The 56,513-nt window shown below is 57.1% G+C and carries 53 protein-coding genes and 3 pseudogenes (2 of these 56 cut by a window edge); 32 read left to right on the forward strand and 24 right to left on the reverse strand.

Annotation, left to right across the window (positions count from 1 at the left end):
* The 3 genes from ACMYSK_RS15795 to pobA all read right to left on the reverse strand — a co-directional run.
* Window positions 1-408, reverse strand: the 5' portion of a protein-coding gene (locus tag ACMYSK_RS15795) for a LuxR C-terminal-related transcriptional regulator (RefSeq protein ID WP_434636705.1). The gene continues 345 nt to the left of window position 1, outside the view; the window shows 408 of its 753 coding nt (coding positions 1-408); its start codon is at window positions 406-408; its stop codon lies off the left edge, out of view.
* Between the two features lie 248 nt (window positions 409-656).
* Window positions 657-1,523, reverse strand: a complete 867-nt coding sequence (locus ACMYSK_RS15800) for a helix-turn-helix domain-containing protein (RefSeq protein WP_434636707.1) — start codon at window positions 1,521-1,523, stop codon at window positions 657-659.
* 22 nt (window positions 1,524-1,545) lie between these two features.
* Window positions 1,546-2,730, reverse strand: a complete 1,185-nt coding sequence (pobA, locus tag ACMYSK_RS15805; RefSeq protein WP_434636709.1) for a 4-hydroxybenzoate 3-monooxygenase — start codon at window positions 2,728-2,730, stop codon at window positions 1,546-1,548.
* A 287-nt stretch (window positions 2,731-3,017) separates the two neighbouring features.
* Here pobA and ACMYSK_RS15810 point away from each other — a divergent pair, with 287 nt between their 5' ends.
* From ACMYSK_RS15810 to opgB, 6 genes are all read left to right on the forward strand, one after another.
* Window positions 3,018-3,794, forward strand: a complete 777-nt coding sequence (locus ACMYSK_RS15810; protein WP_434636712.1) for a threonine/serine ThrE exporter family protein — start codon at window positions 3,018-3,020, stop codon at window positions 3,792-3,794.
* The gene (locus tag ACMYSK_RS15815) at window positions 3,785-4,258 is read left to right on the forward strand and encodes a threonine/serine exporter (RefSeq protein ID WP_032689593.1); all 474 of its coding nucleotides are present in this window, start codon (window positions 3,785-3,787) and stop codon (window positions 4,256-4,258) included. The genes ACMYSK_RS15810 and ACMYSK_RS15815 overlap by 10 nt, the downstream gene beginning before the upstream one ends.
* Window positions 4,259-4,455: 197 nt before the next feature.
* The gene (dnaT, locus tag ACMYSK_RS15820) at window positions 4,456-4,995 is read left to right on the forward strand and encodes a primosomal protein DnaT (RefSeq protein WP_434636714.1); all 540 of its coding nucleotides are present in this window, start codon (window positions 4,456-4,458) and stop codon (window positions 4,993-4,995) included.
* Window positions 4,996-4,997: 2 nt separating this feature from the next.
* On the forward strand, window positions 4,998-5,735 hold the full coding sequence (gene dnaC, locus ACMYSK_RS15825) for a DNA replication protein DnaC (RefSeq protein WP_434636716.1): 738 nt from the start codon (window positions 4,998-5,000) through the stop codon (window positions 5,733-5,735).
* Window positions 5,736-5,800: 65 nt separating this feature from the next.
* On the forward strand, window positions 5,801-6,295 hold the full coding sequence (locus ACMYSK_RS15830) for a DUF2501 domain-containing protein (RefSeq protein ID WP_434636718.1): 495 nt from the start codon (window positions 5,801-5,803) through the stop codon (window positions 6,293-6,295).
* 257 nt (window positions 6,296-6,552) lie between these two features.
* Complete coding sequence (gene opgB, locus ACMYSK_RS15835) at window positions 6,553-8,844, forward strand: phosphatidylglycerol--membrane-oligosaccharide glycerophosphotransferase (protein ID WP_434636720.1); 2,292 nt, start codon at window positions 6,553-6,555, stop codon at window positions 8,842-8,844.
* 54 nt (window positions 8,845-8,898) lie between these two features.
* On the opposite strand, the gene ACMYSK_RS15840 is transcribed toward opgB, so the two are convergent.
* Together ACMYSK_RS15840 and ACMYSK_RS15845 are read right to left on the reverse strand one after the other, a co-directional pair.
* Entirely contained in the window at window positions 8,899-9,843 is a 945-nt protein-coding gene (locus ACMYSK_RS15840; RefSeq protein ID WP_434636722.1) for an Rpn family recombination-promoting nuclease/putative transposase, read from the reverse strand.
* 158 nt (window positions 9,844-10,001) lie between these two features.
* Complete coding sequence (locus ACMYSK_RS15845) at window positions 10,002-10,838, reverse strand: GNAT family N-acetyltransferase (protein ID WP_434636723.1); 837 nt, start codon at window positions 10,836-10,838, stop codon at window positions 10,002-10,004.
* A gap of 32 nt (window positions 10,839-10,870) precedes the next feature.
* Between ACMYSK_RS15845 and ACMYSK_RS15850 the strand changes: the two genes are divergently transcribed.
* Complete coding sequence (locus ACMYSK_RS15850; RefSeq protein ID WP_434636725.1) at window positions 10,871-11,404, forward strand: GNAT family N-acetyltransferase; 534 nt, start codon at window positions 10,871-10,873, stop codon at window positions 11,402-11,404.
* 79 nt (window positions 11,405-11,483) lie between these two features.
* A complete protein-coding gene (locus tag ACMYSK_RS15855) occupies window positions 11,484-12,347 on the forward strand; it encodes a MurR/RpiR family transcriptional regulator (protein ID WP_434636728.1) in 864 nt (287 codons plus the stop codon).
* Here ACMYSK_RS15855 and ACMYSK_RS15860 read toward each other — a convergent pair.
* The 5 genes from ACMYSK_RS15860 to ACMYSK_RS15880 form a co-directional block, all read right to left on the reverse strand.
* On the reverse strand, window positions 12,344-12,943 hold the full coding sequence (locus ACMYSK_RS15860) for a 2-dehydro-3-deoxy-6-phosphogalactonate aldolase (protein WP_434636730.1): 600 nt from the start codon (window positions 12,941-12,943) through the stop codon (window positions 12,344-12,346). The two genes, ACMYSK_RS15855 and ACMYSK_RS15860, sit on opposite strands and share 4 nt — an antisense overlap.
* Window positions 12,930-13,802: a 2-dehydro-3-deoxygalactonokinase gene (locus ACMYSK_RS15865; protein WP_434636732.1), complete on the reverse strand. Its 873-nt coding sequence runs from the start codon at window positions 13,800-13,802 to the stop codon at window positions 12,930-12,932. The genes ACMYSK_RS15860 and ACMYSK_RS15865 overlap by 14 nt, the downstream gene beginning before the upstream one ends.
* Window positions 13,803-13,812: 10 nt before the next feature.
* On the reverse strand, window positions 13,813-15,300 hold the full coding sequence (locus ACMYSK_RS15870; protein WP_434636734.1) for a sodium:solute symporter family protein: 1,488 nt from the start codon (window positions 15,298-15,300) through the stop codon (window positions 13,813-13,815).
* A 174-nt stretch (window positions 15,301-15,474) separates the two neighbouring features.
* The gene (locus tag ACMYSK_RS15875; RefSeq protein ID WP_434636736.1) at window positions 15,475-15,867 is read right to left on the reverse strand and encodes a RidA family protein; all 393 of its coding nucleotides are present in this window, start codon (window positions 15,865-15,867) and stop codon (window positions 15,475-15,477) included.
* A gap of 9 nt (window positions 15,868-15,876) precedes the next feature.
* The gene (locus ACMYSK_RS15880; protein ID WP_434636739.1) at window positions 15,877-17,316 is read right to left on the reverse strand and encodes an N-acyl-D-amino-acid deacylase family protein; all 1,440 of its coding nucleotides are present in this window, start codon (window positions 17,314-17,316) and stop codon (window positions 15,877-15,879) included.
* Between ACMYSK_RS15880 and ACMYSK_RS15885 the strand changes: the two are divergent.
* Both ACMYSK_RS15885 and ACMYSK_RS15890 read left to right on the forward strand, forming a co-directional pair.
* Window positions 17,294-17,438 (forward strand): annotated as a pseudogene (locus tag ACMYSK_RS15885) (hypothetical protein). The gene ACMYSK_RS15880 and the pseudogene ACMYSK_RS15885 overlap by 23 nt on opposite strands.
* Window positions 17,439-17,517: 79 nt before the next feature.
* Window positions 17,518-18,738, forward strand: coding sequence for an amino acid deaminase (locus ACMYSK_RS15890; protein WP_434636742.1), 1,221 nt, complete (start codon window positions 17,518-17,520; stop codon window positions 18,736-18,738).
* A 128-nt stretch (window positions 18,739-18,866) separates the two neighbouring features.
* On the opposite strand, the gene ACMYSK_RS15895 is transcribed toward ACMYSK_RS15890, so the two are convergent.
* The 5 genes from ACMYSK_RS15895 to ACMYSK_RS15915 form a co-directional block, all read right to left on the reverse strand.
* Window positions 18,867-19,883 (reverse strand): Ldh family oxidoreductase, encoded by a 1,017-nt coding sequence (locus ACMYSK_RS15895; protein WP_434636743.1) that lies wholly within the window; start codon window positions 19,881-19,883, stop codon window positions 18,867-18,869.
* 11 nt (window positions 19,884-19,894) lie between these two features.
* Window positions 19,895-21,496: an APC family permease gene (locus ACMYSK_RS15900; RefSeq protein WP_434636745.1), complete on the reverse strand. Its 1,602-nt coding sequence runs from the start codon at window positions 21,494-21,496 to the stop codon at window positions 19,895-19,897.
* Between the two features lie 15 nt (window positions 21,497-21,511).
* Window positions 21,512-23,116 (reverse strand): aldehyde dehydrogenase (NADP(+)), encoded by a 1,605-nt coding sequence (locus tag ACMYSK_RS15905; RefSeq protein WP_434636747.1) that lies wholly within the window; start codon window positions 23,114-23,116, stop codon window positions 21,512-21,514.
* A 14-nt stretch (window positions 23,117-23,130) separates the two neighbouring features.
* Window positions 23,131-24,051, reverse strand: coding sequence for a dihydrodipicolinate synthase family protein (locus tag ACMYSK_RS15910; RefSeq protein WP_434636749.1), 921 nt, complete (start codon window positions 24,049-24,051; stop codon window positions 23,131-23,133).
* Window positions 24,052-24,202: 151 nt separating this feature from the next.
* A complete protein-coding gene (locus ACMYSK_RS15915; RefSeq protein WP_434636751.1) occupies window positions 24,203-25,030 on the reverse strand; it encodes a helix-turn-helix domain-containing protein in 828 nt (275 codons plus the stop codon).
* Between the two features lie 310 nt (window positions 25,031-25,340).
* On the opposite strand from ACMYSK_RS15915, the gene ACMYSK_RS15920 reads away from it, so the two are divergent.
* From ACMYSK_RS15920 to ACMYSK_RS15935, 4 genes are read left to right on the forward strand one after another with little or no spacing between them, the layout of a single operon-like run.
* A complete protein-coding gene (locus ACMYSK_RS15920; protein WP_434636753.1) occupies window positions 25,341-26,288 on the forward strand; it encodes a 4-hydroxyproline epimerase in 948 nt (315 codons plus the stop codon).
* Complete coding sequence (locus tag ACMYSK_RS15925; RefSeq protein ID WP_434636755.1) at window positions 26,285-27,394, forward strand: NAD(P)/FAD-dependent oxidoreductase; 1,110 nt, start codon at window positions 26,285-26,287, stop codon at window positions 27,392-27,394. The genes ACMYSK_RS15920 and ACMYSK_RS15925 overlap by 4 nt, the downstream gene beginning before the upstream one ends.
* Complete coding sequence (locus tag ACMYSK_RS15930; protein ID WP_434636757.1) at window positions 27,391-27,654, forward strand: 2Fe-2S iron-sulfur cluster-binding protein; 264 nt, start codon at window positions 27,391-27,393, stop codon at window positions 27,652-27,654. The genes ACMYSK_RS15925 and ACMYSK_RS15930 overlap by 4 nt, the downstream gene beginning before the upstream one ends.
* Entirely contained in the window at window positions 27,635-28,900 is a 1,266-nt protein-coding gene (locus ACMYSK_RS15935; protein WP_434636759.1) for an FAD-dependent oxidoreductase, read from the forward strand. Before ACMYSK_RS15930 ends, ACMYSK_RS15935 begins: the two co-directional genes overlap by 20 nt.
* A gap of 1 nt (window position 28,901) precedes the next feature.
* Here ACMYSK_RS15935 and hpaR read toward each other — a convergent pair whose 3' ends face one another.
* Window positions 28,902-29,357 (reverse strand): homoprotocatechuate degradation operon regulator HpaR, encoded by a 456-nt coding sequence (gene hpaR / locus ACMYSK_RS15940; protein ID WP_434636761.1) that lies wholly within the window; start codon window positions 29,355-29,357, stop codon window positions 28,902-28,904.
* 289 nt (window positions 29,358-29,646) lie between these two features.
* Between hpaR and ACMYSK_RS15945 the strand changes: the two are divergent.
* From ACMYSK_RS15945 to yjiA, 13 genes and pseudogenes are all read left to right on the forward strand, one after another.
* Window positions 29,647-31,040, forward strand: a pseudogene (locus ACMYSK_RS15945) (fumarylacetoacetate hydrolase family protein).
* Window positions 31,037-32,503: a 5-carboxymethyl-2-hydroxymuconate semialdehyde dehydrogenase gene (hpaE, locus tag ACMYSK_RS15950; protein ID WP_434636762.1), complete on the forward strand. Its 1,467-nt coding sequence runs from the start codon at window positions 31,037-31,039 to the stop codon at window positions 32,501-32,503. Before ACMYSK_RS15945 ends, hpaE begins: the two are co-directional and overlap by 4 nt.
* A 71-nt stretch (window positions 32,504-32,574) precedes the next feature.
* Window positions 32,575-33,432 carry a 3,4-dihydroxyphenylacetate 2,3-dioxygenase gene (gene hpaD / locus ACMYSK_RS15955; RefSeq protein WP_434636764.1) on the forward strand — a complete coding sequence of 286 codons (858 nt, stop codon included), beginning with the start codon at window positions 32,575-32,577 and terminating at the stop codon, window positions 33,430-33,432.
* Window positions 33,433-33,441: 9 nt separating this feature from the next.
* On the forward strand, window positions 33,442-33,822 hold the full coding sequence (locus tag ACMYSK_RS15960) for a 5-carboxymethyl-2-hydroxymuconate Delta-isomerase (RefSeq protein ID WP_434636766.1): 381 nt from the start codon (window positions 33,442-33,444) through the stop codon (window positions 33,820-33,822).
* A gap of 116 nt (window positions 33,823-33,938) precedes the next feature.
* Entirely contained in the window at window positions 33,939-34,742 is an 804-nt protein-coding gene (gene hpaH, locus ACMYSK_RS15965; RefSeq protein ID WP_434636768.1) for a 2-oxo-hept-4-ene-1,7-dioate hydratase, read from the forward strand.
* A 10-nt stretch (window positions 34,743-34,752) separates the two neighbouring features.
* Entirely contained in the window at window positions 34,753-35,550 is a 798-nt protein-coding gene (gene hpaI / locus ACMYSK_RS15970) for a 4-hydroxy-2-oxoheptanedioate aldolase (protein ID WP_434644164.1), read from the forward strand.
* 21 nt (window positions 35,551-35,571) lie between these two features.
* Window positions 35,572-36,930 carry a 4-hydroxyphenylacetate permease gene (gene hpaX, locus ACMYSK_RS15975; RefSeq protein ID WP_434636769.1) on the forward strand — a complete coding sequence of 453 codons (1,359 nt, stop codon included), beginning with the start codon at window positions 35,572-35,574 and terminating at the stop codon, window positions 36,928-36,930.
* Between the two features lie 9 nt (window positions 36,931-36,939).
* On the forward strand, window positions 36,940-37,830 hold the full coding sequence (hpaA, locus tag ACMYSK_RS15980; protein ID WP_434636771.1) for a 4-hydroxyphenylacetate catabolism regulatory protein HpaA: 891 nt from the start codon (window positions 36,940-36,942) through the stop codon (window positions 37,828-37,830).
* Window positions 37,831-38,150: 320 nt separating this feature from the next.
* The gene (hpaB, locus tag ACMYSK_RS15985; RefSeq protein WP_434636773.1) at window positions 38,151-39,713 is read left to right on the forward strand and encodes a 4-hydroxyphenylacetate 3-monooxygenase, oxygenase component; all 1,563 of its coding nucleotides are present in this window, start codon (window positions 38,151-38,153) and stop codon (window positions 39,711-39,713) included.
* A 19-nt stretch (window positions 39,714-39,732) separates the two neighbouring features.
* Window positions 39,733-40,245, forward strand: coding sequence for a 4-hydroxyphenylacetate 3-monooxygenase reductase subunit (locus tag ACMYSK_RS15990; RefSeq protein ID WP_434636775.1), 513 nt, complete (start codon window positions 39,733-39,735; stop codon window positions 40,243-40,245).
* Between the two features lie 334 nt (window positions 40,246-40,579).
* Window positions 40,580-42,730, forward strand: coding sequence for a carbon starvation CstA family protein (locus ACMYSK_RS15995; protein ID WP_434636777.1), 2,151 nt, complete (start codon window positions 40,580-40,582; stop codon window positions 42,728-42,730).
* A gap of 99 nt (window positions 42,731-42,829) precedes the next feature.
* Window positions 42,830-43,033: a YbdD/YjiX family protein gene (locus ACMYSK_RS16000; protein ID WP_434636779.1), complete on the forward strand. Its 204-nt coding sequence runs from the start codon at window positions 42,830-42,832 to the stop codon at window positions 43,031-43,033.
* Between the two features lie 11 nt (window positions 43,034-43,044).
* On the forward strand, window positions 43,045-44,001 hold the full coding sequence (gene yjiA / locus ACMYSK_RS16005) for a GTPase (protein WP_434636780.1): 957 nt from the start codon (window positions 43,045-43,047) through the stop codon (window positions 43,999-44,001).
* Window positions 44,002-44,131: 130 nt separating this feature from the next.
* Here yjiA and ACMYSK_RS16010 read toward each other — a convergent pair whose 3' ends face one another.
* Complete coding sequence (locus ACMYSK_RS16010; protein WP_434636782.1) at window positions 44,132-45,502, reverse strand: NAD-dependent succinate-semialdehyde dehydrogenase; 1,371 nt, start codon at window positions 45,500-45,502, stop codon at window positions 44,132-44,134.
* 205 nt (window positions 45,503-45,707) lie between these two features.
* Window positions 45,708-46,497, reverse strand: a pseudogene (locus tag ACMYSK_RS16015) (Rpn family recombination-promoting nuclease/putative transposase).
* A 277-nt stretch (window positions 46,498-46,774) separates the two neighbouring features.
* Between ACMYSK_RS16015 and ACMYSK_RS16020 the strand changes: the two are divergent.
* Genes ACMYSK_RS16020 through ACMYSK_RS16030 form a run of 3 tightly spaced genes read left to right on the forward strand, consistent with a single transcriptional unit; the run spans window position 46,775 to window position 49,575 of the window.
* Window positions 46,775-47,590 (forward strand): AraC family transcriptional regulator, encoded by an 816-nt coding sequence (locus tag ACMYSK_RS16020; RefSeq protein ID WP_434636784.1) that lies wholly within the window; start codon window positions 46,775-46,777, stop codon window positions 47,588-47,590.
* Between the two features lie 46 nt (window positions 47,591-47,636).
* On the forward strand, window positions 47,637-48,299 hold the full coding sequence (locus ACMYSK_RS16025) for a LysE family translocator (protein WP_434636787.1): 663 nt from the start codon (window positions 47,637-47,639) through the stop codon (window positions 48,297-48,299).
* Complete coding sequence (locus tag ACMYSK_RS16030; protein ID WP_434636789.1) at window positions 48,292-49,575, forward strand: DUF445 domain-containing protein; 1,284 nt, start codon at window positions 48,292-48,294, stop codon at window positions 49,573-49,575. The genes ACMYSK_RS16025 and ACMYSK_RS16030 overlap by 8 nt, the downstream gene beginning before the upstream one ends.
* Before the next feature lie 44 nt (window positions 49,576-49,619).
* Here the strand turns inward: ACMYSK_RS16030 and metC are convergent, their stop codons facing one another.
* Both metC and ACMYSK_RS16040 read right to left on the reverse strand, forming a co-directional pair.
* On the reverse strand, window positions 49,620-50,810 hold the full coding sequence (gene metC, locus ACMYSK_RS16035; protein WP_434636791.1) for a cystathionine beta-lyase: 1,191 nt from the start codon (window positions 50,808-50,810) through the stop codon (window positions 49,620-49,622).
* 36 nt (window positions 50,811-50,846) lie between these two features.
* Complete coding sequence (locus ACMYSK_RS16040; RefSeq protein ID WP_434636793.1) at window positions 50,847-52,079, reverse strand: dicarboxylate/amino acid:cation symporter; 1,233 nt, start codon at window positions 52,077-52,079, stop codon at window positions 50,847-50,849.
* Window positions 52,080-52,303: 224 nt separating this feature from the next.
* On the opposite strand from ACMYSK_RS16040, the gene ACMYSK_RS16045 reads away from it, so the two are divergent.
* Both ACMYSK_RS16045 and ACMYSK_RS16050 read left to right on the forward strand, forming a co-directional pair.
* On the forward strand, window positions 52,304-53,230 hold the full coding sequence (locus ACMYSK_RS16045; RefSeq protein ID WP_434636796.1) for a LysR family transcriptional regulator: 927 nt from the start codon (window positions 52,304-52,306) through the stop codon (window positions 53,228-53,230).
* 51 nt (window positions 53,231-53,281) lie between these two features.
* Complete coding sequence (locus ACMYSK_RS16050; protein ID WP_434636798.1) at window positions 53,282-53,521, forward strand: DUF2164 domain-containing protein; 240 nt, start codon at window positions 53,282-53,284, stop codon at window positions 53,519-53,521.
* Between the two features lie 51 nt (window positions 53,522-53,572).
* Here the strand turns inward: ACMYSK_RS16050 and ACMYSK_RS16055 are convergent, their stop codons facing one another.
* The 4 genes from ACMYSK_RS16055 to ACMYSK_RS16070 form a co-directional block, all read right to left on the reverse strand.
* A complete protein-coding gene (locus ACMYSK_RS16055; protein WP_434636800.1) occupies window positions 53,573-54,637 on the reverse strand; it encodes a DUF2955 domain-containing protein in 1,065 nt (354 codons plus the stop codon).
* Window positions 54,627-55,694: an HlyD family secretion protein gene (locus ACMYSK_RS16060; RefSeq protein WP_434636802.1), complete on the reverse strand. Its 1,068-nt coding sequence runs from the start codon at window positions 55,692-55,694 to the stop codon at window positions 54,627-54,629. The genes ACMYSK_RS16055 and ACMYSK_RS16060 overlap by 11 nt, the downstream gene beginning before the upstream one ends.
* A 6-nt stretch (window positions 55,695-55,700) precedes the next feature.
* Window positions 55,701-56,165: a MarR family winged helix-turn-helix transcriptional regulator gene (locus ACMYSK_RS16065; protein ID WP_434636804.1), complete on the reverse strand. Its 465-nt coding sequence runs from the start codon at window positions 56,163-56,165 to the stop codon at window positions 55,701-55,703.
* Window positions 56,166-56,415: 250 nt separating this feature from the next.
* Window positions 56,416-56,513: the 3' portion of a DUF1127 domain-containing protein gene (locus ACMYSK_RS16070; RefSeq protein WP_434636806.1), read on the reverse strand. It continues 67 nt past the right edge of the window; 98 of the gene's 165 nt are visible here — the last part of the coding sequence; its start codon lies beyond the right edge, outside the window; its stop codon occupies window positions 56,416-56,418.

Consider the following 56,513-nt stretch of genomic DNA (forward strand, 5'->3'; position numbering starts at 1 on the left):
GGTGGCAGGCTGCTCTCCGGGCCTCTTCTCCTCCCCTGAGCAAATTGCTTCACCTACGTGCCCCACCGGTTCACTGTCGGAAATCAACGTGCTGTTATCGTGGGTGATAAATAGTCTGGCCTGAGGGGAAGTGGTGTGCCCTACGATATATACCCAATGAATATCTTTATACTGTTTCATTAAAAAACAATAATATTCACAAAGTTCCTGAGTTTGGCTGCTCCGCCCAGACAGATCGACAACGACCAATCGAGTTCGACTCAGATCGGGTAGCGTGAGTTCATCCGGTGAACAGCAGCAGTGGAAGATATAGTCGGGAAGACACTCACTGGCGATTGTTTTTAAGCCGGATTGCATAACCGGTATTTTGCTGATGATAATGCCGTACTGACCGTGCCCTGGTAACATAAATCCTCCGTTTGCTGTAGAAGATTCACGACTGGCATAAAACAGATGGGGCCCCTGGGAACCATAATATTATTTTCCAGGTGAATCTTTATCACCCCTGGCGAACGTTTAGGCCCAACGTTCTGAACCAAATTATAGCGTGGGGAATAACATTGCTGACCTTAGCATACATAAAGAGCTGCAATTAATTAGAAAAAATTAAAGCAAACATTAGAAATAATCACAAAAAAAACACGAATGAGAAAATATCAAATATCGTTCCTGAATGCTTTTGGCGATACGCCACTGTATCGACGAAAAAATCGAGAAAAATAGGTTACATCAGAAAACCCTAAATAATCAGAAATTTGAGTTACGGTCATTGCGGTATATTGCAAATTACGCCGCGCCTCAAGCATCAACCTTTGGTGTAAAACGCCTAAGGCACTGCAGCCATGAAATTCACGACATAAATAATTAAGGTGCGTCGCCGACAGCCCTACCTGCCGGGCATATTCCCCTAGCGGTAAATGTTCGCGGTAATGACTTTCAATAAGACGAGAGAAATGTCGTATGACGCTGCGCTTTCGTTCCGCTTTCCCTTCGGTGATTGGCGTCGGAAGGCACTGTCGTTTCAGCCAGACCAGCAGCGCGCCTAAGAGCGAGTGCAGCATCATCTCCCTGGCATCCAGCTCTTCGCAATACTCTTCACGCAATGCCATAAACAGCGCGCGAACATGCCCGCGAGAACGCTTAACGGGTACGCACTGGGACTGACTGAGGACATCAAGCTGGCGACCAAACTGGCTTTCAAACCGGCTGAGCAGCGGCAGCGCCAGTGACAACACATAACCCTCAGTTCCCGGTGAGAAACGAAATCCATGAATACACAACGCCGGTACCACCTGAATACAGGATTCGGTCATCACCGTTGTTATCCCTTCAATTTCGATTTCCGCCCTACCTTTATGCAAATAGAGGAGCTGCACCAGCTCCGCATGCTGATGGATGCGGATATGCCATTCATACAGGCTGCTGCGCTGTAAAATCGACTCGCAGTGCAGAAGATCGGGTGCCGGACAATCGCGCTCTTCACCATACAATTTAAAAACGGGAACGGTATTTACGGCCTGCATGGCGACTCCTGCTGTTTCCACCCTATGCCACACGTTCCATGGGCAGACCGACATAATTTTCCGCAATAGTGGTCAGCCCGGCACGTGAACCAAGGTAATAGCGGCGATCCGCCGCCTGCATTTTTTTATCAAACTCGCTTTGCTGCGGAAAATCATGCAACAGGCGGGTCATGAACCAGCTGAACCTTTCCCCTTTCCACACGCGATCCAGGGCAAAACGAGAATAGCTCGCCAGCAGATCGGTGCGGCCACGGTGATAATATTCGCGCAGGATCCGCCATAAATAATTCACATCGGAGGCGGCCAGATTCAGTCCCTTTGCTCCGGTCGGCGGTACGATATGCGCCGCATCCCCTACCAGAAACAGCCGCCCGTATTGCATCGGCTCCACCACGTAGCTGCGCAACGGCGCAATGCTTTTCTCTAGTGAGTGACCAGTCACTAACTTGCTTGAGAGCTCATCCGGCAGGCGGCGCTTTAACTCGCCCCAGAAGCGTTCGTCTGACCAGGCTTCCACCTTATCGCTCAGCGGGACCTGCAAATAGTAGCGGCTTCGAGTTAGTGAGCGCTGACTACACAAAACAAAACCTCGCTCGTGGTGGGCATAAATCAACTCCGGATTGACCGGCGGCGTATCCGCCAGCAAACCCAGCCAGCCAAACGGCCAGACGCTTTCATACTCTTTAATAATGTCGCGCGGGATGCTTTGTCGCGAGACGCCGTGAAATCCATCGCAGCCGGCAATAAAATCACACTCCAGCCGACAGGTTTCCCCGCCGCTGATGAAGGTGAGTGACGGCCGGTCGCTCTTCGCGTCCTGAATCACCACATCACTGACGCCATAAATAATCGGCGCCCCGCATTCAGCACGCGCCGCCATTAAATCCCGGGTCACCTCGGTCTGACCATAAACCATGACGCTTTTCCCGCCGGTAAGCTCCGTCAGCGCAACGGGTACCCGCTTCCCGTCAAATAAAAACTCCACCCCGTGATGCACCAGGCCCTCCGCGTCCATGCGTTGCGACACCCCCGCTTCTCGCAAGAGGTCGACGGTGCCACTTTCCAGAATCCCGGCCCGAATGCGCCCCAGCACATACTCTGGCGTTTGCCGTTCGAGGATAACAGTGCGGATCCCGGCATGATGCAATAGCTGCCCCAGCAGAAGCCCGGAAGGGCCGGCGCCAATAATTGCGACCTGTGTTTTCATTGGGTTGTCTCACTCCCGATCGGTTAATTATTTGTTTGTTTTTTGTTTAATAAAAGTTCCTTGCTGCATTTTTGATAACCAGGGCATGAAAAAGAAGGCAATAATTCGTGTAAAAATTGCACTTTCCAACAGTTTTCTGAAAGTGAGACAGAGTTCAAATTCGATTTTGGCCGCTGAAGGCGACTTTTTGCACATTGTTTGATCCCGCCCCCCTGAGAGAAAGCAGGCGTTCAGGTTAAAGTATCAACAGACACGGCAACATCGGATGTGACGGACAGCGGGTACTTATGCAAGCAGATCGGGCAGTTCAGCGCGCCATTACGCGACTCTGTATTCAATGTGGGCTTTTCTTGTTACAGCATGGGGCGGAGAGCGCACTGGTTGAGGAGCTATCGACTCGCCTGGGACGGGCGCTCGGTATGGACAGCGTCGAAAGCGCCATCTCCTCGAACGCCATTGTGCTCACGACGATTAAAGACGGTGAATGCCTGACCTCTACGCGAAAGAACGTCGATCGCGGTATTAACATGCATGTCGTGACGGAGGTGCAGCATATTGTGATTTTGGCCGAGCATAAGCTACTGGATTACAAGGACGTGGAAAAGCGCTTTACCCAGATTAAGCCCCTGCGCTATCCGCGCTGGCTGGTGGTGTTAATGGTCGGATTGTCCTGCGCCTGCTTTTGCAAGCTTAACAACGGCGGCTGGGACGGCGCGCTGGTCACCTTCTGCGCCAGCACCGTCGCCATGTATATTCGCCAGCTATTGACCCATCGCTCGATGCATCCGCAGATCAACTTCTGCATCACCGCCTTTGTCGCGACTACCATCTCCGGGTTGATGCTACGTCTTCCCGCCTTTACCAATACTTCAACGGTAGCCATGGCCGCCAGCGTCCTGCTGCTGGTCCCCGGTTTTCCCCTGATTAACGCCGTTGCGGATATGTTTAAAGGGCATATCAATACCGGCCTGGCGCGCTGGGCGCTGGCCAGCCTGCTGACGTTGGCCACCTGCATTGGCGTGGTCATGGCAATGACCGTGTGGGGGCTGCGCGGATGGGTATAATCTCGTATCTGTTCACTTTGCTTCAGGATATGGCGCTGTCGGCAATCCCGGCAGCCGGATTCGCGATGGTCTTTAACGTGCCGCAGCGCGCGCTGCGCTGGTGTGCGCTGCTGGGCGCGATCGGCCACGGTTCACGCATGGTGATGATGACCGCGGGCTTCAACATTGAGTGGGCAACGTTCCTCGCCGCCCTGCTGGTTGGCAGTATTGGCATTCAATGGTCCCGTTGGTATCTGGCACATCCAAAAATTTTCACCGTCGCAGCCGTGATACCCATGTTCCCCGGTATTTCCGCCTATACGGCGATGATCTCAGCGGTAAAAATTAGCCATTTTGGTTACTCAGAAGAGATGATGATCATGCTGCTGAGTAATTTCCTCAAAGCCTCCTCAATCGTGGGTGCCCTCTCAATCGGCCTTTCCATTCCGGGTCTCTGGTTGTACCGTAAGCGCCCGCGGGTATAGTGCGCTGCACCGCAGGGATTTGCCCGGGCGCTGTGCTACTATAGCCAATGGATTTCAATGTGCTTTACTGCAACAGCAAAGCGGCTCCCGATACGCTTCGCTTCGAGGCGGGTAGCCCGCAATAAAGCGCTTGAAAGACAACAGGTATCCGGGGGCAATGACCCCTCTCTATTGTTGTTCTGAATTGAGATAGTGTTATGTCTTCGCGAATTTTAACCACCGATTTTAGCGGCCTGGATGATTTTATTCAGGACCACGCGGCCGTTCTCGCAAAATCGGCCAGCGGCGCCGTTGCCGTTTTTGCCAACAATGCGCCTGCATTCTATGCGCTCACGCCGGAACGCCTGGCACAGCTTCTTGAACTGGAAGCGAAGCTGGCTCGTCCCAACAGCGACGTGGCGCTCGATACGCAGTTTTTCGACGAATCTCCCGCTGCGCCAACCGCTGTGCCAATGGGGAAATTCGCCATGTACGCCGACTGGCAGCCGGATGCTGATTTTGAACGCATGGCTGCGCTCTGGGGCATTGCTCTCAGCCAACCGGTGACGCCGGAAGAGCTGGCAGCATTTGTGGCCTACTGGCAGGCGGAAGGCAAAGTCTTTCACCATGTGCAATGGCAGCAAAAACTGGCGCGCAGCGTACAGATCGGCCGGGCCAGTAACGGTGGCCAGCCGCGGCGCGACGTGAATACGGTCAGCGAACCGGATAGCCACATTCCACGAGGTTTCAGAGGATGAGCATGAAAAACGTTGGCGACCTGATGAAGCGTCTGCAAAAAATGATGCCAGCCCATGTCGAACCGGCGTTTAAAACCGGTGAAGAGCTGCTGGCCTGGCAAAAAGAGCAGGGAAAACTGCGTTCCGAAGCCCTTGAGCGCGAAAACCGCGCGATGAAAATGCAGAGGACGTTTAACCGTTCCGGCATCCGGCCGCTACATCAGAACTGTTCGTTTGAAAATTACCGTGTCGAGTGCGAAGGCCAGATGAACGCGCTTTCCAGAGCGCGTCAGTACGTTGAAGAGTTCGATGACAACATCGCCAGCTTTATCTTTTCCGGCAAACCCGGCACCGGCAAAAACCACCTCGCTGCCGCCATTTGTAACGAGCTGCTGCTGCGCGGAAAATCTGTATTAATCATTACTGTCGCCGATATTATGTCCGCAATGAAAGATACGTTCGGCAATCGGGAAACCAGCGAAGAACAGCTCCTTAGCGACCTGAGCAAGGTCGATCTACTGGTGATCGATGAGATCGGCATGCAGACGGAGTCGCGCTATGAAAAAGTGATCATTAACCAGATTGTCGATCGCCGATCGTCCTCAAAGCGCCCGACCGGGATGCTGACCAACAGCAATATGGAAGAGATGAACAAGCTGCTTGGCGAACGCGTGATGGACCGTATGCGTCTGGGCAACAGCCTGTGGGTCATTTTCAACTGGGATAGCTACCGTCATCGGGTCACCGGCAAAGAGTATTAAGATATTTCCGAACTCTGCCGGGGTTATACTGCAGAAATGCTTAAGTAACCATGATGAGTACACTGATGAAATCTGCAAAATTCTTAATCCGTACTACCCTGATCGCCGGCGCTTTTCTTACCGTCGGCGCCCACGCCGCCTCCTGGCAGGACTCCCTTTCCAGCGCCGCCAGCCAGCTTAGCAGCCAGAGCGGCTCTCAGGAAAGCGGCGCACTGTCGATGTCCTCACTGACCAGCCTGCTGAATGGCGGAAGCCAGTCCCTGACCTCCAGCAGCATGAACAATGCCGCCGGGATTATGTCCTATTGCGCCAAGCAAAAGCTGGCCTCGGTCACCAACACGGAAAACGTCAAAAATCAGGTACTGGATAAACTCGGACTCAGCACGCCGGAAAAACAGAAAGAGGACACGAATTACCTGGAAGGTTTGCAGGGCCTCCTGAGCAACAATAGCGGCCAGCAGTTGAATCTCAACACGCTCGGCAGCAGCCCGCTGGCGGAAAAAGTCAAAACTAAAGCCTGCGATCTGGTCTTAAAACAGGGCGTTAACTTCCTCTCCTGATTTTTCTCACAGATGCCGCGTTTAACGCCTTAGCGTTGCCAACGCGGCTCCAGTCATGATTTTCGTCATTTTTCATCCTGTCTCCCCCTCTCACCAGGGGTGAGACACCGATCAAAAATGACGATTTCTAAACCAATTCTGAACTACAGCACAGTTTCATGACTCTACAATTGCAGCCATATGGCACTGCAATTACAGTGTACCGTGGAAAATGATCTATCCTGCCAGCGGTCAACTGGCGCTAATGAGGGTGAACTGTGTCAGAGTTGTTATCCATCGCCTTGTTTCTCACCTCGGTGGTGATTTATGCCTTAAAAGCCGGTCGCAACACCTGGTGGTTTGCCGCCACGTTAACGGTGCTGGGCCTGTTTGTGGTTCTTAATATTACCCTCTATGCCAGCGACTACTTCACCGGAGACGGGATTAATGACGCGGTCCTCTATACGCTGACCAACAGTCTGACCGGAGCGGGTGTCGGTAAATATATTCTTCCCGGCGCTGGGATCGTGGTGGCGCTGGTTGCTGTATTCAGCGCGCTGGGATGGGTACTGCGCCGTCGTCGCCATCATCCCCACCATGTTGGCTACAGCCTGCTGGCGCTGGTTCTGGCACTGGCCTCCGTCGATGCCAGCCCGGCATTTCGCCAAATCAGCGAGCTGGTCAAATCCCAGTCCCGCGACGGCGATCCTGATTTTATCGCCTATTACAAAGAACCGGCGAAGAGCATCCCGAATCCTAAGCTGAATCTGGTCTATATCTACGGAGAAAGCCTCGAACGCACTTATTTCGATAACGACGCCTTTCCCGACCTGACGCCAGAACTCGGCAAACTGAAAAATGAAGGCCTTGATTTCAGCAATACCACTCAGCTTCCGGGTACTGATTACACCATCGCCGGCATGGTCGCATCCCAGTGCGGTATTCCGCTTTTTGCGCCGTTTGAGGGCAACGCGTCGGCCTCAGTTTCCAGCTTCTTTCCGCAGAATGTCTGCCTCGGCGACATTCTGAAAAACTCCGGCTATGAAAACTATTTCGTGCAGGGCGCCAACCTGCGTTTCGCTGGAAAAGATGTGTTCCTGAAATCACACGGTTTTGACTACCTGTACGGCGCTGAAGAGCTGAAAACGACGGTCGCTGACCCGACTTACCGCAATGACTGGGGCTTCTACGATGACACCGTTCTGGATGAAACATGGAAAAAATTCGAAGAGCTTTCCCAATCCGGCAAACGCTTCTCGCTCTTTGCGCTGACGGTCGATACCCACCATCCTGACGGATTTATCTCCCGTTCCTGCCAGCGTAAGCGTTATGACATCGGCGGGAAAAAGAACCTCTCCTTTAGCGCAGTCAGCTGTAGCCAGGAGCATATCGCCGCGCTCATTGAGAAAATTAAAGCTTCACCGTATTTCAAAAATACGGTCATCGTGGTCTCTTCCGATCATCTGGCGATGAAAAACACGGCCTGGGACTATCTCAACAAACAGGACCGCAGCAATCTGTTCTTTATTTTGCGTGGCGATCTGCCGCAACAGGACACGCTGGCCGTGAAGCGCAATACCATGGATAACGGCGCTACGGTGCTGGACATACTTGGCGGAGATAACTTTATCGGTCTGGGCCGCAGCAGCCTGTCCGGGCAATCGCTGTCCGGCATTTTCATGAATATGAAAGACAAGGTGCTGGCGTGGAAGCCAGATATTATCCGCCTGTGGAACTTCCCGAAAGAGATGAAAAACTTCACCGTCGATGCCCGGAAGAACATGATCTCCTTCTCCGGTAGCCACTTCCGCTTGCCTCTGCTGCTGCGGGTGTCTGATAAACGCGTTGAGCCACTGCCGGAGAGCGAATATTCCGCCCCGCTGCGCTTCCAACTGGCGGATTTTGCCCCGCGTGATAACTTCGTGTGGATCGATCGCTGCTACAAAATGGGCCAACTGTGGTCGCCTGAGCTGGCGCTCTCCACCGACTGGTGCGTTTCCCAGGGCCAGCTCGGTGGCGAGCAAAAGGTGCAGCATGTTGATAAACCCCAGTGGCAGGGAAAAACGGCGTTTAAAGATACCGTTATCGATATGGCGCGCTACAAAGGCAACGTCGACACCCTGAAGATTGTCGATAACGACATTCGCTACAAAGCCGACAGCTTCGTCTTTAACGTTGCCGGGGCGCCGGAAGAGGTCAGGCAGTTCAGCGGTATCTCCCGCCCGGAATCATGGGGCCGCTGGTCTAATGCCCAGCTCGGCAGTGAAGTGAAAATTGAATTTAAAGAACCACTGCCGGAAAAATTCGATCTGGTGATTACCGCCAAAGCCTTCGGACCAAACGCGAATAAGCCGATCCCAGTCCGCGTGGGCAACAGTGAACAAACCCTCAGCCTGGCCAACGATGTCACCACCACCACGCTGCATTTCGACAACCCGTCGCGCAGCGATACGTTGATTATCGTCCCGCCGGACCCGCAGTCTACCAACGAGGGCAATATCCTCGGCCATGCACCGCGCCAGCTGGGAATTGGGATGGTGGATCTTAAAGTGGTAAAAAGCGACGGATAAAACCAGTCTGCCCGGCAATTTTTCACGCCGGGCAATGGTTTGAGAGGCCGGGAATCAACAGTACAGTGGCTTTAACTCTTCCGCCGAAAGTCCGGTGATCCGCTGAACCGTCTCTTTATCCAGGCCATTCTGTAGCATACTGCCAGCAATACGCAGCGTTTCCCGTCGGCTCCCTTCTTGTAAGCCTTCCCGATGACCTTCTTGCCGACCTTCTTGTCGGCCTTCTTGCCGGCCTTCCTGCTTGAGTTTTTGAGCGATAGACATCAACCTCTCCTCATACTGTGGCAAACGGCGGGCCAATCGGTGGAGAAACACGCCCGGATCGGCGGTATTGCCGTACTGCAGCATATAGTGAAATAGCATTCTCAACTGCTTGCGGTTAGTGTATCCCAGCATCACAAGGGCCGCCAATGACTCCGTAATTCCTGTGAGATCGCGCTGGCGAATATGCTTTTGCATCAGCTCCAGAAGAGCGACCCGTCGATGCTGGACGATGTCATCGTCCGACATCACCGTGACATCAACCAGCGGAAACTGACAACTATACAGCGTCTTCGCCATCTGTGGATCGGCAAATTCATCAAGCCAGTTCAGAGAAAAGGGATAGGGGCTGGTCACGCCATGATAAAAAAGCATGGGAACTACCAGCGGCAGCTCCTTGTGCCCGGCATCCAGATGACGCTGCATCGCGGCAATTGCATAGCGCATCAACCGAAAAGCCATATGATTATCCGGTGAACTCTGGTGCTCTATCACCACATAGACATACCCCAGACCCGAGGTGGTTTGTACCGACCACAATATATCCGAATACCAGGCACGCAGATCTTCATCGACAAAGCTCGCCGGCTCCAGCCGCAGGGTCGTAAAATCACACCGCTGACGGATCGCTTCTGGCAGGTACAACATGAGGAAGTCATTCGCTGTCTCCGGGTGGCGAAGAAATCGCTTAAACACCGCATCATGTGGCGTCGAAGTTATACTTTTTTTCATCACCATCCGCTTACCTGAAAGAAAAGGAAAGCCGGACTCTAACACCGGTTTTGATAACATTGGGTTTGACGATAGTTTTCCGGGAAACGCCTCGGAGAAAAGCGGGTAAAGCGCCCCTTACCAACCGTTCGGTTTTACATATTGCAGCCACTAACGAGGCGCCCTTAACGCCCTGCTGATGGCAGGGCGTTAAGCACCACGCACATCTCATACTGTTTCAGAGTCAAGGTCGCATACCCCGCTGCGCTAAATAGCGGCGTAAAAGATTCGGGAATGGTCACCGAAGTGCTCAGTCCGGGAAACTGTCGAGCCAGCGCGGCCAGCATCTTATGCGCCAGGCCGCGGCCGCGAGCCGTCGGTTCAACCCACAGAAACTGTAGCTGCGGTGTCGTGGTCAGGGTTGCCAGCACCGCAAAAGCCTGCTGATTTAGCGTGAACGCCCGGCACGGCAACGTCGCGAAAGTAAGCGGGTCCATCAGCCACGGCAGACGGCCACCGACCTCTGCTCCGGCCCGGCGTACCAGAGGGAGCACATCGCACTCTTCCGCCTCCGGCGCCACCGCGTGTTCCGCCCGGGAACTGACAAATCCGCATAGCCCGTGATGCACAACAAATCCCAAAGACTGGTACAGAGCTACTGCTGCATAGTTTTCACGGATCACTTCCAGCCACATTCGGCGTACACCCTGTTCCCGTAGCGAAGCCATAAGCGGCATCATCAACCGGCGGCCAATACCTTTTCCTCGCCAGGCCGGGCGCACCGCAAAGGCCGCCAGTCGGGCCTCATCCCCGCGCCTGGCCACGATGGCGATAGCCGCTGGCGTCTCTCCGTCCAGCCAGACGCAGGAGTCAAGCAGGCTCAGCCCCTCCGAGCCGAAGCGCTGAACAAACACCGCCACCGACAGCGAAACCGGCACCAGGTAATCCTCAAAACAGTCACGGAGAATCGTACTTAGATGCTCGCTGCTAAAGCCAGTGGCAGGGACGGCTATCAATGCCATGCATTTCTCCCGAAGATTGCTATGCTGAAGCGATGAAAAGTAACACTATAACCGCCACGGCGACATTTCGCCTGGCCACGCCGAACGATATCCCTTTCCTGCCCGCCATCGAACGCTCGGCTGCTCAGGCGTTTCGCGCCCTTCCGGACCTTGCCTGGCTGGCAGATAGCCCGACGATCAGCCTTTCGCAGCATCACGGGTATGTCGAGACCGGTCACAGCCTGGTCGCCATAGTGAACGGACAGCTGGCAGGCTTCCTGCTAACCGAGCCACTGGACGATGCGCTGTTTATCGCCGAAATTTCTGTACTCCAGGTATGGCAAGGAAAAGGCCTTGGTCGGCAGATGATTGCGCAAACTCTCGACCACGCGCGCAAAATGGCATTCCCGGCCGTCACCCTCACGACCTTCCGCAATGTCTCGTGGAATGCGCCGTTTTACGCCCGCCTGGGATTTTACATCCTACACGAACAGACTCTGCCAGCGGGGCTGGCGGCGAGGCGACAGTTGGAATCGGCCCATGGTCTGGCGCCAGAGACCCGCTGCGCCATGCGTCTGACGCTATAAGTCCCTCCCGGTCAGGGCTGCGTTTATGGGCTGAATATGGTACAAAGTATCATGCTAAATTTACCGCCTGGTACTCCGTATGGCCTACTCGATTGATATCATTTCCTGCATCACCGATCGCTTTCTCGAGCTGACCGTCACCGAAAAGCGCATCGCCCAGTTTATCCTTGATGATGTCGCTGCGGCGGCAGAATTACCCATCGCCGAAATCGCCCGCCTGACCAGTACCAGCCAGGCCTCCGTCACCCGTTTTGCCCGGGCGCTGGGGTGCAAAGATGTGCGTGAGCTGAAGATGAAGCTCGCGCAGTCTCTGGCGGTCGGCCAGCGCTTTATTCTCGATGTGCCGGATCTGGAAGGGGTGCAGGGCATTTACGAATCCATCATTGGCGTACTGGAAACCAACCGCCGGGCGCTGGATATTGAGGCGCTAAAACGCGCCGTCTCCTGGCTGAGCGACGCACGACAAATTCTGGCCATCGGTATGGGCGGCGGCTCGACCATCTGTGCGCAGGAGATCCAGTATCGCCTGTTCCGCCTTGGCCTGCCGGTTGTCAGTCAGAACGACGGCCTGCTGGTGCGGATGATGAGCTCTGCCGTGACGCCAAAAGACGTGGTGATCGTACTGTCGCTCGGGGGATATACCAAAGAGATGATTGAGAGTGCGGCCATCGCCATGCAGTACGGCGCGAAGGTGATCGCCATTACGCCAGCGGGAACGCCGCTGGCCGAACAAGCGGACCTGGTATTGCCGCTGCTGGTACGCGAAAACGACTATATTTTCAAACCCAGCACCTCCCGCTATGCCATGCTGGCGATGGTGGATGTGCTGGCCACCGAACTGGCGATGGCCAACAAACCGCAGGCGAAAGATCGGCTGCGCCGCATCAAGCTGGCGCTCGACAGCCACCGCGGCGGCGTCGACCGTCAGCCGCTAGGCGATTAAGCCAGGCCAGCGGCAATAAAGCGTCGGGCCTGCTCACGGGTACGTCCCGGCGACTGCCCGGCGCGATACAAATCGCTACCTAATCCCGCACCGGCGCATCCCGCCTGCACCCAGGTAGCCAGGTTTTCCGGCGTCACGCCACCGACCGCCAGCACTGGCACTTCAGGCGGCAGTACCGCCTTCAGAGCGCGAATATAGTCAGGGCCAAAGCTGGACGAAGGGAAAATCTTCAGCCACTGCGCCCCGGCGTCTAGCGCGGTAAACGCCTCCGTCGCCGTGGCGCATCCGGCACAGACCAGCATCCCCTGCTCAACCGCCCGGCGAATCACCGCCGGCTGTGTATTGGGCGTCACGATTAGCTTCGCCCCGGCCTGAGCCAGAACATCAACCTGCCCGACGTTAAGCACCGTTCCTGCGCCAATCATCGCCTGCGAGCCAAACTGCTGCACCATCTGCTCAATACTGCGCTGCCAGTCCGGCGAATTGAGCGGGATTTCGATATAGCGAAAACCTGCGCTAATCAGCGTATCAATATGCGCCGCGGCTTCCGCCGGACGTATGCCGCGTAAAATCGCGACCAGTTTAAGCATGTTCATTCATTATCCTCGCTATCCCGCTCAAAAACGCTTCATCCCCGGCGCAGCGGGTGACCGTCACTCCCCGGGCGGCCATCGCCCGACAATAACGGTCATTCAGCCCCGATTCACCCACCAGCGTGACGTGCGCCGCGTGGTAGCGTTCGCTGAACGCCGCCACCTCTGCGCCAATCAGCAGACCAGAAAGGTAGTCACTGACCGATGTCGGCGGCAGCACGCCCAATACTCGTGCCGCACGAGCGCCAAACAGGTCAACAACCAGCGACGGCGCTGCCATGCCCTTTTCCAGCCCCAGGTTAAACGCCGCCTCAGCCGCCCGCTGATCGGGAAGCTGTTTGCCAATCAGCGACTGACTGAGCAGCAGATGATGCAGTTCCCCGGTCATCGCGGTGGAAAAATGGCGCACGACCCCTTCCTCGACCTGCACCCATTTACAATGCGTGCCCGGCATCACATAGCACGCCGCCGGCGCTATCTGCCAGGCGCCAAGCAGCTGCGTCTCCTCGCCGCGCATCACGTTATAATCCCCGGCCCGATCAACCTTAAGGCCGGGAACAATCCACACGCCGTCAGCAACGGCAAACAGCTGACGTCCCGGTGCATCAATCGCCGCCGGGCAAGCCAGATAAGGCACCGCGTGCCAGCCGGCATCGCTACCGATCATTCCCGCCATCACTACCGGCAGCCCCGCTTCACCGCGCCACGGCGCCAGATACTGGCGGAAAACGTCCGCTGGCGTTTGCCCGTTGAGCCGCGAGATCCCAAGAGGGAGCTGAATGGTCTCTACACATTTCCCGTCACGAATCAGCCAGCCGCGAAGCTGGGTCGATCCCCAGTCGACGGCAATATAACTCTTCATTGCGCCTTCCTTAGCTCTGCGATGGATGACGTTTGCCAATCGGCAACGGCGCAGGCGCCGGGCGGCTTTCACGTTCGCGGGTAATCATCTCCAGCGCCTCCTCACGGCTCATACTGCTGGCCGGCGTGACCAGCGTCACCACCACCGAAGCCACCAGGCTGGTCAGCACCGACGGGATGCACGGATTCCCCCAGAAGGCCAGCCAGTCGCTGTTCATCAGCACCACCACCGATGCGCCTGCGCCGCCGGCCAGCGCCGCGACCGCCCCCTGCCAGTTAAAGCGCGTCCAGAAACGGCCGAGCATGGTGCAGATAAACATCCCGGACATGATCATTGAAATCATTTTGGTGATGTAGCTGATGATGTCGTTAGAGGTCAGCGCAAACACCAGCGCCAGGGCGATAACCAGTACGAGGAACATCCGCGACAGGCGAATCGCTTTCTCCGGTGCCGGCATATGGCCAGTGACCAGGGTGTAAAGGTCGCGCAGCATAATAGAAACCGCGGCAATCGCATCAGAGCTGCCGGAGGACATATTGGCCGACATCCCGGCAATCAGAATGGCCATCGCCAGCACCGGTGGCAGTACCTGGGTGGCAAACAGGAAGGCAAAACCGCTGTTTTCGAGGTTCGCATTCATGGTCCACACTGCCATGCCGATAATCGCCGGCAGGAAGGAAAAGCCGAGGTACAGCAGCCCGGTGATAGTGAAAGACTGACGCACGGAGGAGACGGTTTTCGCCGAGTAGATACGCTGGCGGTAGGAAGGGGTCGCCAGGACGCCTACGCCGATGACTATTGCCAGGGAGAGCGCGGGAAGCACGCCGAGCTTATCGACGGCAAACAGGCTCTGCGCTGCCGGGTCGACCGCCTGCTGAATATGGCTCCAGCCCCCCACGTGCTGGACGGCAAAAATCGCCATCAGAATAAAGCCGACGAACAGGACAATCGATTGAATCGTATCGATCCAGACCACCGCGGAGTAACCACCGATACCGACATAAACCACAAATGCCAACGCAATAATCACTTTAGCGACATTAATATCAATACCGCTGGCCCATGCCAGATATAACCCACCACCTAATATATGGGCGCCAAGCCAGCCAATTGAGGCAATAAAAATAAGGATCGCTACCAGGTTTTTAATAATTTTACTGCCGCCGGTATAATACGACATCTCTTCGCTCATGGTCATAAATCGAAATTTACGTACCGGCGCAAATAACCACGCTACCAGCAAAATACCTACCGCGCCGCCGAGGCCATACAGCATCCCCGCCCAGCCATTGCTATAGCCAAAACCTACGGCCCCCACGCTCGAACCGGTACCGACCATGGTGCCCACCGTCGAGCCCAGCGTCAGAAACATCGGCAAAGAGCGGCCGCCCAGTAAGAAATCATCGCCGTTCTTTTGCTTACGTGAAACATACCAGCCTAAGGTAATCATGGCGCAGGCATAAACGGAAAACCAAATCAGGAATGACATATTATTCATTGCTCACATCCAGGCGTAATAAATAATATTCGTACCGCTGAATATTATGAGTTAATCGTAACGATGCCAGAAAAAAGGCAAAGCAACCCTGCTCGCGCCGATTGATGGTTTCAATCTGGCACGACTGTCACATTTTTATGGGTCACTCCCCACCCGACGGTGGGGAATTATTATTTATACGCGAGCGGCGTTATAGCAGGTCACATCCACTTCGACTTTACAATCCACCACCAGATCGGCAACGCAGCAAATACGTGCGGGAGGATTCTCGCCAAAGAACTCGCGGAACACTTTATTGAATGACTGGAAATAGCGTGAGTCGGTCAGGATCACCTTCACATGCACCACATCCGCCAGGGTATAGCCTGTTTCGGTCATGATATCGACGCAGTTCTGAATCGCCAGCCGCGACTGCTCGACAATGCCGCCTTCTACCACTTCACCGTTTTTCATCGGCGTCTGGCCGGAGACATACAGCCAGCCCCCGGCCTCAACCGCCCGCGCGAAGGGCAGATGCTGCCCGCCGGTTCCGGTCCCGCCTTCAACGCCATAACGTTTAATACTCATACTTACTCCTTAGTCCATCTGGCGACGCAGGAAACGCCCTGCCCGCCCGGTAATTTTTTTATCGCTGCCGTAGCTCATGATACCGTTCACCATCACCGCCTCGATCCCTTCCGCAGGCTGTTTCGGATCGGAGAAACTGGCCACATCACGCACCGTCAGCGGATCGAACAGGACCAGATCAGCAAAATAACCCACTTTCACCAGCCCGCGCTGCGCCAGTCGGAAACGTGCCGCCGACAGCCCGGTCATTTTGTGAATCGCCGTGGTCAGCGGAAACAACTGCTCATCACGGCTGTAGTGGCCGAGCACGCGGGGGAAAGCGCCCCATAAACGCGGATGCGGCATCGGGTCGTTGGGTAAACCATCGGAGCCGATCATCGTGACGGGATAGCGCATCACTCGCCGGACATCCTGCTCATCCATGTTGTAGTAGATAGCCCCGGCGGGCATCAATTGCGCCGCCGCCTCATGCAGGCTCATCTGCCAGTCTTCGGCAATCTGCTTGAGCGTTTTACCCGCCTGTTCTGGCCGGGATTCCGACCAGGTGATCACGATATCAAACTCATCGGTCACCTGTTTCATATCCAGCGTTGAGGAGCTGGCGGAATAAGGGTAGCAGTCGCAAGCAATGTCCTGGTGCTGACGCATCTCATCAAAGAAGGCCAGCGTCTCCCGGGTGCGACCCCAGTTTTTAGCCCCGGCGCATTTATGATGCGACACCACCACCGGGACGTTGCCGTGACGACCGATGCGAAACGCTTCGTCCAGGGCCTCCAGAATAGGCTCAAATTCAGAACGCAGATGGGTGGTATAAATGCCCTTTTCCGCCGCCAGCTCTTCCGCCAGCGCCATCACCTCTTCAGTGGTGGACTGAAACGCGCTGGCATAGGCCAGACCGGTACTCAGGCCGAGCGCACCCTGGCGTAGCGCATCCCGCAGCTGGACGCGCATCCCGGCAATCTCGGTATCCGTTGCCGGACGGAACAAATCGTCCATATGGTTATTACGCAGCGCAGTATGGCCAATCAGCGTGCCGACGTTAAGCGATGGCCGGGCGGCCTCCACTGCATGCGCGTAATCTTCAACGGTGGGATAGATAAACTGCGCCTGTTCACCCAGCAGGTTCATTGGGTCTGGAACGTCGCCGCGCATCGTCGCCATCGCCGCGCTGATCCCGCAGTTGCCGACGATAACTGTCGTTACGCCCTGGCTCAGTTTTGGCAAGTATTCCGGCATACGAATGACGTTGATATCGTCATGGGTATGCACATCAATAAATCCCGGCGCCAGCACGCGGCCCTCGCCATTAATTTCGCGCTCGGCCGTTAGATTTAACGCCGGGGCGATCTCGACAATACGGTCGCCCGTCACCGCCACGTCGCCGCGATACTGCGGTCCGCCACTTCCGTCAATGACCGTGACGTTTTTGAAAAGCCAGTCAACCTTCATAGCAATTACTCCCTTTCGACTATGCCGACAAGTTAACCATTTACAAGGTGAAAAAACAGTGGAAAACTACGCAAAACCCAGATCGTTTTGTGATACTTTTATTCACAACGAATAATATTTAAGTATTAAAATAATTAATATCAACAACTTATACATGATACCCAGATAAAAACCGAACATAAACCCTGAAAGGATAGTGTTATGAAATACCATTCCGATACCCTTATCCCGCACAAATCCGCCGTGATGGCATCCCCGGCTAACCTGCTGGCAGAGGACGTTTGCCTGCCCGCCGCGCTGGTGAAAAAAACGGCACTGGAAAATAATATTGCCTGGATGCAGCGCTATGCCGATACCCGCGGCGTCTCGCTGGCACCGCACGGGAAGACGACAATGACGCCATGGATTTTTCAGGCCCAGCAGCGGGCGGGAGCATGGGGTATCGGCGTGGGAAGCGCCTGGCAGGCCAGCGCGGCAATGGCCAGCGGAATTCAGCGCGTCTTGATGGTTAATCAGCTGGTCGGCAAGGCCAACATGCAGGTAGTTTCACAGCTGAAGGCACATTACCGGGCGGCGGATTTTCTCTGCTGCGTGGACAGTCTGGCGAATGCCCGCACGCTGTCGGCGTTCTTCAGTGCGCGCCAGCAAACGCTGGACGTCCTGATTGAGCTGGGGGTTCCCGGCGGACGCTGCGGCTGTCGCAGCGTAGACGATGCCCGGGCGCTGGCCCAGGAGGTTGCCACGCTTCCGGGCCTGACGCTTCGCGGGCTGGAGCTGTATGAAGGGGTGCTGCACGGTGACGATCCGCAGCCGCAGGTTGAAGCGCTGCTGCACCAGGCCGCCGGACTCGCCTGCCAGATGGCTCCGCTGGTTGACGGCGAATTTATCCTGACCGGCGCGGGCACCGTCTGGTATGACGTAGTGTGCAACGTCTGGCTGGCCGCGCAGAAGCCGGATCGCTGCCGGATTGTGATTCGGCCAGGCTGCTACATCACTCATGACATGGGGATCTACGAGATTGCCCAACAGGAACTGATCGCCCGCGATCCGATCGCTTGCGATCTGGGGGGCGATCTGACCTCTGCGCTGGAATTAATGGCGATGGTGCAGTCGGTACCAGAGGCAGATCGCGCGGTGGTCAATTTTGGCAAACGCGATTGCGCCTTTGATGCCGGGCTGCCGCAGCCTGTTGCTCACTATCGTCACGGAAAGCCGTTACCGCTGCAGGCTGATGAGATAGTCAGCGTCGGGATCATGGACCAGCACTGTATGCTGCGCCTGGCACCGGGTTGCGATGTGCAGGTCGGCGACATTATAGTGTTCGGCACCTCCCACCCGTGCCTGACCTTCGACAAATGGAAAACCCTGCTGCTGGTCGATGACGAATACACCGTGCTGGAAGAGCTGGACACCTTATTCTGATAAACCCCTTGCCCGGCCGACAATACGCCACCGAGCCGTAGCCCGGTCAGCGCAGCGCCACCGGGGAGGTGACCGGGGGAGTCCGCCACTTCCCCTGTCGTCCCGGAACGCCAAAAGCACCTCGCGGCTTAACCACTCACGCTCAACGCGGAAATCTCGTCAAACAACGAACGGTTAATGGTAACGCCCTGGCGCTCGCTCTCCTGACGGCAGAGATAACGCCGTTCGCCGGGAAGCCTTGCCCCTTGTGACTGCATGCTATTAAACAGCGTCTCGGCGCGAGCCAGGTGCGACTGCGCATCCGCCCCGAGAAAGCGCTGCGGATCCAGCGCCAGAATCAGCTCGCCGCCGTAGGGCAACCCGCCCGCGCCACCGTCCCACGCCAGCGATTCCGCACTGGTCATATCGCCAATCAGCGGCCCGGCAAGCAGTTCGACCATCGCCGCCAGCGCCGAACCTTTGTAGCCGCCAAAGGTCAACATCGCACCGGAAAGAACCTCCCCGGCATCCGTGGTCGGCTGGCCCTGACTATCGATCCCCCATCCCTCCGGCAACGATTTCCCGGCACGTTGATGCAGCTGGATCTCACCGCGCGCCGCCACGCTGGTCGCCATATCAAAAATAAACGGCGGGGCCTCACCCCGCGGCCAGCCAAAGGCGATGGGGTTGGTACCAAACAGCGGCAAACTACCGCCGGCTGGTGCCACCCACGCATGGCCCGGCGTGCAGGCCAGCCCGACCAGGCCTGCATCCGTTAACGGTTCGATGTCGGCAAACAGCGCCGAAAAATGCACACAGCGGTTGATTGCCAGCGCGGCGATACCGCTGTGGCGCGCCTTCTCCACCAACAGCGGCAGCGCCTGCTCAAATGCCAGCAGCGAAAAGGCACCGCCGGCATCGACGCGGACAATCCCCGGAGCCCGGTCGTCAATTTGCGGCTCGGCATCCGGGGAGACCTTACCTTTACGCAGAGTGTCAACAATCCCCAGCAGCCGCCACAGGCCGTGGGATGCGCAGCCATCGCGCTCCCCGCCGGCGACGTTACGCGCTACCGCCGCCGCGTGCTCTTCACTGAATCCATTAGCGCTTAGCACCCGCATCGCCAGCGCATAAGCCTCGGGTAACGAAAGGGTTACCGTTTCCATGACCTTCTCCTCTACTCTTCTTCGTCTCCGCTAAAGTTAGCCTGGGGAAGGCAGCTGCGCGCGCCCCAGTAATAGATCCCCAGCGACATCACCGCCACCAGCACCGTATCCCAGGGGTGGGTTATCTCATTAATACCACCAAAACTACCCAGCCAGGAAAAGAGCATAATCAGCGCGTAGAAGACGATCAGCCACAGCGAAGATTTTACCTGCTGCGCCAGGCTGACGGCATGTACCGGCACCTTGTTCTTGCACAGGATGTAAACCACAAACATGACGATTTGCAGCCCCAGCAGCCAGGAGAGCGTGTTCCAGCCGGACCAGTACACAATCAGCGCCGAGATCATAAACGACACCGGGCCAATAATCGCGAATGCCCGCACGCGGAACGGACGCGGCAGATCTGGCGCATTGCGACGCAGCCCGGCAGCGGTGACCGGTGCAATCGCATAGCTCAGTACTAACGCCGCTGACACCACGCTAATCAGCTGTTCCCATGACGGGAACGGCAGGGTCCAGAAAATCGACAGGCCGAAGGTCAGCCACAGCGCGGGACGCGGGATCCCTGACTCTTTATCAATGTGGGTAAAGGCTTTAAAAAAGGTCCCGGCTTTTGCCCAACCGTAAATAACGCGCGGCGTGGCGTTCATGTAAATATTGCCGGTCCCGCTGGGGGAAATAATCGCGTCGCTAATGACCATAAAGGCCAGCCACCCCATGCCGAGCGTAATAGCGATATCGCGATACGGCAGCGAGAATTGTTTACTCACCTCCGCCCAGCCGCCGCTTAACATCTCCGTCGGAATGCTGCCGAGAAACGCCACCTGCAACAGTACATAGATAATTGTCGACAGTACCACCGACAGAATCAGCGCTACCGGTATCGTGCGCTGCGGGCTCTGCACTTCACTGGCAACCGAAATAATCGGCGTCAGCCCCAGATAAGCAAAAATAATCCCCCCGGCGCTGATCGCCGCTTCCACACCGGACATGCCGAACGGGGCAATACCCTGCGTATGCAGGTTTTCTGGCTTAAAGAAGGTAAACAGGGTGATAACAACCAGCAGCGGCACCAGGAACTTCAGCACGCTGATAAAGTTATTCGAGCGGGCGAAAGTTTTGACGCTGTAGTAGTTAAGGCCAAAGAAAAAGCACAGCAGCAGAAACTGTACCCCCCAGCCCAGCAGGGTTGGCGAGCTGGATCCCGGCTGGGTCAGCGCCGGGAACCAGGCCGCGGCATACTGACGTGCGGCGACGATTTCGATAGAAATCAGGCTTGAGAAGGCAATCAGCGTAATAAAACCAAGCAGGTACCCCATCAGCTCGCCGTGCGAAAAGACCGGGTAACGAATAATGCCCCCGGCGCGCGGCAGCGCCGCCCCCAGTTCGCAGTAAACGATGCCCAGCAACAGAACGGCAAAGCCGCCAATCACCCAGGAGGCGATACCGGCCGGCCCGGCGATCGACGCAACGTGGCTGGCGGCAAACAGCCATCCGGAACCAAAAATCGCCCCCAGGCCAATGAACGTTAGATCGGTTAAGGTCAGCTGCTTTTTAAACTTACCCGACTCAGTCACGCGGGTTTGACTGCTATGCGTAGTGTGAATAGTCATCGTGATGCCCTTGCGTCAACATGAAGGGGAAATAGCTTCCCGGGTCCACTGGCCGTTCACCAGGCGCAGCAGGTTCAAAGGGTTAGCATCCTGCAAAGCCGGCGGCAGCAACGCGGCAGGGGCGTTCTGCAGGCAAACCGGTCGGAGAAAACGTTCTATCGCCCGGGTCCCTACCGAGGTACCACGCGCATCGGTGGTCGCCGGCCAGGGGCCGCCGTGCACCATCGCATCGCACACTTCCACGCCGGTGGGATAGCCGTTAAACAGTACCCGGCCGGCTTTTTCACTGAGCAGCGGCAGTAACCGCCCCGCCAGCAGGCGATCGTCCGCATCCGCATGTAGCGTGGCGGTCAGTTGCCCCTGCAATCCGCTGACTACGGCCATCAGCTGAGCCTCGTCCGCCACCTCCACCAGCACGGAAAGTGGGCCAAACACTTCGTGATGCAACAGACTCTCCGGCACCAGCAGCTGCTCCGCCGTCGCCAGATACAGCAGCGCCTGCGCCTGCTGAGCACCGGGTGCTTCCCCACTGGCCAGCCGCTGTACGCCCGGACAGGCTTCAAGCGCCTCGACGCCGGCGCGGTAGTGTTGCAGAGTCGGTGCGTTGAGCAGAACCTGAGCGGGAGCCGTCTGAACCTGCTCACACAGCGAAGTTTTAAAATGCTCCAGACCTTCACCCTTCAGCGCCAGAATCAGCCCTGGGCGAGTACAAAACTGCCCGCCGCCGAGGGTAAACGACGCCACCAGCTCTTTTGCCAGCGATGCCGCACGCGCAGCCAGCGCCTGGGGCAAAATTATCAGCGGGTTAATCGCCGACATCTCAGCAAACAGCGGGATCGGCTGTAGGCGCCGCTGCGCCAGCTGGTACAGCGCTTTTCCCCCCGCCAGCGAGCCGGTGAAACCCACCGCCTGAATTGCCGGATGACGCACCAGCTCGGCACCGATATCGGTACCAAAAATCATATTGAACACCCCGCCGGGCAACGCGCATTTCTCCACTGCCCGTACGATGGCCAGTGCCGTCTGCTCTGCGGTCGCCATATGTCCGGGATGGGCTTTAACCACCACCGGGCAACCCGCCGCCAGCGCCGACGCGGTATCACCACCGGCGGTGGAAAACGCCAGCGGGAAGTTGCTGGCGCCAAATACCGCAACCGGGCCGAGTGCCACCTGGTACTGGCGTAGATCCGCACGCGGCAGGGGCTGGCGGGTCGGCAGCGCGGTATCAATCCGCGCCCCCAAGACATCTCCGCGCCGCAGCAGACCGGAAAACATCCGCAGCTGACCGCTGGTCCGCGCCCGCTCGCCCTGTAAACGCGCCAGCGGCAGCGCGGTTTCGGCGTGGGCAACGGCAAAAAAGTTCTCGCCCAGCCCGTCCAGCTCATCGGCAATGGCCTCCAGAAAGCGCGCACGTGTCTCTGGCGAGGTCCCGGAATAGGCGGCAAAAGCCTGCGCCGCCGCCTGCGCCGCCAGTGCGGCCTCCTCCCGGGAGGCCGGATAAAAACGGTGTCCGGTAGCTTCGCCGTCCGCCGCCCGCAGGCTGAGGAGGGTGGCTTCACCGCTGGCTATGCGGCGCCCGGCAATAAACTGCCAACCCGCCGTCATTCCTGTTGCGCTCATCGTCGCTCCCCGGCTCACAGGCCAACGTCCGGCAACACAGGGCGCGTCGCCAGCGCCTGTTCCACAATGTTCACGACCTGCTGACGGGTCTCCCCCTCCAGCGCCAGGCGCGGTGGACGGGTGACGGCACTGCCGCGGCCCAGCAGCTCTTCGCACAGCTTGATGCACTGCACCAGGTCCGGGCGCGCATCGAGGTGCAACAGCGGCATAAACCAGCGATACAGCGTCATGGCTTCGTCATAGCGTTTCTGCGCGGCAAGGCGGAACAGGGTCTCGCCTTCGCGTGGGAAGGCATTCGACATACCGGAGATCCACCCTTCTGCTCCCACGGCGATGCTTTCCACGACCACATCATCCAGACCGGCGAACAACACGAAGCGGTCGCCCACGGTATTTCGCAGGTCGATAAAACGGCGGGTATCGCCGGATGAGTCCTTGAAGCAGACGATATTGTCGCAGTCAGTCAGGGTGGCGAGGATGTCTGGCGTGACGTCGTTTTTATAAATCGGCGGGTTGTTGTAGACCATAATCGGCAGGTCGGTGGCGGTGGCCACGCTGCGGAAGTGGGCGGCGGTTTCATGTGGTTTCGACGAGTAGACCAGCGCCGGCATCACCATAATTCCGTCAACGCCAACGCGCTCGGCCTCTTTCGCCATCTTCTGTGCAAAGGCGGTGGTGAACTCAGCGACCCCGGCAATCACCGGGACTTTGCCGCCTGCGGCATCCTTCGCCACTTCGATAATTTGCAGTTTTTCCTCGGTTGTCAGCGAGGTATTTTCCCCGACGCTGCCGCACACCACCAGCCCGGAGACACCGTCTCTGACCAGGTTTTTCATGACCGCATGGGTGGCATCTAAATCGAGGGAGTAATCTTGACGAAACTGCGTGCTGACTGCCGGAAATACGCCGCTCCAGTGAATCGCTTTTTTGCTCATGCTCGGTTCCTTGTCGTCATTTTGTTAAGTCAAAGTGAATGAATGGTGAATTCTCACTGACAGATTGACGTTTCATGGACCCGGCGGCTTGTCGGTTTTCTTCCAATACGATGACGAAATTAGCACAGTCGCAAAAAGTGTGAGCCGGCGATTATCCCGCCAGCGTCATGCGGAAATCCCGCGGCGTGGAGCCGGTCATCGCCTTAAACTGGCGGCTGAAGGCGCTGTGATCGGTATAGCCGCACTGCAGCGCAATATCGGTAATCGGCGTCTCCCCCGCCAGCAGCTCAGTGGCTTTTTCCAGGCGAACTTTGTGGATCATCTGCCGCGGCGTGAGGTGAAAGATCCGTTTGCAGTAGCGTTCGATCTGCGCCACCGACATACCGCTCAATCCGGTGAGCTCTTCCATAGAGATCGGTCGATGGTAGTGGCGGCGAATATGATCGTCGACGATCGCCAGCCGCTGCCACGCCGGATGTCTGGCATGTGCCTCTTGCAGATCGTGTGAGATCCCGGCCATGCCGATCACCTGGCCGTGAATATCGCGCAGCGCCAGCTTTTGCGTCAGGCACCAGCCGCGTTCACGCCCGTTATAGAGATGCATTTCCAGCTGATCGCGCAGGGTCACTCCCTCTCTCAGCACCCGCAGATCCTGTTCGGTATAGCCCTGCCCCAGCGCCGAAGGAAAGACGTCGGCCGAGGTTTTGCCCAGCAGTGAGGAGACGTTTTTAAAGCCACAGCGGCGAGCCAGCGTCAGGTTCGTCAGCAGATAGCGCGCCTGGGCATCCTTGATAAAAAAGACCACATTGGGAATGGCGTTAAGCAGCGGCGCAATGAGCGCCAGCGCGTTGAGCAATGCCGGCATATTTTCAGGACGTTGGCGTGCCAGCCCTTCGCAAATCTGGCTCAGCTCATCTACGGCCAGCGCCGTATTATCAGTCGGAGCGTGCTCCGAAGCAGCAGCAGTAACGCAGAACATAAGGCTTCCTCATGGCGGGTGACAGGAAGATATTTATTCACACTTCAGTAACACATCAAGCGGCAATGCCGCATTTTGCGATCCTGACTCCGGTTTATATTTTCCCCGGAGTACGCCGCTGGCGTTATCGCAACTTTCGGTTTACCACAGCGTTAACGAAATGATTAATAAGAAATAATGATGTTATTTGAAAACAAATGCTGTCGTTTACTGTGCTGATTTCGTCATTTTCTCTGGTGAAAGCGTTCAAGCCGCAGGCGGTCTGTTACGCCAGCATGATGAAACAAATCGTTAACCTTCGGAGATAGTCATGACCGCGCCACGCCACCCCATTGAACTCAGAGCCATTGATTCTCATACCGGCGGCGAACCGACCCGCCTGATCGTGGAGGGTTTTCCGGATCTCGGCGACGGCAGCATGGCGGAACGCCGTGAACGCTTTGCCCGCGAATTCGACATCTGGCGTCAGGCCATTATCCTCGAACCGCGCGGCAACGATGTGCTGGTCGGGGCACTGCTGTGTAAGCCCGTTTCGCCAGAGGCAACTGCCGGCGTCATTTTTTTCAACAACGCCGGCTTCCTGAATATGTGCGGGCACGGCACCATCGGACTCATCGCCTCGCTGGCGTGGCTTGGCCGCATTCAGCCGGGCACGCATCTGATTGAAACGCCAGTGGGTAACGTCAGCGCGACCCTGCATGACGACGGTAGCGTCTCGGTGGAGAACGTCCCGGCCCGGCGCGGGAAAAAACAGGTCAGCGTCAACACATCCGCGGGCACCGTCACCGGCGATATTGCCTGGGGTGGCAACTGGTTTTTCCTCATCAACGATCACCCTTTCGCTCTCGAACCTGCCCAAATCCCTCAGCTCACCGATTACGCATGGGCGGTGCGTGAAGGGCTGGAAGCCGCCGGGATCCGCGGCGACGACGGCGGTGAAATCGATCATATAGAACTCTTTGCCGACGACGTCGAAGCCGATAGCCGCAGCTTCGTGCTGTGCCCTGGGAAAGCGTGGGATCGCTCGCCGTGCGGCACCGGAACCAGCGCCAAGCTGGCCTGCCTGGCCGAAGACGGTAAGCTGCAACCCGGCGAGATCTGGCGCCAGGCCAGCATTATCGGCAGCCAGTTTACCGCCAGCTATGCGCGCAGTGCCGCCGGTATCATTCCGACGATCCGCGGCGAAGCCTGGGTTTGCGGTGATACCCGCCTGATCCTCAACCCTGACGATCCCTTCTGCTGGGGGATCGTCCCGTGAACCACGCCGACGTCATCGTGATCGGCGCCGGGATCATCGGCGCCGCCTGCGCATGGCAGCTGGCGAAACGGGGGCAAAAAGTTATTCTGCTCGACGATCGTCAGCCTGGGGCGACGGCGGCCGGAATGGGACATCTGGTGTGTATGGATGACGACCCCGCCGAACTTGCGCTTTCTGCCTGGTCACTGGCACGTTGGCGCACCCTCACGCCACGAATGCCCGAGCGCTGCGCCTGGCGCGGCTGCGGCACCCTGTGGCTGGCGGAAACAGCGCAGGAGCTGGACATCGCCCGGGAAAAACAGCGGCGGATGGCGGAATATCAGGCCGCCAGCGAGATGCAGACCCCCTCACAGCTGATGCAGCGGGAACCGCTGTTGCGTGGAGGGCTTCACGGCGGGCTATGGGTTCCCGGCGATGGCATCGTCTACGCCCCTGAAGTGGCACGCTGGTTTATCGCCGACGCAGGGGACAACCTGACCTGTCTCGCAGAAGGTGCTACGGAAATTACCGAACCAGCGGTAACGCTGACCAGCGGAAAACGGCTACAAGCGCCGGCAATCGTGGTCGCCTGCGGCCTGAAAGCAAACGCGTTGCTGGCAGAAAACTGGCTCCGGCCAAAGAAAGGCCAACTGGCAATCACCGACCGCTATGGCCCGTTGCTCCATCACCAGTTGGTCGAACTCGGCTACGGCGCCAGCGCCCACGGTGGCGGCACCTCGGTCGCGTTCAACGTTCAGCCGCGTCCGACCGGGCAGCTGCTGATTGGTTCTTCACGCCAGTTTGATACCTCGGAACGCCAGCTGGATTTACCCCTGCTGGCGCAGATGCTCGATCGCGCCCGACACTTCCTGCCAGCCCTGGGCGGGCTGAATATTATCCGCTGCTGGAGCGGCTTTCGCGCCGCATCAGAGGACGGGAACCCCCTGATTGGTCCGCACCCGTCACGCTCCGGCCTGTGGCTGGCGCTGGGCCATGAAGGACTCGGCGTCACCACCGCTCCCGCCAGCGCGGAGCTGCTCGCCGCCCAGCTATTGGGCGAGCGCTGCCCGCTAGCCCCCGACGCCTGGTTACCGGCCCGCATGTTGAAAAATGAGGCTATCGCATGAGCCAGACTATCCCGGTCATGATTGAAGGTGAAATACGCGATGTCCCTGAAGGGATCAGCGTCGCGGCAGCGCTGGCGTTAACGATGGATCCCACCACCCGCGTGAGCGTGAATGGTCAGCCCCGGGCCCCTTTTTGCGGCATGGGGATTTGCCAGGAGTGCCGGGTGACCGTCAACGGACGGCGGGTACTGGCCTGCCAGACGCTGTGCCAGCCCGAAATGACGATTGAAAGGAGCCGCCATGCAAACGCTGCGCTGTGACATTTTGATTATTGGCTCCGGCCCGGCGGGTCTTGCCGCCGCGCTGGCCGCCGCCTCCTGCGGGAAACAGGTTATTATCCTCGATGACAATCCGCGCCCCGGCGGACAGATCTGGCGCGACGGCCCGCAGGTGGCCCTCCCCGGCCTTGCGCGCCGCTACCGGGAAGCCGTTGCCGCGGAGAAAAATATCACCTTGCTAAACGGCGCCCGGCTTATCGCCCGCCCCTCAGCCCATAGCGTCCTGTTTGAAACCACCGACGACTGCGGGACGGTTGAGTGGCAAAAGCTGATCCTCTGCTGCGGCGCACGCGAACTGTCGCTGCCGTTCCCCGGCTGGACGCTACCCGGCGTCACCGGCGCAGGCGGGCTGCAGGCACAAATCAAACACGGCCTGACGCTACAGGGACAAAAAGTGGTGATTGCCGGTAGCGGCCCGCTGCTGCTGGCGGTGGCCGGGACGGTGACAAAAAGCGGCGGCAAAGTTCAGCAGATTATCGAACAGGCCCCGCTCAGCGCGCTGTGGCGTTTCGGCAGCAGCCTGTGGCGCTGGCCGGAAAAGCTCCGCCAACTGGCCACTCTCGCCCCGCGCCGCTACCTGAGCGGCAGCCAGGTCATCCGCGCCCACGGTCAGACACAGCTTGAAGCCATTACGTTACGCGACGCCCGGGGCGTTGAGCGGACGATAGCCTGCCAGCGGCTGGCTATCGGCTACGGCCTGGTCCCCAATGTTGAAACCGCGCTGCTCTTCGGCTGCGCGATAGCCGGCGAGGCAATACAGGTGAATCGCTGGCAGGAGACCAGTACTGCGGGCATCTATGCCGCTGGGGAATGTACCGGCTTCGGCGGGAGCGAACTGGCGCTGGCGGAGGGTGAAATTGCCGGCTTTGCGGCAGCTGACGCCGAGGTGCCCGCACAGGCCCTCTTCACCCGTCGCGAGCGCTGGCAGGGTTTTGCTAATACCATAAACCGCACGTTTGCTCTGCCAGAGAGCTTGAAAAACGCCGCTACGCCGGACAGCCTGCTGTGCCGCTGCGAAGATGTGCGCTGCGGCGACGTTGCCGATGCCGACAGCTGGAATCACGCAAAACTGACCCGCCGCTGTGGAATGGGAGCCTGCCAGGGGAAAACCTGTGCGGCTACCGCCCGTTGGCTGTACGGCTGGCCGCTACCGCAGCCGCGCGAGCCGCTCTCTCCTGCCAGAACAGAAACGCTTATCGCGCTGAACCACACCCGCACGACGCGCTGATTTACTCTTCCTCATCACACTCATCGCTGCGCCCGGCGCCCCGACGGTTGCCGAGCGCGATAAACTCCTCCAGCAGCGTAGTCAGCTGCTGCATCTTTTCACTGGTGAATTGCGTTTCAATCAGGCGATAGGCCTCTTCCACCTGCGCCTGCGCACTTTCATACAGCGTATGGCCCGCCGGCGTCAGTGAGATATACAGTTTGCGCTGATCGTTGACCGGTTTAAGGCGCAGCACCAGGCCGTCGCGCTCCATACGGGTCAAAATACCGGTCAGACTGGGACGCAGAATGCAGGCGCGGAACGCCAGATCGTGAAAGTCCATCGACGGGTTTTCCGCGAGGATGCGCACGATACGCCACTGTTGCTCGGTGAGATTATGGCGTTTAACGATCGGTCGGAAATGGCCCATCGCCGCTTCCCGCGCCTGCAACAACGCAATGGTTAACGAATCATGCATGACATACCCTCGGCATCACATTCTTGAGTTTATTAATAAGTTAATAATTAGCGCCTATCCTGCCATGACGCAACCGGTTTCTGCACCTGAAAAGTACCGGTCGAGAGCATAAAAAATATTAACAATATGATTTTTAACATATAAAAAATTTCACTGTAAATTTATTGTTAATCAGATCACAAAACATTCACTTCTGTTTGCCAAACCTCGCCACAAAGAATAAAAGATGATCATTAACATATTAATGAATACCCCTTAGCATCCGACATCAGTACCAGAGGAGTGGTGAATGAAAGGTACCATCTTCGCCGTTGCGCTCAACCATCGCAGCCAGCTTGACGCCTGGCGCGACGCGTTCCAACAGGCCCCTTACAAAACGCCGCCGAAGACCGCGGTCTGGTTTATCAAACCCCGCAATACCGTTATCGGTGCGGGCGAGGCAATTCCGTATCCGCAGGGCGAAACCGTGCAGAGCGGCGCCACCGTCGCGCTGATCGTCGGCAAAACGGCCCGCAAAGTTCCCACCGACAAGGCCGCCTCTTTTATTGCCGGCTACGCCCTGGCCAATGACGTCAGCCTGCCGGAAGAGAGCTTCTACCGCCCGGCGATCAAAGCCAAATGCCGCGATGGTTTCTGCCCGATCGGTGCCCTCTCCCCGATAAATAACGTGGACAATCTGACCATCATCACGGAGATCAACGGCCGCGAAGCCGACAGCTGGAACACCGGCGATCTGCAGCGTAATGCCGCCGAACTGTTAAGCGCGCTGAGCGAGTTTGCCACCCTGAACCCCGGGGATGCCATTCTGATCGGAACCCCTCACGCCCGCGTCACGCTGCAACCAGGCGACCGCGTGCGGATCCTCGCCGAAGGTTTCCCGGCGCTGGAAAACCCGGTTGTTGCAGAAGGAGAGCTGGCATGAAACAGGCACGTATTGAATGGCAAGGCGCCCGCTACGACGTACAGGTCGATGAACGCAACCAGGTTCGCCTCGCCGATGGCACCTTGCTTAAATCAGGCGAATTCCGCTGGCTGCCTCCCGCCGACGGAACCCTGTTCGCGCTGGGTCTGAACTATGCCGACCACGCCAGCGAGCTGGAGTTTAAACCGCCGGAAGAGCCGCTGGTCTTTATCAAAGCGCCGAACACTTTTATCGGCCACGAGCAAGAGTCGGTTCGTCCGGATAACGTTGAGTACATGCATTACGAAGCCGAACTGGTGGTAGTGATAGGCAAAACCGCACGCCGCGTCGCCGAGGCTGATGCCATGGACTACGTCGCCGGCTACACCGTCTGCAACGACTACGCCATTCGCGACTACCTGGAAAACTACTACCGGCCGAATCTGCGAGTGAAAAGCCGCGACACGCTGACGCCCATCGGGCCATGGGTAGTCGCAAAAGAGGCGATCCCGGATCCGCATAATCTGACCCTGAGCACCTGGGTTAACGGCGAACTGCGCCAGCAGGGCACCACGGCCGATCTGATCTTCAGCGTCCCGTTCCTGATCGCTTACCTGAGCGAATTCATGACCCTGCAACCGGGCGACATGATCGCCACCGGCACGCCGAAAGGGCTGTCCGACGTGGTGCCGGGTGACGAAGTGATCGTCGAAGTCGAAGGCGTCGGCCGCCTGGTCAACCGCATCATCAGCCAGCAAGCCTATGAGGAGAAGCTGTCATGAAAAAAATTAACCATTGGATCAACGGCAAAAACGTCGCAGGCACCGACTATTTCCATACCACCAATCCGGCGACCGGCGAAGTGTTGGCGGAAGTCGCCTCCGGCGGTGAAGCCGAAGTGAATCAGGCCGTTGCCGCTGCAAAAGAGGCGTTCCCGAAATGGGCCAACCTGCCGATGAAAGAGCGCGCGCGCCTGATGCGTCGCCTGGGCGATCTGATCGATCAGAACGTCCCGGAGATTGCCGCGATGGAAACCGCCGATACTGGTCTGCCTATCCATCAGACCAAAAATGTGCTGATTCCACGCGCCTCGCACAACTTCGAGTTTTTTGCCGAAGTGTGCCAGCAGATGAACGGCAAAACCTACCCGGTTGACGACAAGATGCTCAACTACACCCTCGTGCAGCCGGTTGGCGTCTGTGCGCTGGTATCGCCGTGGAACGTACCGTTTATGACCGCCACCTGGAAGGTCGCGCCTTGCCTGGCGCTGGGTAACACCGCGGTGCTGAAAATGTCTGAACTGTCGCCGCTGACCGCCGACCGCCTGGGTGAGCTGGCGCTGGAAGCGGGTATTCCGGCCGGCGTACTCAACGTGGTACAGGGCTACGGTGCCAGCGCCGGCGACGCGCTGGTACGTCACCATGACATCCGCGCCGTGTCGTTTACCGGTGGCACCGCCACCGGACGCAACATCATGAAAAATGCCGGGCTAAAAAAATATTCCATGGAGCTGGGCGGCAAATCCCCGGTGCTGATTTTTGAAGATGCCGATATCGAGCGCGCGCTGGATGCCGCCCTGTTCACCATCTTCTCGATCAACGGCGAACGCTGCACCGCCGGGTCGCGCATCTTTATTCAGCAGAGTATCTATCCGGAGTTCGTCAAACGCTTTGCGGAACGCGCCAATCGTCTGCGCGTGGGCGATCCGACCGATCCAAATACCCAGGTTGGGGCGCTGATCAGCCAACAGCACTGGGAAAAAGTCTCCGGCTATATCCGCCTGGGGATCGAAGAAGGCGCCACCCTGCTGGCCGGCGGCCCGGACAAACCGTCCGATTTGCCAGCGCATCTCAAAGGCGGCAACTTCCTGCGTCCGACGGTACTGGCCGATGTGGATAACCGGATGCGTGTCGCGCAAGAAGAGATTTTTGGCCCGGTGGCCTGCCTGCTGCCGTTTAAAGACGAAGCGGAAGGGCTGCGCCTGGCGAATGACATCGAATATGGCCTGGCGTCCTACATCTGGACCCAGGATATCAGCAAGGTTCTGCGTCTGGCGCGCGGCATTGAAGCCGGCATGGTATTCGTCAATACCCAGAACGTCCGCGACCTGCGCCAGCCGTTTGGCGGCGTAAAAGCCTCCGGCACCGGCCGTGAAGGCGGCGAGTACAGCTTTGAAGTATTCGCCGAAATGAAAAACGTCTGTATTTCCATGGGTGACCATCCGATCCCGAAATGGGGCGTATAACCGTCATCCGTCGAGCCGCATACCGGTTGGTTGCGGCCCACACTATTCAGGTTATGTAAGGAGAACACCGCATGGGCAAATTAGCGTTAGCCGCCAAAATCACTCACGTGCCGTCAATGTATCTCTCTGAACTGCCAGGGAAAAATCATGGTTGCCGTCAGGCAGCTATCGATGGACATAAAGAAATTGGCAAGCGCTGCCGTGAAATGGGCGTTGATACCATTATTGTTTTTGATACCCACTGGCTGGTCAACAGCGCCTACCACATTAACTGCGCCGACCATTTCAAAGGCGTCTATACCAGCAACGAACTGCCGCACTTTATTCGCGACATGACCTATGACTACGACGGCAACCCGGAGCTGGGCCAGCTGATTGCCGACGAAGCGGTCAAGCTGGGCGTGCGGGCAAAAGCGCACAACATCCCGAGCCTGAAGCTGGAGTACGGCACCCTGGTGCCGATGCGCTACATGAACAGCGATAAGCATTTCAAAGTGGTCTCGATTTCGGCGTTCTGCACCGTTCACGATTTTGCCGACAGCCGCAGGCTGGGTGAAGCCATCGTCAAAGCGATTGAAAAATATGACGGTACCGTCGCCGTCTTCGCCAGTGGTTCGCTGTCGCACCGCTTTATCGACGACCAGCGCGCCGAAGAAGGGATGAACAGCTATACCCGCGAATTCGACCATCAGATGGATGAGCGCGTGGTGAAGCTGTGGCGTGAAGGCAAGTTCAAAGAGTTCTGCACCATGCTGCCGGAGTACGCCGACTACTGCTACGGCGAAGGCAATATGCACGACACGGTGATGCTGCTCGGCGTGCTCGGCTGGGACAAATACGATGGCAAGGTCGAGTTTATCACCGACCTGTTCGCCAGCTCCGGTACCGGCCAGGTGAATGCCGTATTCCCGCTGCCGGCCCAGGCGTAAGGAGCCACTATGCCGCACTTTATCGCTGAATGTACCGAGAACATCCGCGAACAGGCGGATTTACCCGGCCTGTTCGCCCAGGTCAACCAGGCGCTCGCCGCCACCGGCATCTTCCCGATTGGCGGGATCCGCAGCCGCGCTATCTGGCTGGATACCTGGCAGATGGCTGACGGCAAGCACGATTACGCCTTCGTGCATATGACGCTGAAAATCGGCAGCGGGCGTAGCCTGGAAAGCCGTGAAGAGGTTGGCGAAATGCTGTTTGGGCTGATTAAAACCCACTTCGCCGCCCTGATGGAGAGCCGCTATCTGGCGCTGTCTTTTGAGATTGAAGAACTACACCCGACGCTGAATTACAAACAGAACAACGTGCACGCGCTCTTTAAATAGCGGCCTCTTTTGCCCGGGGGCGCTGCGCTTACCGGGCCTGCAAAAGGCACAAGTGAAACGAACCGTAGGCCGGGTACCCGGCGCCGCAGCACCGAATGACGTAACAGGAAGCCACTATGCTCGATAAACAGACCCGCACGCTGATCGCCCAGCGACTGAATCAGGCCGAAAAGCAGCGTGAACAGATCCGTGCGATCTCCCTGGATTACCCGTCGATCACTATTGAGGACGCATACGCCGTCCAGCGCGAGTGGGTCGAGATGAAGATCGCCGAAGGCCGGGTGCTCAAAGGCCATAAGATCGGCCTGACCTCCAAAGCAATGCAGGCCAGTTCGCAAATCAGCGAACCGGACTATGGCGCGCTGCTCGACGATATGTTCTTCCACGACGGCAGCGACATTCCTACCGACCGCTTTATCGTGCCACGCATTGAAGTCGAGCTGGCATTCGTGCTGGCGAAACCGCTGCGCGGACCAAACTGCACGCTGTTCGATGTCTACAACGCCACCGATTACGTGATCCCGGCGCTGGAGCTGATCGACGCCCGCTGTCACAACATCGATCCGGAAACTCAGCGCCCGCGCAAAGTGTTTGACACCATCTCCGATAACGCCGCCAACGCCGGGGTGATCCTCGGCGGTCGGCCGATTAAACCCGATGAGCTGGATCTGCGCTGGATCTCCGCGCTGATGTATCGCAACGGGGTGATCGAAGAGACCGGCGTCGCCGCTGGGGTGCTGAATCACCCGGCCAACGGCGTTGCCTGGCTGGCGAATAAGCTGGCGCCGTATGACGTCCAACTGGAAGCCGGACAGATTATCCTCGGCGGATCGTTTACCCGTCCGGTACCGGCGCGCAAGGGCGACACCTTCCACGTCGATTACGGCAATATGGGCGCAATCAGCTGCCGCTTTGTGTAAGGGGAAGATGATGAACAATACCTTTAAAGAGGCGCTGCAGGCCGGGCGCCCTCAAATCGGCCTGTGGCTGGGGCTGTGCAGCAGCTACAGCGCCGAGCTGCTGGCCGGCGCCGGGTTTGACTGGCTGCTGATCGATGGTGAACACGCGCCGAACAATGTGCAAACGGTGTTAACCCAGCTTCAGGCAATAGCTCCCTACCCCAGCCAGCCGGTGGTTCGCCCATCGTGGAACGACCCGGTGCAGATTAAGCAATTGCTGGATATCGGTGCGCAAACGCTGCTGGTGCCGATGGTACAAAACGCTGCTGAAGCGCAGCTGGCAGTGAAGGCTACCCGCTACCCACCGGCCGGTATTCGCGGCGTCGGCAGCGCCCTGGCTCGCGCTTCCCGCTGGAATCGCGTGCCGGACTATATCCATCAGGCTAACGACGCCATGTGCGTGCTGGTGCAGATTGAAACCCGCGAGGCGTTAAAAAATCTGCCGCAGATCCTTGAAGTGGAAGGCGTTGACGGGGTGTTTATCGGCCCGGCGGATCTTAGTGCAGATATGGGCTTCGGCGGTAATCCGCAGCATCCGGAGGTGCAGGCGGCCATTGAAAGCGCCATCACCCTGATTCGCGAGGCGGGCAAAGCCCCGGGCATTCTGATGGCCAATGAACAGCTGGCAAAACGCTACCTCGAGCTGGGAGCGCTGTTCGTCGCCGTTGGCGTCGATACCACCCTGCTGGCCCGCGGCGCAGAAGCCCTGGCGGCACGTTTTACCAACGCAGCAACCACCACAACTGATAACAATAAATCCGTCTACTAAACGGATAATGTGGAGCGCATCATGACGACCTCTACCCTGCAACACAATGATAATAAAGTCCTTGAAGTAGAAAACCGGGTGATCAAAAAGCTGTTTCGCCGACTCATCACCTTCCTGTTTGTGCTTTTTGTGTTCTCGTTTTTGGATCGCATTAATATCGGTTTCGCCGGCCTGACGATGGGTAAAGATCTCGGTCTGACCTCCACCATGTTTGGCCTGGCAGCGACGCTGTTTTACGTCACCTACGTGATGTGCGGGATCCCCAGCAATATCATGCTGGCCAAGGTTGGCGCCCGCCGTTGGATCGCCGGGATCATGGTGGTGTGGGGGATCGCGTCAACCTGTACGATGTTTGCCACTAATCCGCATACGCTTTATCTTCTGCGCATGCTGGTCGGTATCGCCGAGGCCGGTTTCCTGCCGGGGATCCTTGTCTACCTGACCTGGTGGTTCCCGGCCTATCATCGCGCCCGCGCCAACGCCCTGTTTATGATTGCAATGCCGGTGACCATGATGCTCGGTTCGATCCTTTCCGGCTATATTCTGGCGCTTGACGGCCTGTGGAACCTGAAGGGCTGGCAGTGGCTGTTTCTGCTGGAGGGACTGCCGTCGGTGGTGCTTGGCGTGGTGACCTGGTTCTTCCTCAATGATACGCCGGATCAGGCCAGCTGGCTGGATAACGAGGAGAAGCAGGCGCTGAAAACCATGATTGAACGCGAGCGCGAAAGCGCCACCGTTCTTCCGACCTCAGGTCGCTCGACCCTGCGGGAAGTGCTAACGCCAGCGGTGCTGATGTACACGCTTGCCTACTTCTGCCTGACCAATACCCTGAGTGCCATTAACATCTGGACGCCGCAGATCCTGCAAAGCTTCAATACCGGTAGCAGCAACATTGTGATCGGCATGCTGGCAGCGATTCCGCAGTTCTGTACTATTTTCGGGATGCTCTGGTGGAGCCGACGATCAGACCGGCTTAAAGAGCGCAAGATGCATACCATCCTGCCCTATCTGTTCGCCGCAGCCGGGTGGCTGTTGGCCTCCGCCACCCACCATGGCCTGATCCAACTGATCGGCATCATCATGGCTTCCGTTGGCTCCTTTACCGCGATGGCGATTTTCTGGACTACGCCAGACAGGGTGATCAGCCTGCAATCACGGGCGGTTGCGCTGGCGGTCATCAACGCTATCGGCAACGTCGGATCCGCCGTCAGCCCGCTGCTGATCGGGATCCTGCGCGATGCCACGGGTAGCTTTAGCTCCGGACTGTGGTTTGTCGCCGGATTGCTGATCGTCGGTGCGCTGGTGTTGACCAGGATCCCGATGAGCCCGCGGGATGATGCCGCCGCAGAGGCGGGGCTCGCCGCACAGAAAAGTCATTAAGGAGTGCTCATGTGTCAGCCCTCAATCGCCAATATCGATATCAACAAAGATTACGATGAGAGTCTGGGGACCGAGGACGTGCACTACCAGTCGTTTGCCCGCATGGCGGCCTTTTTTGGCCGCGACATGCAGGCGCATCGACACGACCAGTACTTTCAGATGCACTTTCTCGATACCGGGCAGATTGAACTGCAGCTCGACGATCACCGCTACTCGGTGCAGGCGCCGCTGTTCGTTTTGACACCGCCGTCGGTGCCGCACGCTTTTATCACCGAGTCCGACAGCGACGGGCATGTGCTGACCGTACGGGAAGACCTGATCTGGCCGCTGCTTGAGGTGCTCTATCCCGGGACGCGAGAAGCCTTCGGGCTGCCGGGGATATGCCTGTCGCTGGCGGATAAACCCGATGAGCTGACGGCGCTGGCGCACTACTGGCAGCTGATCAAACGCGAATCGACCGCGCAGCTGCCGGGGGGTGAACATACCCTGGCGTTGCTGGCGCAGGCGGTATTCACTCTGCTTTTGCGAAACGCGAAGCTCGACGACCATGCCGCCAGCGGGATGCGCGGTGAACTGAAACTGTTTCAGCGCTTTAACCAGATGATCGACAGCCACTACCACCAGCACTGGACGGTACCGGACTATGCCAATGAGCTACACGTCACCGAGTCGCGGCTGACTGATATTTGCCGCCGCTTTGCCAACCGGCCACCGAAGCGGCTGATCTTTGATCGTCAGCTGCGCGAGGCCAAACGGCTGCTGTTGTTTTCCGACAGCGCGGTCAATGAAATCGCCTGGCAGCTGGGGTTCAAAGACCCGGCCTATTTCGCCCGCTTTTTTAACCGCCTGGTGGGCTGTTCACCCAGTGCGTACCGCGCGCAAAAAGTACCCGTGTCTTAACAACTCCCCGGAGGCGGTGCTGCGCACCTGTCCGGGCTACACATACACCACCGTCTGTAGCCCGGTCAGCGCAGCGCTACCGGGGAAAATACAGGTCTCCGGGGTGAAAACATCGCCTGGATCACAGAACCAAACCCCGCCTGAAAAGTACCTGCCGTTGACCTAAAAGTCTCTTCACGAAACCCCGTTTAACCGCTTCAATTGAACAACAAAAACAAAACATAAATTTAACATTGATACCCTGAATATTTCGGATGCGGCCAACTGATGAGCTGCCTGAAGCAGGACGGGATATTCCGATAAATACTGAAGAGGCCCCTATGAAACCTGAAGATTTCCGCGCAGATGCCAAACGCCCGTTAACCGGTGAAGAGTACCTGAAGAGCCTGCAGGATGGCCGCGAAATTTACATCTACGGTGAGCGCGTCAAAGACGTCACCACGCACCCGGCATTCCGCAACGCCGCCGCCTCCGTCGCTCAGCTGTACGACGCACTGCACAAACCAGAAATGCAGGACTCCCTGTGCTGGAACACCGATACTGGCAGCGGCGGCTATACCCATAAGTTCTTCCGCGTCGCGAAAAGCGCCGACGACCTGCGCCAGCAGCGCGACGCCATTGCCGAGTGGTCACGCCTGAGCTACGGCTGGATGGGCCGCACCCCGGATTACAAAGCCGCCTTTGGCTGCGCGCTGGGTGCAAACCCGGCCTTCTACGGCCAGTTTGAACAGAACGCCCGCAACTGGTACACCCGCATTCAGGAAACCGGCTTGTACTTTAACCACGCAATCGTCAACCCACCGATTGACCGTCATAAGCCAGCTGACGAAGTGAAAGACGTCTACATCAAGCTGGAAAAAGAGACCGACGCCGGGATCATCGTCAGCGGCGCAAAAGTGGTCGCCACTAACTCGGCGCTGACCCACTACAACATGATCGGTTTTGGTTCCGCTCAGGTGATGGGGGAAAACCCGGACTTCGCACTGATGTTCGTCGCCCCGATGGATGCCGAAGGCGTCAAGCTTATCTCCCGCGCCTCCTATGAGATGGTTGCAGGAGTCACCGGATCGCCGTACGACTATCCGCTTTCCAGCCGCTTTGACGAAAACGATGCGATCCTGGTCATGGATAAAGTGCTGATCCCATGGGAAAACGTTCTGATTTACCGCGATTTCGATCGCTGCCGTCGCTGGACGATGGAAGGCGGCTTTGCACGGATGTATCCGCTGCAGGCCTGCGTACGCCTGGCGGTCAAACTCGACTTTATCACCGCTCTGCTGAAGCGCTCTCTGGAATGTACCGGCACTATGGAATTCCGCGGCGTGCAGGCCGATCTCGGCGAAGTGGTGGCGTGGCGCAATATGTTCTGGGCGTTGAGCGATTCCATGTGTTCCGAAGCCACACCGTGGGTCAATGGCGCCTGGCTGCCGGATCACGCCGCGCTGCAAACCTATCGCGTCATGGCGCCGATGGCCTACGCCAAGATCAAAAATATCATCGAACGTAACGTCACCAGCGGCCTGATCTACTTGCCTTCCAGCGCACGTGATTTGAATAATCCGCAGATCGACCAGTATCTGGCCAAATACGTTCGCGGTTCAAACGGTATGGATCACGTTGAACGCATTAAGATCCTCAAGCTGATGTGGGACGCGATCGGCAGCGAATTCGGTGGTCGCCACGAGCTGTATGAAATCAACTATTCCGGAAGCCAGGACGAGATCCGCCTGCAGTGTCTGCGTCAGGCGCAGAGTTCCGGCAACATGGACAAAATGATGGCGATGGTCGACCGCTGCCTGTCCGAGTACGACCAGAACGGCTGGACGGTGCCACACCTGCACAACAACGCTGATATCAATATGTTGGATAAGCTGCTGAAGTAATTCACAGCGGGAGGTCACAATGCAATTAGATGAACAACGTCTGCGTTTTCGCGATGCCATGTCCAGCCTGTCGGCGGCGGTCAACGTCATTACCACCGAAGGCGATGCCGGCCGCTGCGGCATCACCGCAACGGCGGTGTGCTCGGTGACCGATACACCGCCATCGGTCATGGTGTGTATCAACGCCAACAGTGCGATGAACCCGGTGTTCCAGGGCAATGGCAAGCTGTGCGTTAACGTGCTGAATCATGAGCAGGAAGTGATGGCCCGTCATTTTGCCGGAATGACCGGGATGGCCATGGAAGACCGTTTTAGCCTCTCCTGCTGGCAAAAAGGGGCCCTGGGACAGCCGGTGTTGAAAGGTTCACTGGCCAGCCTTGAAGGGGAGATAAGCCAGGTACAAACTATCGGTAGTCACCTGGTCTATCTGGTCGAGATCAAGAACATCACCCTGAGCCAGGAAGGCCACGGGCTGATTTACTTCAAGCGTCGTTTCCATCCGGTGATGATGGAAATGGACGTCGCGGTATAACGCTCTCAGTCCTTCTCTTCCGGTTTTCACTGTTCTCTGTCTTCTTCTCTTTTTCCTCTCTTCTTCCTCTCCCCAACGGGGGAGGAAAAGGAGACGGAAAAAATCTTGTGATCTCAATCACATGTTTCTCCACTGCTCATTTCCTGCCCAACCGCTTATCCCGCCTGGCAACCGCTTAGCCCTACATATAACCACTCACAAACTTACCCAACTTTACGCGCGCGCTGTTCTGGCAAGATCGAATGCAGCCTAGCTAATCAATACCTCCACTAACCCTAATTCAAAACCAGACGGCTTCGGCCTGTTATTAATCTCATTAACGCCAGGTTTTACTATGGATACTAAAAAGCTATTCAAGCACATACCTTGGGTGATTCTTGGAATCATCGGGGCATTTTGCCTCTCGGTCGTCGCCCTGCGCCGCGGTGAGCACGTCAGTGCCCTGTGGATCGTCGTCGCGTCGGTTTCCGTTTATCTGGTGGCCTATCGCTACTACAGCCTGTACATCGCCCAGAAGGTGATGAAGCTTGATCCGACGCGCGCAACGCCGGCGGTCATTAACAACGACGGTCTGAACTACGTCCCGACCAACCGCTACGTCCTGTTCGGCCACCACTTTGCGGCGATTGCCGGCGCAGGCCCGCTGGTCGGTCCGGTGCTGGCAGCGCAGATGGGCTACCTCCCAGGTACCCTGTGGCTGCTGGCGGGTGTGGTGCTGGCCGGTGCGGTGCAGGACTTTATGGTGCTGTTTATCTCCTCGCGCCGTAACGGTTCCTCGCTGGGTGAGATGATCAAAGAAGAGATGGGGCCGATACCGGGGTCTATCGCCCTGTTCGGCTGCTTCCTGATTATGATTATCATCCTCGCGGTGCTGGCGCTGATCGTGGTGAAAGCGCTGGCGGAAAGCCCGTGGGGCGTCTTCACCGTCTGCTCGACCGTGCCGATTGCGCTGTTTATGGGTATCTACATGCGCTTCCTGCGCCCCGGACGCGTGGGCGAGGTCTCGGTGATTGGTATCGTGCTGCTGGTCGCTTCCATTTACTTCGGCGGCGTGATTGCCCACGACCCGTACTGGGGCCCGGCGCTGACCTTTAAAGACACCACTATCACCTTTACCCTGATCGGCTACGCGTTTATCTCCGCGCTGCTGCCGGTGTGGCTGATTCTGGCGCCGCGTGACTACCTCGCAACGTTCCTGAAAATCGGCGTTATCGTTGGTCTGGCTCTGGGTATCGTCATCCTCAACCCGGACCTGAAAATGCCGGCGGTGACGCAGTACATCGATGGTACTGGCCCGCTGTGGAAAGGTGCGCTGTTCCCGTTCCTGTTTATTACTATCGCCTGCGGTGCGGTGTCTGGCTTCCATGCGCTGATCGCCTCCGGCACGACGCCGAAACTACTGGCTAACGAAACCGATGCTCGCTTTATCGGCTACGGTGCGATGCTGATGGAGTCCTTCGTGGCGGTGATGGCGCTGGTCGCAGCATCCATTATTGAACCGGGTCTCTACTTCGCGATGAACACCCCGCCGGCCGGTCTGGGCATTGTGATGCCAAACCTGCACGAAATGGGTGGTGAGAACGCGGCAATGATTGCCGCACAGCTGAAAGAAGTGACCGCCCATGCGGCAGCAACCGTCAGCTCCTGGGGCTTCGTGATTTCGCCTGAACAGATTCTGCAAACGGCGAAAGATATCGGTGAACCGTCGGTACTGAACCGTGCAGGTGGTGCGCCAACGCTGGCCGTCGGTATCGCTCACGTGTTCCACAAAATCATCCCGATGGCGGATATGGGCTTCTGGTACCACTTCGGTATTCTGTTTGAAGCACTGTTTATCCTGACCGCACTGGATGCCGGTACCCGTGCCGGTCGCTTTATGCTCCAGGATCTGCTGGGTAACTTCGTGCCATTCCTGAAGAAAACCGACTCACTGGTAGCCGGGATCGTGGGCACGGCGGGCTGCGTCGGTCTGTGGGGCTACCTGCTGTATCAAGGCGTTGTCGACCCACTGGGCGGCGTGAAGAGCCTGTGGCCGCTGTTCGGTATCTCTAACCAGATGCTGGCAGCCGTGGCGCTGGTGCTGGGCACCGTAGTACTGGTCAAAATGCAGCGCACCAAATACATCTGGGTCACCGTAATCCCAGCCGCCTGGCTGCTGCTGTGTACCACCTGGGCACTGGGTCTGAAACTGTTCAGCACCAACCCGCAGATGGAAGGCTTCTTCTTCATGGCTCAGCAGTACAAAGAGAAGATTGCCGCCGGTGGCGAACTCAGCGCGCAGCAGATTGCCAACATGAACCATATCGTGGTGAACAACTACACCAACGCTGGCCTGAGCATTCTGTTCCTGGTCGTGGTTTACAGCATCATCTTCTACGGCATCAAAACGTGGCTCAACGTGCGTAATAATAAAGTACGTACCGACAAAGAGACCCCGTACGTGCCGGTCCCGGAAGGCGGCGTGAAGACCTCTTCGCATCACTAAACCTTAAATGCCGGATGGCGCTACGCTAATCCGGCCTACAAAGGTCCTGTAGGCCCGGTAAGCGTAGCGCCACCGGGCTTTTTCTATCTGGAACGCACAATGTTTGGTAACTTAGGCGAAGCAAAAAAATATCTCGGTCAGGCGGCAAAAATGCTGATTGGCATTCCGGACTACGACAACTACGTTGAACATATGCAAGCCAACCATCCGGATAAACCGTACATGACCTATAACGAATTCTTCCGCGAACGCCAGCAGGCCCGCTACGGCGGTGACGGCAAAGGCGGCGTACGCTGCTGTTAATGGAGGCAAAAATGGCACCGATTGCAGTCACCCTGTTGACCGGTTTTCTTGGCGCGGGCAAAACCACCCTGCTGCGCCATATTCTCAATGAGCAGCACGGCTTTAAAATTGCCGTCATCGAAAACGAATTCGGCGAAGTCTCCGTAGACGATCAGCTGATTGGCGACCGCGCCACGCAGATCAAAACCCTGACCAACGGCTGCATCTGCTGCACCCGCTCCAATGAGCTGGAAGATACGCTGCTCGATCTGCTCGACAGCCGCGACCGCGGCGATATTGATTTTGACCGGCTGGTGATTGAGTGCACCGGCATGGCCGACCCCGGCCCGATTATTCAGACCTTTTTCTCCCATGAAGTGCTCTGCGAACGCTATCTGCTGGATGGCGTGATTGCGCTGGTGGATGCGGTCCATGCCGACCAGCAGATGAACCAGTTCACCATCGCCCAGTCGCAGGTGGGCTACGCCGACCGTATTCTGCTGACCAAAACCGATGTCGCGGGCAACAGCGATGCCCTGCGCCAACGACTGGCACGAATCAACGCCCGGGCGCCGGTTTATACCGTAACTTACGGCGACATCAACCTGAGTCTGCTGTTTAATACCAGCGGCTTTATGCTGGAAGAGAACGTCGTGAGCAGCACACCGCGCTTCCACTTTATCGCCGATAAGCAAAACGATGTCTCGTCCATCGTGGTCGAGCTGGATTACCCGGTCGATATCAGCGCAGTCTCCAGGGTAATGGAAAATCTGCTGCTCTCTTTCGCCGAACAGTTGATGCGCTATAAAGGGATGCTGTGGATTGATGGCGAGCCGAATCGCCTGCTGTTTCAGGGCGTTCAGCGCTTATACAGCGCCGACTGGGATCGCCCGTGGGGCGATGAGCCTCCGCACAGCACGCTGGTCTTTATCGGTATTAATTTGCCGGAAGAGGAGATTCGTGCAGCGTTTGCCGGATTGCGTAAATAACAGCGCACTCTTCGTCGCCCAGGTCAGTACGACGCTGCCCGAAAAAATGCCCGGTGGCGCAGTGCTTACCGGGCCGACAAAACCAACATGCTAACGTAGCCCCGGCAAGTATAGCGCTCCCGGGGGGAGCTTAGCGGCGCACCACCACCAGCTTCTGGTTCACAAATTCTTTAATCCCCAGATCGGACAGCTCGCGGCCGAAGCCGGAGCGTTTCACGCCGCCAAACGGCAGCTCAGGGGCGGTGTCGGTTAGCCAGTTGATGTAGACCATCCCGGTCTCTATTCGCGAGGCCATTCGTTTCGCCCGTTCAATATCCTGGCTAAAGATCGCCCCACCGAGGCCATAGTGGGAATCGTTCGCCAGTTTCACCGCCTCATCATCATCTTTCACCACGTAGATTTGCGCTACCGGGCCGAAAAACTCTTCAAAGTATGCCGGGTTCTGCCGCGTGATGCCGGTCAGAATCGTCGGTTCAAAGAAGCAGCCTTCCCGCTGCGCCGGCTTACCGCCAAGGTGCAGCGTGGCACCGTTTTTCAGCGCATCGTTGACCTGCCTGGTCAGTGTCTTAAGCGCATCTTGAGAAGACAGCGGCCCCAGCGTAGTCCTTTCATCCAGCGGGTCACCCATCGTCACCTGCTTAAACGCCTCGGTAAACTGGCTCATAAAGGCATCGGCGATTCGCTCGTGCAGGATAAATCGCTTCGCCGCGGTACAGACCTGGCCGGCGTTGTTGAGCCGCGCCTGCACGCCAGTCTTCACCGCCTTGTCGAGGCTGGCATCGTCCAGGACCACAAACACATCATTGCCGCCCAGTTCAAGAGTCGCTTTTTTGAGGTATTTTGCCGCCTGAGATGCCACCACGCTGCCGGCCTTTTCCGAACCGGTCAGCGCCGCACCCTGGACGCGATCGTCGGCGATGATTTTCGCCACCTGATCCTGGGAGATGAACAGATTGGTCCACGCCCCTTCCGGCGCCCCCGCCTCACGAACCAGATGAGCGAAGGTTTCAGCACAATGCGGCACAATACTGGCATGCTTGGCGATAACCGGATTCCCGGCCGCCAGGTTCGGCGCCAGAACCCGCATCAGCTGGTAGTAAGGAAAGTTCCACGGTTCAACGGCCATCAGCACACCGATGGGATGGTGTTCAACCCAGGCCTCACCAGCATCGGAGGGATACTTCACCGGCGCCAGAAACCGTTTTGCGTTATCGGCATAGTAGCGGGCAATGTGCGCACTGAGCTTCACTTCGCCGCGGCTTTGCGCAATCAGTTTCCCCATCTCCTGGCTGGCAATTTTCGCCAGTTCTTCAACCCGGCTGTCGATAAGATCCGCCAGCCTGTGCAAAACGGGTAAGCGCTGGTCGATATCGCCCTTCGACCACGCAGAATGGTAAAGCGCGTCTGCCTTCTGCAGCGCCGCTTCGACGTCCGCATCGCTGTGCGGGGCATATTCTTTAATCAGCTGATTATTTGCAGGATTCACCGTCTGATAAGCCATATCGTATGTCTCCTTGTTATCGCTATTTACGTAGTCATAAATACTGCTCAGGGTATTAAGGGTAGTTGAGATGGCTAATCATGCGGGTAAAGTTAGGTATATACGGAGGATTCTGGACAGAGATCGCCCGGCAATACCCGGCGGAAAATGCTTAACAAGTGTGTTATCGACAAAAGCCAGACCGACGAATAAGAGGAGGGCGTGATTAGCGTTTCGCGGTGGTTATCTCTTCTTCAGTCAGGCCGGTAATGCGCAGTACCATCTCCAGCGCAAGTCCCTCCGCCTGCAGGGTACGAGCAATACGCACGGCTTCCGCGCGCTGGCCTTCAAGCCGTCCTTCCTGCTTCCCTTTTCTGCGTCCTACTTCACGAAGTCTTTCCGCAATCGTCATCAACGCCTCCTTATGTTGCGGTACCCGTCGGGCAAGTTACTGAATAAACTGGCCAAAATGGCGAATGTCGCCGGAATGCACCCGGTCATTAAACAGCGTTTTCAACTGGCTGTCATTAGTATATTCCTTAACCAAAATGAAAGTGAGCGGCTCGGTTAACCCCGACAGATCGCGCTGGCGGATATGTTTTTGCATGAACTCCAGCAGCGCGACACGGCGGTGTCGGGCTATCTCGTCATCCGGGATCACCGTGATATCCACCAGCGGAAAAGCCGTAGCATATAGTTCATGGGCCTCAGCCGGATGGCTGAAATCATCAAGCCAGCATAACGAGTGAGGATACGGGGTCGCGATACCGTGATAGAACAGCATCGGTATCACCAGCGGCAGGCGCTGATGTCCGGCATCGAGATGGCGTTGCATAGCGGCAATGGCATAACGCATCAGCCGGAACGCCATATGCGCGTCCAGCGAACTTTGGTGCTCTATGACGACATAAATATAGCCGTCGCCAGCGGTTGTTTTTAGCGACCACAGCACATCGGCGTAGCGAAGCAGGCAGATGGATATCGAGAAAATCTCGGGCCGTATCCTGGTGCCGCAAAAATCGCTTAAAGACCGCATCATGCGGCGTCGACGTTGCGCTTTTTTCATTGTGATCTGCCCGTGCAACGGATAATTACCGCAACTCTACCTGCTGGCAAGTCTGGAGACACTTCACCGTTCCAGGGTTTACGAGCCGGGCCGGAAACACTTTTTCCTCGGCGGTAATAACGACATATTTTCTGCAGCCTGCTCGCAGAAATTCACGAGACCAGACCGAAGACAGCCCCGAGCAGGCGTGCTATAAACGAGCCATCCCCTCAGCTAAGGAGCCTACCGTGAGCCACCCGCGTGACATTGCGCAAACCTTCTGGCGCGACGAAAAGCTGCCCTGGCTGGAGCTGCGCAGTACCCGGCAAAGCCGTCAGGCTTATAAACGCCACCGCCATTCACAGCTGTCGATCGGGGCGATTATCGCCGGGGAAACCTGCTGTCACTCCGACGGGCAAACCTATCTGCTGCAGCCGGGGGATCTGATTATTATCCCGGCGCACACGCCGCACAGCTGCAACCCGCGCGACGGGCGGCCGCGCAGTTATCATATGCTGTACCTCGACATCGCGTGGTGTCGGCAACAGCTGCCGCATATTCCTCGCCATGCGCAGCTGAACACGCTTCATCCCGTGATCCGCGATCGTGAGCTTTTCGAACACTATCAGCAGATTGTGGCGCTGATGGCACAGCAAAAGACGGCTGAACTGCCTGAACGGGTTGCACAATTACTCCGGAGGCTTGCGCTGTGTGCCACCCCGCCATCGCCGCTGCGGGCTACCAGCGCTCAGCTCTTCAGTCGCCTGGCGGTCGATCTCCAGCAACCGCCCTCTCTCGACGCGCTGGCCCACGAGTTTGCCCTGCGTAAAGAGACGTTGATTCGCACCTTTAAGCAAGATACCGGCCTGACGCCCGCCAGCTTTATGAATATGGCACGCATCGAATTTGCCAAAACACGCCTGCGCGCGGGGGATGAGATAGCCGACGTCGGCTACCAGGCCGGCTTTGCCGACCAGAGCCATTTCCATAAAACCTTTGTCAGCTATACCGCCGCCACACCGCGCCAGTACGCGCTTGGCCGATCAATATCAGACAATAAATAGCGCACAGGTTGCCATAGGCTGATCTCCGGTTCTTTCAGAGGTTGCTATGGACATGCTTACGCTGTTGTTCCCACCCGCGTTTCCCGCGCTGGCGCTCTCCCACTTCGTCGCTCTGCTCAGTCCAGGGCCGGATTTCTTTTTACTGCTGGGCTACGCCATCCGCTATCGTCTACGCGGCAGCGTGGGCCTGTGCATCGGTATTGCCGCCGGAAACGGGCTGTACATTCTGCTGGCGATTATCGGCTGGGGCGTACTGCGCCAGGCCCCACTGCTGTTTACCGTGGTCGAGCTGCTGGGCGCCGCATATCTGCTGTGGATTGGCCGCCAGCTGCTGAAAAGTCGCCCGGCCACGCTGGAATGGCAAACCACACAACTCCCCCTTCCATCACCGGGCAGGCAGCTGCTGCTGGGGCTGGGTTCTTCATTACTCAATCCCAAAAACGCGCTGTTTTATCTGGCGCTGATGACGTCTCTGCTCGGGCCCGATGTCACCCTGCTCCAGCAAACAAGCTGCGGTATCTGGATGGTCGGCGTGGTGCTGCTCTGGGATCTGTGGCTGGTCTCGCTGGTCGCACTTGTGCCCGTCCAGCGCCGCCTTTCCGGCCTGATCTGGCGCGTTGAGCGAGTCGCTGGCGCGGTGCTGATGGGTTTCGGCCTGTGGATTGTGTGGCAGTTTTTGCATGAGTCCGCCGTCAGGTTATATGCTTAAACCTATGGAAAAACTCGCTGAACTGAAACGCGCCAAACTGCTGGCGCTGTCGCTGCTGCTGATTGCAGTCGCCATTTTTATTACGACGTTGCTGCTACCACCCGCGCCATGGGTCAGTGCACTGAAGGCCATCTCCGAAGCGGCGATGGTCGGGGCGCTGGCTGACTGGTTCGCGGTGGTGGCCCTGTTTCGCCGTATTCCCCTGCCGTTTATCTCCCGACACACGGCGATTATTCCGCGGAACAAAGACAGGATCGCCGATAACCTCGGCTATTTCGTGCAGGAAAAATTTCTCGATACGCCCTCGCTGGTGGCGCTCATCCGCCGCTACGAACCGGCCCTGATGCTCGGTAACTGGTTCAGCCAGCCGGCAAACGCCCGGCGGGTGGGCCATCATCTGCTGCAGGTCATGAGTGGTTTCCTGGAGCTAACCGATGATGCCCGCATCCAGCGTCTGTTGCGTCGGGCGGTGCACAAGGCTATCGATAAGGTCGACCTGACGCAGACCAGCGCCATGATGCTGGAGGGGTTAACCCGTAACAATCGCCATCAGAAACTGCTGGACTCGCTGATTACCCAACTTATTGCGCTGCTGCAGCGCGACAGTTCACGCGCCTTTATTGCCCGTGGGATAGTCCACTGGCTGGAGACCGAGCACCCGCTGAAAGCCAAAATTCTGCCTACCGAATGGCTGGGCGAGCACAGCGCGGAAATGGTCACCGACGCGGTCAATACGCTGCTCGACGAGGTCACCCAGGATCGCAGCCATCAGATCCGCCAGGCGTTCGATCGCGCAACCCTAAAACTGATCGACAACCTGAAAACCGATCCGCTTCTGGCGGAAAAAGCTGAGAACATAAAGGCTTATCTGAAAAATGATGAGACGTTTAACCGCTATCTCGGTGAGGTGTGGGCCGATCTACGGGCGTGGGTTAAAAACGATGTCACCCGCGAAGATTCGCAGATTCAACAGCGGATTGCCGATGCCGGGCAGTGGTTTGGCGAAACGTTGATTCATGATGAAGCGCTACGCGAGTCGCTGAACGAGCATCTGGAACAGGCAGCCCATCGGGTAGCGCCAGAGTTCGCCGCCTTCCTGACCCGCCATATCAGCGATACGGTTAAAAGCTGGGATGCGCGGGATATGTCGCGGCAAATCGAACTGAATATCGGCAAAGACCTGCAGTTTATCCGCATCAACGGCACTCTGGTCGGCGGCAGTATCGGTCTGGTGCTGTGGCTGTTCTCGCAGCTCCCGGCGCTGTTTCTGCATTAAGCGAGTGAAAAAAAGCGGCCCCGCGCGTTGGCGGGGCCCTGCAATTAGCCGATACGGGTAAACCCGGCCTCCAGATCGGCAATCAAATCACCAATATCCTCCAGCCCAATATGCACCCTGACCAGCGTCCCGCTAAAATCGACATCACCGGCCGGGCGGATACTGTTCAGCTCTTCCGGCTGGTTCGCCAGAATCAGCGATTCGAACCCACCCCAGGAATAGGCCATATGGAACAGCGAGAAATTATCGAGGAACGCCGATAGCTGCTCGTCAGTCAGGCGCTTTTTCAATACGAAGGAAAACAGGCCAGAGCTGCCCGTAAAGTCCCGCTGAAAATATTCGTGGCCCGGGCACTCAGCTAAAGCCGGATGGTTCACCCGCGCCACTTCCGGACGCGCCGACAGCCAGCGGGCAATGTGAATACTGCTCTCTTCATGCTGTCTGAGACGCACCGCCAGCGTGCGCAGTCCCCGACTGCCGTTGTACGCGGTATCCGCGTCCAGCGTCTGCCCCATCAGATAGGAGTTTTCACGCAGACGATCCCAGCAGCGGGCGTTGGAAACCGCCGTACCCAGCATCGCGTCCGAATGACCAATGGTGTACTTGGTGCCAGCCTGAATAGAGATATCCACGCCGTAGTCCAGCGCCTTAAACAGCACTCCCGCGGCCCAGGTGTTGTCGATCATAATGACGATCTCCGGATTCACCGCGCGGATCGCTTTGACCATTCCCGGCACATCCTGGACTTCCATGGTGATCGAGCTGGGGGATTCCAAAAATACCACTTTCGTTTCAGGACGGAGCAGACGGGTAATGTCTGCGCCAATTAACGGATCATAATAAGTCGTTTCAACATTGAATTTACTGAGAATCTTGTTGCAGAAATCCTGCGTTGGCTCATAGGCCGCGCCGGTCATCAGGATATGATCGCCGCTTTGTACAAACGCCAGAATCGCGTTGGTCACCGCCGCAGCGCCGCACGGATAGAGGGCGCAGCCCACGCCGCCTTCCAGTTCACTCATTGCTTGTTGAAACGCAAAATGGGTGTAAGTCCCGCGACGACCATAGAACAACTCGCCGTTGGCACGATTGGCGGTGGCAAATTTTTTATCTTTCACCGTATCAAAGACCAGTGAAGAGGCGCGTTGGATAACCGGGTTCACCGCTCCCTGGGTGTAGCGTTTGTCGCGTCCGGCGATAATTAACTGCGTGTCGAGCTTGAGTGACTTCTTCATAACGTCTCCTGTGACATCCTTTTATCCGTGCGAAACTTATATGGCTGCGGCCGTGGGTTTCAGTTCAGCTTGCACCTGCTTTTTTCCGGCGAAGCGCTCCACAATCTGTGCGGCGTTCAAATCATGAATCACGTTGATCAGCGTGGCCGGGGCATCGGTAATGGTGCCCAGCACCACCAGCATCGGGATCGCCTCCATCGGCAGCCCTAGCGTGGTAACGATAAAGATTTCCCCAAGGAATGCGCCGCCCGGTACACCGCCGACGATAATGGCGGAGAGTACAGCGATCAGCATGGTCAGGAAGAACGTCTCGGTGGTGAACTCCATTCCCAGTACCGAATAGATAAAGACGATCTTCAGTGCGGCAATCATGGCCACGCCGCCCTTATTCAGGTTAACCAGCAGCGGAATGGAGACATCGACAATTTCCGGGTTAATGCCCATCGCTTTACCGGCACGCAGCGTGACGGGCAGCGTCCCTAAGGAGGAACAGGTTCCGAGCGCGGTCGCTGACGGCTCGACGGCATTGCGCCAGAACGCTTTCACCGCCGGCATACCGCCGCCAATCCAGGAATAGAGAATCGAGCCGAAGACAAAATAGACCAGCGTGGCAACCATAAACAGGCCTATCGCCCGGGCAAAGGTCAGCAGCAGTCCCGAGTCCTGGCTGGCCATCGTTGCGGCGAAGTAACAGCCCAGGCCAATTGGCGCGACTTTCATAATGATCGAGACGATCTTCATGATGACGGTATTGGCATCTTCCAGCAGCGAAGCAATGCGTTTACCCGCCTGATCCGACTGCCCGATGGCCACACCGGCAATAATCGCCATCACGATCAGCGCCAGAATATTGGACTTTGAGAACAGCCCGATAAAATCGCTGGTGGTGATCATGCTGACAAAATCCATCTTGCCGCTGCCCGCCTGCACCGATTGCGACAGATCGATAGTGACGCCCTGCGCCGGGTTGTACCATAGCGCGAGCGCGACGATTCCGGCGGCGGGAATAAAGGCCATTGAGATCGAAACAATAAAGATAATCGCCATAATGCGTCCCAGCCTTTTCAGGTCGGTCATACTGGCGATCGACGACATCACGCTGATTCCCACCAGCGGAACAATAATCATGAATAACAGGTTGAGGAAGATCTGACCTATAGGCTGTAGTTTACTCGCCAGTTCCGGGGCGTAAATACCTGTCAGGCCGCCGATCACCAGGGCAATTAATAAAATAATAGAAGATTTGTAGGGTTCGAGTCGTGACCACATAACCGGTACCTTTTAATTAAAATTATATTAAATGAGATTAAATTCACAATTTAATGACTTTCTGCGTCCCCTCCTTATATTTTGTGACGCAACTCACTTAAGTTGTTATTTTTTCATTTTGCCAGCAAGTTGTTTCCTGTGATTCAATAGTTACATGTTTAAGATACGAATGTAACGGCTCATTCGTACCGTTTTTGCAAATCACTTGTGAATTAAAGGAAAAAATGAGCGTGCCAATTTCACTCAAGCATCTGGAGTTTTTTATCAAAATCGTCGACTGCGGTGGATTATCTGAGGCCGCAGCGCAGCTTAACGTCTCGCCCTCTGCGGTCAGTAAAAGCCTTTCTGCAATGGAAGATACGCTGGGAACAACATTAATTAAGCGCACGACCCGGAGTATTACATTGACCGATGCCGGGCAATATCTGTTTAATCGCGCCAATAAGTTACTAAAAGAGTTTGATGATACGTTAAATACGACTTCCGGCTATTATCATAGCCCCCAGGGCGAATTACGAATTACCTGCTCTATTGCCTTTGGTTACTCCCGACTGGTCAACCTGGTGGATAAATATCGGCATCAGTACCCGGATGTGAACCTGTATATTGATCTGAACGATAATTTCGTCAACCTCAATGAAACCGACTTCGATATCGCTCTGCGCATCTCTACCGCGCCGCCGCAAAACTACGCCATGCGTAAACTGGTATCGATTCGCTGGGCCTACTGTGCTTCACCCGGCTACCTGGCTAAAAAAGGGATGCCGGTACGACGTAGCGATCTGGTCAATCATGATTGCCTGGTTTATCCCGGCTTGACGCCGGTCCTGAAGGTGACCGATGAGCACGATCGCCCGCATCAGCTCAAGCTGCACATGCCTATCCAGGCCAACAGCAGCCTGGTACTGTTAAAATCGGTACTGGAAGATCAAGGCGTTGCCTATCTACCAACCTACCTGATTGGCGATCATATTCAGAAAGAGGAGATCACACCGCTTATCCTTGATGGTACGATCGCCTGCGAAACGCATGCGTTGTATGCGCTCTATTTCCCCAGCAAATACAGCAATCCTAAAGTACGATCGTTTATTGATTTTCTGGTGGCGGAACTCGGCCCGCTACCCACCTGGGATAGCTGGATCCCCAGCTAGTCTTTGGTCCACTGTTATTCGGTAAATTCAGAGCCCCTGGAAGGAGCATAAATGGCTGATATCTCTCTGACTCCCGGCGAGCGCGAGCTGCTTCGTGAAAAGCTATGCACATACTGTGAAAAGAATTTTGACCTTGAGCTGGAACAGTTTGACGCCGAATTCTTTGTCGATTTTATTGCGAAAGAACTCGGCCCGATGTTCTATAACGCCGGGATTGAGGAGGCGATCCGCACCCACGTCGCCTACAGCGAGCGCATTCAGGAAGAGATGGATTTGAAAAAGGTCTATTAGCGCCGGGCAAAGCGCGTCCCGGCCAGGCAGCATGGCCTGACCGGGTTGATGCTAATCGGTAATCACAAACCGCGTCGGTGCAAAGCAGTTCAGAATACGGTGTACGAGGAAGACCAGCGTCAGCGTGACGATCAGGGAGGTGGTCACCGAGGTGATGCGGTACAGATCGCTGAAGATCAGATCCTGGTCCGGGTGCAGGTTCTGGCCGAACATAATCCCGATGGTAGTAATGCTGGCGAACCCCACCCCGGCGCCAACCTTTTCCATGACGTGCAGGCGAGCGCTAAAGGCCAGCCCCAGGCCAATCAACGGCATCATCAATACCATATGATTACTGAAATCATAGATAAGCAGCTGTACCACCAGAATATACAGGCAGGACAGCACCACCCCGACCACACGCCATAATGAGCTGATCACCGCGCCGCGATAGTGCATCGGGAACAGGATCAAGATGCCCGCCATCAGTGCCGAAAGAGAATCGCTGAGATCGCAGATCTGGAAAACCACAAAAATCAGGGTGGCGACGGTGCCGGAGAGCAGAGACTCATGCCGCACCCGGGCGGCGTCTTTCTCAATCCGCAGCGGCGGCTTACGCGGTTCAACGTCCGGGATCAGGTAATTCATTAACGCGCTGAGCGCCACCGCCATCACGCAGGCTTCCATATTAGAAAACAGCAGCGTGTGCCAGTTGCTGGAGGTATAGCTCATAAAGTTGAGCATCGTGCTCTGACAGACCACGCCCATCGACCCCAGCAGAAACAGCGGCCCCTGGCTCATAAAGCGAAAACGCATCACGTAGAGGCCAAACACCACCAGCGTCATAACAACTGGCCATTGCGACAGATAGCCGACAATAAGCACCATTTCAACGCAGTTTACCGCCGCACTAAAGATAAACTGCCTGGCCACGTGGCGATTAAAGACCGGCACCAGCGACAGCAGCATCAGCGGATAAACCACGAAGAAAACACCATACTGCACATCGTAGAAGGTCGAGATACTCAGCGCTATCATGCCGGCAAAGGCGATCCGCAGCGTCTGGCGGAAATCATTCGCCGTATAGACGATATTACCGTGCGGCGTGAAAACGCGAGCCAGCGTATTAATAGACATAGTGCAGCAGGCTCACCAGATGGATCTGCAGGCCAGCAAAGGTGCGGGCGAACGGACCTTCGCTGTTATAGAGCTGAACCGTGGCACGGGCGCCGGTCGGCAGCGCTTTCTCCAGCGGCGCGTCGAGAGCGACATGAATACGCATACGCTGAGCATCGCGCACCCAGCGGGTAGACTGTTCCGGCTGCGACAGCTGGCCGTTAACCTCCTCCTGACCGGCAAGAATCCCGGCGTCGCTGCTGGTAACGTGCGCCGGAAACACTTTCCCCGGTAGGGCATCGAAAACCACCGCGGCATCGGTATTCACCCCGGTGTGGCGCAGGCTCTTCTCGCGAAAATCGGCGACGATGTCAGTATGGTTGCTGACCAGCGCCAGCAGCGGCGTGGCGGCGGTGACATACAGGCCCGGATTGAGCTGCAGGTTGCTCACCATCCCGTCCGTTTCGGCGTGAACCTTGCTCCAGGCCAGATTGAGCTGTGCCTCTTCCAGCGCATTGCGATATTTTTGCAGCGTCACGTTGTGGCTATCATTGCGCTCCCCGCGCTGAATGAGCAGATTCTGAATACTGGCATTGAGCGCGCTGACCGACTGTTCACTGGTCTGCCAGGTCGTACGGACCTTATCGAGATCCGCTTGCGAAACGTTCTGCATGGTGCTCAGCCGCTGGTAACGATCAAGAGTCACCTTATCGTTACGGGCAGTGAACTGCGCGGTACGCAGGTTGGCCCGCGCAGCGGCAAGCTGGGCATCCAGCTGCTGATTGCTCAGCTTTGCCTGTTCAAAGGCTATCTGCGCGGCCTGGACTTTGTTGATAAACGGCGTCGGGTCCAGCTCGTAAAGCAGGTCTCCTTTTTTCACCTGGCTGTTGTTGTGCACATAGACTTGCGACACATAGCCAGAGACCCGGGGTGAAACGGGCGTTACAACCCGCATAACGGTCGAGTCCGGCGTCAGCGGGATCCAGATATCGGCAACGATAAACCAGGCGAATATCGCCAGGAACGCGGCAATACTTATCCTTACCCAGCGGGCAAACTTTTGTTCAGGGGTCATCATAATTTTTTAGATCTTGTTATCTTCTTCGCGGATTGTCCGCAAATTGCAGGCGATATGATTTAAGGTGGCGCTGAAGGTGGCGAGATCCGCCGCAGGAATAGTCCGGGTGACGCGGGCTTGATAAGTCTCAATCACGCGGTTTAGCTCTTCCAGTATCGACCGGCCCTCCGCCGTCAGCGTCAGCAGGCGTATGCGTTTGTCATATGGCGATGTCGAACGCACCAGATAGCCCTGGCTTTCGAGCTGCGTGAGGGTGCGCATCAGCGGCGGCAGTTCAATACCCTGCACCTCCGCCAGTTCGCTAACCGAGACGTTATCCCCCAGCTGATGCAATTGCATCAGCACCGTCCAGCTTGACTGGGTCAGGCCGGTATCGGTGATGGCAGAGTCGATGGTCGCGCGCCACTGGCGTACCACCATCGCCATCCGCATCCCCATCGGGCGGCGGGCGAACAGTTCGTCTTCGGTCATGTTTCTTTCCTCAGTTAGCTGAGAAGAAAATAATACTTACCAGGGTAAGTATCAAGAAACAGCGGACGAGGAAGCATTAATTGATAAATATTGTGAATGAATCTACTCGATGACTCCTCGCTGACCGCGAGAGCATACCGGTTTGCACCTGTCGCCCGGACAGGCGGCAAGCGCCGCCTCCGGGAAGAACCCGGTGGCGCCACGCTGACCGGGATATGAGTGGGTAATATCAGATAAAAAATCGCATTTTTTAATTGACCTGATCCCTTCGCAGCCCGACATCTTTCAGCTGTTCGTCGCTCATTCGCTGCAAAATCCGCCGTGTTTGCTGCCGAAGCCACCATTTTT

It is taken from the genome of Klebsiella sp. I138 (assembly GCF_051131765.1).
Classification (GTDB): domain Bacteria; phylum Pseudomonadota; class Gammaproteobacteria; order Enterobacterales; family Enterobacteriaceae; genus Klebsiella.

Excerpts from the sequence above, each read along its gene's own strand:
- ACMYSK_RS16050 (WP_434636798.1), top strand. The coding sequence starts at position 53,282 with ATGGCTGATATCTCTCTGACTCCCGGCGAGCGCGAGCTGCTTCGTGAA.
- ACMYSK_RS16045 (WP_434636796.1), top strand. The coding sequence starts at position 52,304 with ATGAGCGTGCCAATTTCACTCAAGCATCTGGAGTTTTTTATCAAAATC.
- yjiA (WP_434636780.1), top strand. The coding sequence starts at position 43,045 with ATGGCACCGATTGCAGTCACCCTGTTGACCGGTTTTCTTGGCGCGGGC.
- hpaD (WP_434636764.1), top strand. The coding sequence starts at position 32,575 with ATGGGCAAATTAGCGTTAGCCGCCAAAATCACTCACGTGCCGTCAATG.
- metC (WP_434636791.1), bottom strand. The coding sequence starts at position 50,810 with ATGAAGAAGTCACTCAAGCTCGACACGCAGTTAATTATCGCCGGACGC.
- hpaX (WP_434636769.1), top strand. The coding sequence starts at position 35,572 with ATGACGACCTCTACCCTGCAACACAATGATAATAAAGTCCTTGAAGTA.
- ACMYSK_RS15905 (WP_434636747.1), bottom strand. The coding sequence starts at position 23,116 with ATGAGCGCAACAGGAATGACGGCGGGTTGGCAGTTTATTGCCGGGCGC.
- ACMYSK_RS16060 (WP_434636802.1), bottom strand. The coding sequence starts at position 55,694 with ATGATGACCCCTGAACAAAAGTTTGCCCGCTGGGTAAGGATAAGTATT.
- pobA (WP_434636709.1), bottom strand. The coding sequence starts at position 2,730 with ATGAAAACACAGGTCGCAATTATTGGCGCCGGCCCTTCCGGGCTTCTG.
- ACMYSK_RS15900 (WP_434636745.1), bottom strand. The coding sequence starts at position 21,496 with ATGACTATTCACACTACGCATAGCAGTCAAACCCGCGTGACTGAGTCG.
- ACMYSK_RS15845 (WP_434636723.1), bottom strand. The coding sequence starts at position 10,838 with ATGGCATTGATAGCCGTCCCTGCCACTGGCTTTAGCAGCGAGCATCTA.
- ACMYSK_RS15895 (WP_434636743.1), bottom strand. The coding sequence starts at position 19,883 with ATGGAAACGGTAACCCTTTCGTTACCCGAGGCTTATGCGCTGGCGATG.
- ACMYSK_RS15800 (WP_434636707.1), bottom strand. The coding sequence starts at position 1,523 with ATGCAGGCCGTAAATACCGTTCCCGTTTTTAAATTGTATGGTGAAGAG.
- ACMYSK_RS15990 (WP_434636775.1), top strand. The coding sequence starts at position 39,733 with ATGCAATTAGATGAACAACGTCTGCGTTTTCGCGATGCCATGTCCAGC.
- hpaI (WP_434644164.1), top strand. The coding sequence starts at position 34,753 with ATGAACAATACCTTTAAAGAGGCGCTGCAGGCCGGGCGCCCTCAAATC.
- hpaR (WP_434636761.1), bottom strand. The coding sequence starts at position 29,357 with ATGCATGATTCGTTAACCATTGCGTTGTTGCAGGCGCGGGAAGCGGCG.
- ACMYSK_RS15865 (WP_434636732.1), bottom strand. The coding sequence starts at position 13,802 with ATGAAGAGTTATATTGCCGTCGACTGGGGATCGACCCAGCTTCGCGGC.
- hpaB (WP_434636773.1), top strand. The coding sequence starts at position 38,151 with ATGAAACCTGAAGATTTCCGCGCAGATGCCAAACGCCCGTTAACCGGT.
- ACMYSK_RS16040 (WP_434636793.1), bottom strand. The coding sequence starts at position 52,079 with ATGTGGTCACGACTCGAACCCTACAAATCTTCTATTATTTTATTAATT.
- ACMYSK_RS16065 (WP_434636804.1), bottom strand. The coding sequence starts at position 56,165 with ATGACCGAAGACGAACTGTTCGCCCGCCGCCCGATGGGGATGCGGATG.
- hpaE (WP_434636762.1), top strand. The coding sequence starts at position 31,037 with ATGAAAAAAATTAACCATTGGATCAACGGCAAAAACGTCGCAGGCACC.
- ACMYSK_RS15910 (WP_434636749.1), bottom strand. The coding sequence starts at position 24,051 with ATGAGCAAAAAAGCGATTCACTGGAGCGGCGTATTTCCGGCAGTCAGC.
- ACMYSK_RS16030 (WP_434636789.1), top strand. The coding sequence starts at position 48,292 with ATGCTTAAACCTATGGAAAAACTCGCTGAACTGAAACGCGCCAAACTG.
- ACMYSK_RS15960 (WP_434636766.1), top strand. The coding sequence starts at position 33,442 with ATGCCGCACTTTATCGCTGAATGTACCGAGAACATCCGCGAACAGGCG.
- ACMYSK_RS15920 (WP_434636753.1), top strand. The coding sequence starts at position 25,341 with ATGACCGCGCCACGCCACCCCATTGAACTCAGAGCCATTGATTCTCAT.
- ACMYSK_RS16010 (WP_434636782.1), bottom strand. The coding sequence starts at position 45,502 with ATGGCTTATCAGACGGTGAATCCTGCAAATAATCAGCTGATTAAAGAA.
- ACMYSK_RS15995 (WP_434636777.1), top strand. The coding sequence starts at position 40,580 with ATGGATACTAAAAAGCTATTCAAGCACATACCTTGGGTGATTCTTGGA.
- ACMYSK_RS15915 (WP_434636751.1), bottom strand. The coding sequence starts at position 25,030 with ATGTTCTGCGTTACTGCTGCTGCTTCGGAGCACGCTCCGACTGATAAT.
- dnaT (WP_434636714.1), top strand. The coding sequence starts at position 4,456 with ATGTCTTCGCGAATTTTAACCACCGATTTTAGCGGCCTGGATGATTTT.
- ACMYSK_RS15930 (WP_434636757.1), top strand. The coding sequence starts at position 27,391 with ATGAGCCAGACTATCCCGGTCATGATTGAAGGTGAAATACGCGATGTC.
- ACMYSK_RS16055 (WP_434636800.1), bottom strand. The coding sequence starts at position 54,637 with ATGTCTATTAATACGCTGGCTCGCGTTTTCACGCCGCACGGTAATATC.
- ACMYSK_RS15860 (WP_434636730.1), bottom strand. The coding sequence starts at position 12,943 with ATGAACATGCTTAAACTGGTCGCGATTTTACGCGGCATACGTCCGGCG.
- hpaA (WP_434636771.1), top strand. The coding sequence starts at position 36,940 with ATGTGTCAGCCCTCAATCGCCAATATCGATATCAACAAAGATTACGAT.
- ACMYSK_RS15875 (WP_434636736.1), bottom strand. The coding sequence starts at position 15,867 with ATGAGTATTAAACGTTATGGCGTTGAAGGCGGGACCGGAACCGGCGGG.
- ACMYSK_RS16000 (WP_434636779.1), top strand. The coding sequence starts at position 42,830 with ATGTTTGGTAACTTAGGCGAAGCAAAAAAATATCTCGGTCAGGCGGCA.
- hpaH (WP_434636768.1), top strand. The coding sequence starts at position 33,939 with ATGCTCGATAAACAGACCCGCACGCTGATCGCCCAGCGACTGAATCAG.
- dnaC (WP_434636716.1), top strand. The coding sequence starts at position 4,998 with ATGAAAAACGTTGGCGACCTGATGAAGCGTCTGCAAAAAATGATGCCA.
- ACMYSK_RS16025 (WP_434636787.1), top strand. The coding sequence starts at position 47,637 with ATGGACATGCTTACGCTGTTGTTCCCACCCGCGTTTCCCGCGCTGGCG.
- ACMYSK_RS15850 (WP_434636725.1), top strand. The coding sequence starts at position 10,871 with ATGAAAAGTAACACTATAACCGCCACGGCGACATTTCGCCTGGCCACG.
- ACMYSK_RS15880 (WP_434636739.1), bottom strand. The coding sequence starts at position 17,316 with ATGAAGGTTGACTGGCTTTTCAAAAACGTCACGGTCATTGACGGAAGT.
- ACMYSK_RS15840 (WP_434636722.1), bottom strand. The coding sequence starts at position 9,843 with ATGGTGATGAAAAAAAGTATAACTTCGACGCCACATGATGCGGTGTTT.
- ACMYSK_RS15870 (WP_434636734.1), bottom strand. The coding sequence starts at position 15,300 with ATGAATAATATGTCATTCCTGATTTGGTTTTCCGTTTATGCCTGCGCC.
- ACMYSK_RS15830 (WP_434636718.1), top strand. The coding sequence starts at position 5,801 with ATGAAATCTGCAAAATTCTTAATCCGTACTACCCTGATCGCCGGCGCT.
- ACMYSK_RS15815 (WP_032689593.1), top strand. The coding sequence starts at position 3,785 with ATGGGTATAATCTCGTATCTGTTCACTTTGCTTCAGGATATGGCGCTG.
- ACMYSK_RS15810 (WP_434636712.1), top strand. The coding sequence starts at position 3,018 with ATGCAAGCAGATCGGGCAGTTCAGCGCGCCATTACGCGACTCTGTATT.
- ACMYSK_RS15935 (WP_434636759.1), top strand. The coding sequence starts at position 27,635 with ATGCAAACGCTGCGCTGTGACATTTTGATTATTGGCTCCGGCCCGGCG.
- ACMYSK_RS15855 (WP_434636728.1), top strand. The coding sequence starts at position 11,484 with ATGGCCTACTCGATTGATATCATTTCCTGCATCACCGATCGCTTTCTC.
- ACMYSK_RS15890 (WP_434636742.1), top strand. The coding sequence starts at position 17,518 with ATGAAATACCATTCCGATACCCTTATCCCGCACAAATCCGCCGTGATG.